Origin of the sequence: Polyangium sp. y55x31 (assembly GCF_029946505.1) — a bacterium.
Lineage (GTDB): Bacteria > Myxococcota_A > Polyangia > Polyangiales > Polyangiaceae > Polyangium.
In genome coordinates, this window is record NZ_JARZHG010000041.1 from 57,672 (window position 1) to 100,007 (window position 42,336).

Sequence of the window (42,336 nt, forward strand, 5' to 3'; positions counted from 1 at the left end):
GGTGAAATCGTCGTCATACGCCTTCTTGACCTCGATGACGTTGCCGGCGTAAGGCTCGACGGCCCGCTCGATATCGAGCTGCCGCGGGATTCTCTTCACGATCGCGGCATACACGCAGGCGGGCTCGTCCTCGGCCTTGCCGGGCGGGCAGGCGGCGTCCGGCTCTCCGGCCGAAGGCGTGGCCTCGGGTTCGGGATCCGCGGGGGCGTTCGTGGTCGCGCCTGGCGCCGCGACGCGTGGCTCGGAGGGCGCGGGCGCGGCGCAGGCCGTGACGGCGGTCGTGAGGGCGGCGAGGAGGAAGGAGCGTCGCACGATGGGCCGAGTATACAGCTTGACGCCGCGCGCGTGCCGGGCGAACGGATTTTCGTGGGCAGCGATCTCTACGACGTGAGCATTCGATCGTACCGGGAGTGGACGCGCGACGAGGCCGAGCGGCGCGCCCTCGCGCTCGGGCCGAACATCGAGACGGCGGCGCGCTTCTTCGACGAGGCCGGGCCCTTCGTCGAGGCGCGATTTCACGTGAAGAGCATCCATCCGGATGCGCCGATCGCGTGGGATCACGGCTTCGTGCTCCGGCTCTTCGACGAGGCCGTCCTGCAATGTGATGCGCCTGCCGGCGATAGCTTCGGCTACGAGGACACGCCGATCACCCGCGAGAACAAGACCGTCTGGACGATGAAGTTCGAGCTCGACCAGAAAAAGAAGCTCCCCGTCCTCGTCGTGGACGTCCTTGCGAAGCAGCGCGGCGCCGGGCGCAATCACAACCCAATGGGGGACACGGCGGAGTTCGTCGCGTTCTTGCCGAAGCGGCTCGCGCCGAACATCGAGAAGCTCGGTTATTTCCAGTCGCGCGCGTGGTCCGGGCCCACCTGGAGGCAATGTGAGGACGATCCGAGGACGAAACGGCCGCGGTTCGCGGAGGTGCTTCCCGTGCGCCGGTCGTTTGTCCTGGATACGCGGCTCGAGTCCATCGTGGGGACCGCGCCCCGCGCCGAGGGAGGCGTGTACGTGCTGACCTCGCTCTTGCTCGCCGCGGTCTCGCGAAATGGCGAGGTAACGCCGATCTTCGAGGTCGGGGCGGTGAGCGGGGGCGCCGTCGGGAAATCGATTGCCGTGGATGGCGCGGGGAACGTGTGGATCGGCACGGCCAAGGGATTGGTCCTGCGCGAGCGCTCGGGTGAGGTGACGCGATTCGGGGCGAAGCACGGAATCAAGAGCGCGGTCGGTGTGGCGATTGGGCCGGAGGGTCGGGTGTTCGCCGGGGGAAAGGAAGGGCTCTTCGTCCGCGCGGAGGCGGGCGGATCGTGGTCGCCGGTGCATCCGGATCTCGACGGCGAGGACATTGCTGCCGTGTATGCCGGGGAGGACGGTACGATCTGGGCGACGAGCTCGAAAGGCGTGTGCAGGGTTCGTCCAGATGGAACCCTCGACAAGATCGGCAAGCGGCAAGGCGTCGGCGCTGCCATGCGCTTGATTCCGCTCCCGGATGGCACGGCCTGGGTCGTCCCGGCGTCCGGCCCCGTGGTCCGCATCGCCGCGACCGCTCCGAGCGCGACGCCGTGCCCGATCGCGCAAAATGTGGCCCCCGAGGGGATCTGGGACGGGTTTGTCGGAAAAGACGGCACGCGGCTGCTCGCCACGACCGCCGCGCACGTGGTCGAGATCGAGGAGGGCAGGGCGCCTCGCTGTTTCGCCTTCGAGAATACCTGCGACGCGTTTCGCGACGAGACGATGTGGTTCCCCCGCGTTTGCCTTTCGGACGAGGGGGATCTGTTCGTCACGACGGGCAGGGGGCTCTCGATCGTGCGGGCCGAGGATCTCGCGTCGGCGAGGCAAGGGGCGCCGATCAATGCGGATCTGCCGCACTTCGGGCATATCGAGCCGGTCGGCCTGCAGCCGGGGAGCGGCGAGGCGTCGGGCGGGGAAGTCGTCGACTTCAAGGGCAAGACCGTGGTGCTCACGGGCACGCTGGGGACGATGATGCGCGCCGAGGCGGAGAAGCTGCTCGTGGCGCATGGGGCGGTGCTGTCGGATTCAGTCGGGAAAAAGACCGATTACTTGATTGCGGGGGCCAAGGCCGGGAGCAAGCTGGCGAAGGCCGAGCAGCTCGGCGTGAAGGTGCTCGGGGAGGATGCGCTCACCGCCTTGAAACAAGGGAAAACGGCGCCGGCGGCCGCGAAGGCGGACGTGAAAGCGCCAAAGCCCGCGAAGGCGCCGCCGAAAAAGGAAGCTTCTGACCTCGCGCGGCTCTTCCCGCACTCCGACGAGCCCGGCGGTCCCACGGAAAACCTCGAGCGTGGCCTCATGCGCAGCCTCGCGGAGTCGAGCGCGCCGATGACGCCGGAGCAATGGAAGAAGATCGTCGCCAAGCACAAGAAGTTCCTGGACGCGGGCGGCGGGGGCGGGCGGTTTCATTCCCTCGAAGTCTCGGGCCTCGTCATGGCCGTGTATCAGGGCACGAAGAAGGGCAGGAAGGACGATCAGGCGAGCCTGCAACGTCATCGATTGCCCGCCGACTTCGACGCGAAAAACGCGCACTTGCCCTGGGCGAGCGGGGTCGCGATGATCGCGGAGAAGGTCGATTTCTCGGGCGCGGACCTCTCCTGGGGCGCGTATACCGACGCGTTCATGGCCGGCGCGCGTTTTGACGGCGCGAAGCTCGCCCATGCGGATTTTTCGCGCACGGATTTCACGGGCGCGAGCTTCCGCGACGCGGATCTGTCGGGCGCCGATTTCGAGCACTGCGATTTGCGAGGCGCGGATTTCACGGGCGCGAAGCTCGCGGGCGCGCGGTTCCCGGGCGCGAAGCTCGACGGCGTGATCGTCTGATTCAGGGTTCGACGAAGAACTTCGGCGCTTCGATTCGCTCGCCTTTGCAGCGCGGGAAGCGGCTCGGGCGGCCGAAGGCGCGGCGATCCTCGAAGACGTATCCACAGCCGAGGCAGGTCGCAGGGCTCACGCCGAGGGCGCTGCCCTGGCCGGCGAGCGAGCGGGCGACGTGTTCGAGGTGGGCGAGCACGTCCTTCTCGCGGAGCCCGAGCGTGATGGAGAGGGCGCGCGCGGTGGATCGACCGGACCGCAATGCTTCGAGCAGCGCTTGCCGCGTCGTCTCGGCGCGCTCCTTGGGTACGGGCGGTTCCTTTTCCTTCATGCGACGACAATTCTACAGGAGGAGCGTACGGAAAGCATGGCCCTTCGCGGGGCGGGCGCCGAGGAAATGCCGGGACGCCCTGATTTCCTGATAGAGTAGGGCCGATGAAGCGCTCGCTCTCCCTTCTCGTCCGGGCCGCGATCGGCGTGTGCCTCGGGCTCGGCTCGGCCGCATGTTCCTCGAACGCCGAGGAGCCGCTCGATTGTCCCGCCATCACGCCGCCCGCGGGCGCGCCGAAGCTGCTCGGGGCCGATTGTGATCCGCTCGTTCCGACGCAATGCGGCTATCCGTTCCCCTCGAACGTGTGGCTCGAGGACGACGCGAGCAAGCCGACGGGAAAACGTGTGGCGTTCGGGGCGACGACGCTCCCGGTCGCGGCGGGCCACGGGCCGCTGGATCCGCAATGGTGGGCGCCGAGCGACGGGTTTTCCCCGGGGCAGCCGGCGCTGACGCACCTGCCGGGCGCGACGATCACGGGATTGCCGACGCAGGATTCGATCGAGGTTTCGCTGTCGGATACGTCGCCGACGGTGATTCTGGATGCCGAGACGGGCGAGCGGGTGCCGCATTTCTCGGAGCTCGATCATAGCCTGGTGACGGAGGCGGACGAGGAGCGAGCGCTCATGGTGCGGCCGGTCGTGCGGCTCGCGGACGCGCGGCGGTACATCGTGGCGGTCCGGAATGTGGTGGATACGAGCGGCAAGCCCATTGCGCCGTCGCCGGCGTTCCAGGCGCTCCGGGATGGGACGGCGTCGTGTGATCCTTCGGTCGAGAGGCGGCGCGAGCTTTACGGCGATATCTTCGCGCGGCTGGAGAAGGCGGGGATCCCGCGAAAGGATCTGCAGATTGCGTGGGATTTCACCACGGCGAGCCGCGAGAACAACACGGCGGCGCTCGTGGCGATGCGGGACGACGCGCTCATGAAGGTGGGCGCGGAGGGGCCGGAGTATACGCTGACGAGCACGGAGGAGTTCACGGAGGCGGAAAACCCGCGGATCTGGAGGCGGCTCGTCGGGATGATGAAGGTGCCGCTGTACCTGGACGCGCCGGGGCCGGGGTCGTCGCTCGTGCTCGGGGACGATGGTTTGCCGAAGCAGAACGGATTTGCCGAATACGAGTTCGTGGTGCACGTGCCACACGCGGCGAAGCAGGGGCAAAAGCTCGCGCTCATCCAGAATGGTCACGGGCTGCTCGGATCGAAGTTCGAGGGCGGCGACGGATACCTCGGGGAGCTCGCGAATCGGCACGGATACGTGGCCTTCTCGGTGGATCTCGTGGGCATGGCCAGCGAGGACGTCCCAACCATCACAGACGCGCTGGTGACGGACGCGGGTGCGTTCCGGAAGAGCGTGGATCGGCAGCACCAGGGCATTCTGAACAGCCTGTTGGCGATGCGCATGATGTCGGGTCGCTTCGTGAACGAGCCGCTTTTGCAGGTGAACGGCGAGAGCGTGATCGACCCGACGCAGCGATTCTACCGGGGCGACAGCCAGGGCGGGATCTTTGGGACGACGTACATGGCGCTCTCGACGGACGTGACACGTGGGCTCGTGAGTGTGCCGGGAATGCCGTACACGATGCTCCTGGATCGGAGCACCGACTTCGCGCCGTTTTTCCTGCTCATGAAGGGCGCCTACGGGACGGGGCGGAGCATCCAGATCGTCGAGGGGCTGATGCAGATGTTGTGGGATCGAACGGAGCCGAATGGATACGCGCCGTACATCCGGGAGAACATGCTGCCGGGGACGCCGGCGCATGACCTTTTGATTCACGTGGCGATCGGGGACTACCAGGTGACGCCGCTCGGCGCGCACATCCTGGCGCGGACGGTGGGGGCGAAGAATCTGGCGCCGGTGAATCGGACGATCTGGGGCGTGGAGGAGGCGCAGGCGCCGCTGTCAGGGGCCGCGATCGTGGAGTACGATTTCGGGTTGCCCGAGGCGCCGAAGACGAATACGCCGTCGATGGGGAATGATGACCCGCACGGGAAGGTGAGGGCGCTCGATGCGGCTTATTCGCAGAGCCATGAGTTTTTCCGGACGGGGGTGATCAAGGCGTTCTGCGAGGGAGCGTGTGATCCGGAGTGATCAGGGGGCGCAGAGGCCGTTCTGACACTTCTTGTTGTAACACTCGATGAGCTGGGTGCAGGGGTCGCCCGGGCCCTTGACGCAGGTTTTCTGACCATCGCCATCCGGATCAGCGCATTGAATGCTTGCGCAGTCCCCATTGACGACGCAGGGTTGCCCCAGCACGCTTTCACAACCTCCCAATCCGGTGCATGCAAGATCGTCTGCATTTAGGCAAGACATCCCGTTGCCGTAAGATGGGTCCTCCTCATACTTCGGAATCGCGTCACACAAGCCCACGCTGCCGCTCACGTTGCATGCTTTGCAGGGCTCGGTGCAATCATTGTTGCAGCAGACACCATCCGCGCAGTAGCCGCTTAGGCAGTCGCTCGGACCGGCGCAGTCTTTGCCCTGTGCACACCTGGGGCAAAAACTACCGCCGCAGTCGACATCCGTCTCGTCACCGTTCTTCTTGGCGTCGTTGCAGCGAAAGCAGCTCTTTGAGTCGGGCTCGCAGAAGCTACCGCTCGGGCCGCAATCGGCATGCGTCAGGCATTGAACGCACGTCCCTGCCTCGTCGCAGAGCTTGCCGCCGTTCTCCGTGCACGGCGTGCCCACATCCTCGATGACGGAGACCTCTCCGCCCTTCCCATCACATTGCGCCTGCTTGCAGTCCCCTTCAGGCTGGGGGGTGACCGGCATTCCTGCCGCAGCGAGGGTTCGAGTGCATATCCTCGCGGCACACGTCCACTTCTCGCATGCCGTGGAGGTTCCGCAGTCGTCGGCGCTGATGCAACCTACACACTGGCCGTCGCCATCGCAGACGCCAATGGGACACACCGTGTGCCCGGCGGAGGGGCGCTGCGTGCAGACGTTCGCCTCACAGGTCCAGAATGAACAAAGCGGTGGCTCACCGCAGTCGGAAGGTACGACGCAAGCCCGGCAGTTCGCGTCTTCGCATACCTTCTCGTACTCGTCGAGTCCGAGGGCGAGGCCACATCCGACGATCGTGCCGGCGAGGAGAAGGGCCAGCGGAAGCCGGATGCGGCGCATGGGATGCTCCTCCAAGGGAGTCGTTATTTCACGGAGCGGCGCAGATTCCGTTCGCGCAATTGTTGCTCGCGCATTCCACGGGCTGATTGCATGCGTCGCCGAGCGCCTTTACGCACGTCTTCTGGCCGTTACCATCAGGATCCGCGCATTGGCCGCTCGCGCAATTGGTCGGTCCCGTGCACGACGTGCCTAGCGCGCCCTTGCATCCGCCACCACCCGTGCACGCCAGGCTGTTGGCGTTGAGGCAACTTTGCCCATTGCCGTAGCTCGGGTCATCGCCATACTTCTCGACGAAGTTACAGGTGCCGACGGAGTTCGGTAGGTTGCATGCCTCGCACGCGGAGTCGCACGCATTGTCGCAGCAAACGCCATCGGCGCAGACGAGGGCCCCGGTGCAATCTTTCAGCGTGTTACACGTTTGCCCTTGCTGGCAAGGAAGGCACCGTTCTCCACCGCAATCCAGGTCCGACTCGTCCCCGTTCTTGACCCCATCCGTACACGAGAAGCATGTATTCGATTTGGGGTCGCAGAAAATCCCGCCCTGCCCACAATCCGCATCCGTATTACACTCGACGCAATTCCCCTCGCCGTCGCAGCTCTTCCCATTCCCCACGCTGCACGGCGTCCCCTGCGCTGCCGGCGTGCTCATCGGCGTCCCGCCCACGCACGACGAGAGCTGACACGCCGTCGACGGCACGTCGCTGTCGTCGTTCGCCGTCGTCTCCTCGCCGTTGCCGTCGCACTGGATCTGCTTGCAGTCTCCCGGGACCTGCGCGGGCACCGGCGTGCCGGACGGCGCGAAGGTCAGGGTGCAGACGCCGCTGTTGCATGCGTACGGCGCGCAGTCCGACGGCTCCCCGCATTGCTCCGGGCTCGTGCAGCCGGTGCATTGCCCGTTCGCGTTGCATTTCAGCGCGTTGTTCACGCCGCACGGCAGGCCCGCCACCTTCACGTGCGCGTTTGGCTGGCCCTCGCAGCCTTCCACCGTGCACGGGTCGCCGTCGTCCGCCGCGAGCTTGCATTCGCCTTTCAGCGCCGTGCTCTCGCCGTTGCGATCGATGTCCTCTGCCTCGTTCGAGCAGCCAGGGCCCTGCAAAAGGCCGATCATCGCCATCGGCAAGAGCAAGATCCACGTCGCGCGATTCGTTCGCCGCATGTCCCGGTCCTCCAGTCCCTCAGAACGAGCCGACCACCATGCCGCCCGTCTGGCCTGCGCCGAAGACCGGGACGACGTTCACGCCCATCAGCTTCCGGCCGAACGGCGTGCGCGGCAGCATGAACAATCCCAGCGTGCCGATCGCCGCCACGCCGCCAATCACGTACCCCACCACCGCGCCATTCGCATATGCGTCCTGCGATGACAGCGTGTCCTTGAGCTTCGCGCACGCGGCCGCGTTCGGCGCGAACCCGCCCGCGCCGCACAGCCCCGACGTCGTCGGCGTCGTTCGCCGCAGGACGTCGAGCTGCTGATCCGCCTCGTCGCTCTTGCCGTTCGCCATCACCGTCAGGCCCACGCCGAGCCCGAGACCGAGCACCGTGAGCCCCGCGCCGCCGATCATCCCGTACGTGCGCCACTTCGGCGACGGCAGCGGCGGCGGCTTCGGCTCCTCTTTTTGCTTCTGCTCCGGCTCCGCCTTTTCCGGCTCCGTGGGCAACGGCGCGAGCGCGAACTCCATCTCGCTCTCGGTCGCCGGCGCCACCGCGAGCAGCTCCTTGCCCGGGTCGAAGCCGAACTTCTTCACCTCGATCTCGTGGCTGCCCGGATCGACGAAGACCGGCGCCGCGAGCGGCGAGCGACCCACGGCGCGCCCGTCGATGAGCACGTCCGCGCCCTCGACGTTCGCCTTGATGATCAAGGTCCCGAGCTTGAGCTTCGCCTCGTCGAGCAGCTTCTGCGCCGCTTGCTTCTCGATCGCCGTCGCCGACTTCGCCTCGCGCACGAAGAGCTCGAGGTGCTCGGCCGCGTCGCGCGGCTTGCCCGTCTGCAGCTCCGACTGGCCGAGGATCAGGCCGTAGGCCGGATCGGGCTTCAGCTTGAACGCGGCGAGCGCGGCGTCGCGTGCCTTGTCCCACTGGAAGGCCTTGTGTGCCTTCTTCGCATCCTCGAACAGGCGCGCCGACTCCTTGTCGGCGTCTGCCGGCGACGGAGCCGGCGCCGGGGGTGTGGCCGGCGTCGGGGTCGCGGGCGCCGCGGCGCCTTTGTCCGGCGTCGCCGGCTTGCCCGGAGCGCCCTGCGCCCACGCGGCCGGCGCGCTGGTCCAAACGCCCAACACGAGCAGGCCCGCCGCCCATCCTCGCCCTCGTCGCATCGTCATCGACCCTCGGCTCCTTGCTTCCGGCGCGCATTGGACCAAACAAGAGGCCTTTCCCTCAAGCGTAAAGTTTCGATCCGGACGCGTCGCCGCGTCGCCGAAGAGGGGGCCGGGCCCGCGCCCCTCGCAGAGGCCGCAGGTGGCTCGCCCCGGCGCGAAAAGTCGAGATGCCCCGGGGGCCGGCCGACATCATTGGTGCACCAATGAAAGTGATGCCCGTGCAGCGAGAGACGTCGACCGCTGGAGCGCGTGGTTCGCCGCGGCCCGCGCGCGGCTCCGGCGTGTCTTCGTGCTCGTCGACGCGGGCGCCGTGTGTTTCACCGTCTCGATGGCGAAACACGTCTCGAAACACGGACGCGCTCGTCGCCATCCATACCGATCCCGAGGACTTCAGGCGCGCCGCGCAGAGCCTCGTGCCCGGCTTCGTGCTTCCGCCGCCCTGACGGGAAACTAGCTCCCTCTGCGGGACCATGTTCCAATCAAGGGATGCGCCGCTCGCTCCCGCTCGCGCTCGCCGGCCTCTTGATCGGCTCGTTCGCCTCGGCCGAGGAGTCCTCGAAGACGCCGCCGCCCGCAGGCGCGTCCGCGCCCGCCGCGTCGAGGGCGCCCGTGAAGAAAGCGCGCAAGGCGAAAAAAGCGAAGAAGCGTGATCCGAACGCGCCCGTCGCGAGCTCGCCGAGCTTTCAGATCCTCGCGGGCGGCGTGAGCCGCGTGTGGGTCGAGATCAGCCAGAAGGTGGACGTCACCGAGCACAAGGCCGAAGGGCGGATCGCGTACCGCATGAAGGGCGTCGTGGTGCCCACGCGGACGAACCGCCTGCCGCTGGAGACGATGTTTTTCCAGACGCCCGTGGGGCGCGTGTTGCTCACCGAGCTCGACGACGGCGACGTGGATCTCGTGATCGAGCTCAAGCAGCCGAGCACGCCGAGTCACAAGCTCGTCGAGTCGGAAGGCGGCGTGACGCTGCAGGTCGATTTCCCGGCGCCCGCCTCGTCGAAACAAGCTTCTGCCGAAGGGGCGATGCGCTGAACCGACGCGTTGCCGTCGCGGCGATCGGACTCGCCGCGTGGATCTCCGGAGCGCCGGCGCGCGGGCAGGACAACCCCGGCGTTCAGGGCGAGGTCCAGTTTCGCGCCGACGAAGCACGCGCGGATCCCGAGCGCGGCGAGGTCGAGCTCGAAGGCGGCGTGGTCGTGACGTACGACCGCTTCCGGATCACGGGTCACAAACTCGCAATCACGCTCGGTCCGAACGCGGTCGAGATGCGCGGGACCGCGAAGCTCCTGCATTGCCCTTGCAAGGATCCACCCGTCGCCCTGGAGATCTCGGGAGCGCGGGCGACGGGGCAGGGGGAGATCGAGCTTCGATGGCCTCGGCTTTACGTGGGGGCCATCCCGGTGTTCATTCTGCCGTGGCTCCTCGTTCGGCCCGCGGATCGCGTGGGGCTCTTGCCGCCGCGGTTCGCGATGCGCGGCGACGACGGCGCGCTCCTCGGCGCGGGGGCGCGGCTGCCCTGGCGAGGCACGGACGGGCGGCTACGCGCGGTGGAGCTCTACGCATCGGGGTACGTGCAGGGAGGCGTGGAGCTCGGCGCGCGGATCGACGGGCCCACGATGACGGGGCGGTTCACGTGGGATCGGCTGCGGCAGGATCGGTTCGTCGCGGATTCGCACGGGTTCGTCCGGACGGACGCTCGGCCGGACGTGCGGATCGCCTGGGACCTCGACGCGATCCGGGGCGCGCGTGGGCTCGTGGCGACGCCGTCGCTCACGGCGGCGGCGCAGCCGTTCGACGTGGGCGCGGCCGGCGTGACGATGCAAGTCTCGTCGGGGCGCGGCGTGGGCGCGATCCTCGGGACCGGGCTTCAGGCGAGGGCGCAGCGCGGGGAAGGGCCGATCGTTTGGGGTCCAACGGCGTTCGCCGGGGCCTCGGGCGCGGTGGGGCGGCGCGGGAGCTGGGAGGCGAACGCGGCGCTGGCGATGCTTTCAGGCCAAACGAATACGCCGTACGCGCGCGCCGAGGCGGGGATCGAGGTCACGCCGCGGCTCGGGCCGCTCTTCACGCGGGCGCGGCTCGGGACGCGGGCGCGGTTCGCGGGGCCCGAGGGCGCGCCGATGTCCTGGGACGCCGTGGCCGAGGCGCGAGGCGAGGCGTTCGTCTCTTTCGAACGGTCGTTCGGCGGGGCGAAAGACGCAGCCCCGCTCGTGCACCGCATCACGCCGCGGCTCGAAGCGCGCGGCGCGGTCACCGAGGGCGCGGGGGCGTTTTTCCAGGCGATACGGCCGGATCTCGGGCCCGTGCTCGGGCTCGCGGCGCTCGGCGTGTCGAGCTCGCTCGGGCGCGCGTTCGGAAGCTCGCTCGAAGCCGAGATCAAGGGCGGGTTCGTCGCGACGAACACGGGCCTCCGCGCGGTCGGGTGGGCGAGCGCGGAGGGCACGAGCGGGATCGTGAGCGCGCGGGTGGAGGCGATCGCGAGCAAGGGGAGCGTGGAGAGCCCGGAGGAAGCGGGTGATGGGGTTTCTGCGCTCGCGGAGCTACGCTTGAACCTGGAGGACAAGACCACGGTCCTCGTCGACGTGTACGGGCGCGCCGCGGGGACGGGCGCGATCGCGCGTTCGCTCGGCGGCGGGCTCTTGCTCGGCGACACGATCGGAATCGTGGCGGAGCGTGGGCTGCTGCTCGGACTGGGTTATACGAGGCCGCTCTTCGCCAGCGTGACAGGGCGCATCCGTGCCGACACCGACTTCGGGACGAGGGCCCTCGTGGGCTTCGGCGGCGCGCTCGCGTATCGGCATCCGGACGGGTGCGTGGCGTTCGAGGTCGGCGGGAGCCGTCGCGCAGGGCGTCCGGGCACGGACGTCTGGGTTTTGGTCGACCTCGTCCCCCCGCTGCCGCCGCGCCCTTCGCCGCGCTGACTTGCACTCGGGGGATTCGGGCGCGACCATGGAAGCGACGTGCCGAGCGAGACGACGCAGGGGGCGACCAAGGCGCCGAAGGCCCACGTGATGGTGGTCGACGACGAGCCGGCGCTGCGTCGCAGCCTGGCGCGCGTGCTGCTCGCCGAGGGCTTCGACGTGATGACGGCCGAGGACGGCGCCGCCGCGCTCACGCTGCTCTCGACGGCACGCGCGGTCGACGTGGTGCTGCTCGACGTGATGATGCCCGGTCCGAGCGGCATGGAGGTGCTCGCGCGCATCAAGGAGCAGCACCCCGAGGTCGAGGTCGTGATGATGACGGCGTTCGGCGACATCGACACGGCCGTCGCGGCAGTCCGGCAAGGCGCCTACAACTTCCTGACGAAGCCGTTCGGCCCCACGGAGACCGTGGCGCTCGCGCTCATGCAGGCCGCGGAGCACAAGCGGCTCGTCGACAGGACGCGCGTGCTCGAGCAGCGCCTCGTGGAGCACGAGCGGTTCGGCGAGCTGATCGGACGTTCGTCGCGGATGCAGGACGTCTACCGGATCGCGCTCGGCGCGGCGCCGACGACGTCGACGGTGCTGATCCTCGGGGAGAACGGGACGGGCAAGGAGCTCGTCGCGCGCGCGATCCATCAGCACAGCCTGCGGAGCGACCGTCCGCTCCGCGCGATCAACTGCGGCGCGATCCCCGAGACGCTCGTGGAGACCGAGCTCTTCGGCAGCGTGCGCGGCGCGTTCACCGGCGCGCAGGATCGGCCGGGGCTCTTCGAGCTCGCCGACAAGGGGACCGTGTTCCTCGACGAGATCGGCGATCTGCCGCTGAGCGCGCAGGCGAAGCTGCTCCGCGCGCTCGCCGAGGGGGAGATCAAGCGCGTGGGCGCGACGCAGCCGAAGACCGTGGACGTGCGCGTGATCGCCGCGACGAACGTGGACCTGAAGGAACGGATCGCGTCGGGTCGTTTCCGGGAGGACCTGTATTATCGGCTCGCCGTGATCCCCGTGCATTTGCCGCCGCTGCGGCAGCGAAAAGAGGACATCCCGCTGCTCGCGTACCACTTCTTGCACAAGTACGCGCGGCGGAGCGGGCGTGACATCAAGCGGATCGGCGTCGAGGCGCTCCGGCTCCTGCGCGAGCAGCCCTGGCCGGGGAACGTGCGGCAGCTCGAGAACGCGATCGAGCACGCGGTGGTGATGGCGCGCGGGGACTCGATCCTGCCCACGGATCTGCCGTTCGGGCGGGACGAGGCGCACGTGGAGGAGGACGGCGCGGCGGGAGAAACGCGCGGGTTCTGGGGCGATACGCTCTCGGAGCTCCCGTTCACGCAGGCGAAAGAGAAGGCGGCGCTCGCGTTCGAGCGCGCCTACGTGGAGAGGCTGCTCAAGCGAACGAGCAACAACGTGAGCGAGGCGGCGCGGCAAGCCGGGATGGATCGCTCGAATTTCCGGCGCCTCATGAAAAAGGTCCGCGCGGCGTCGGATGACGGCGTCGGCGAGGAGGACGATGGCTGATGTCCGCGAACACGGTTGCAGCGAGCGGGCCCCTGTGAAAAAGAGCGCGGACATGGCGCAGCGGTCGATCCGGCGATGGCTCCTCGGGGCGGCCCTTTCCCTGGGCCTCGCCGCCTTGCCGGCGCCCGCGGAGGCCAAAGAGAAGGTCGTCTACGACCTGCGGCAGATCCTGGAGATCGCCGAGCGAAACCACCCGAACGTGCTCGCGGCCCGGGCGCGGCTCGCGCAGGTGCGGGCGCAGCTCGACGAGGCCCACCGCGCGCCGTTCAGTCAATTCCGCATGACCGGCGGCGTCGGCCTCGCGCCGACCGTGCTCGGCAACAACGTGTTCAGCCCGAACACGGACGTGTCGCTGACGGGCAGCATCGGGCTCGCCTGGAGGGCCAGCGTCGACGGGGTCGTTCCGCTCTGGACCTTCGGCAAGATCACGAACCTCTGGCAAGCGGCCGAGGCGAACGTCGAGGTGAACAAGGCGAACGTCGAGAAGGAGCGCGACGCCGTGCGCCTCGACGTGCGCCGGGCCTATTTCGGCCTGCAGCTCGCGCGGGACGGTGCGCTGCTCCTCAAGGACGTTCGCACCGCGATCGACAAGGCCGTCGGCAAGATGAAGGAATCGGTCGAGGAGGACGAGGGCGATCCGATCGAGCTCTTCAAGCTGCAGACGTACACGGCCGAGCTCGAGGTGCGCGAGGCCGAGTCCGCGCGGTACATGACGGTGGCGCTCGCGGGGCTGCGGTTCTTCACGGGGATCGCGGATCTCGACATCCCCGACGCGCCGCTCAAGCCGCCGAAGCACAAGCTCGGGCACGTGTCGCGGTACCTGACGGCGGCGCGTCTGCACCGGCCGGAGCTCGCGATGGCGCGGGCCGGCGTGCAGGCGCGGCGCGCGCAGGTCGAGGTCGCGCGGGCGCAGCTCTTCCCCGATATCGGGCTCGGCCTCAACGCGGGGTATGCGCGGGCGCCCGAGGTGGCGAACCAGATCAACCCGTTCGGCTCGGATACGGCGAACTTCTTCTGGTACGGCGCGGCCGTCGTGTTCAACTGGAAGCTCGATTTCCTGCCGCAATCGTCGCGCATCCAGTTCGCCGAGGCCCAGCTCGAAGAAATGCGCGCGACGGAGAAGTACGCGCTCGGCGGCGCAGGGGTCGAGGTGGAGACGGCCTACGCCGAGGTCGTCGACTGGCAGAAGCGCGTGGACGCGTATTCGAAGGCCGTGTCGTACGCCCGGAAGTGGCTGGTCACGGTGCAGCAGGGGATCGACGTGGGGACACGCGAGGAGAAAGACGTCCTCGACGCGGCGAAGGCGTACGCGACGAACCGCTTCAGCTTGATGAACGCGACGATGGAGCTCGATCTCGCGATGAGCCGGCTCGCGAAAGCCACCGGCTGGGACGCGATCGCGCCGGACGGGCTCTGACACCCCATCTCCCGAGAGGGAGAGGCGATGGCGGTGCGGGAGTCGTCCCTTACCGGACCACGATCCAGAGCAGGATGAGCAGGAGCGCGACGAGGCCGCTCGCGCTGCCGACCGCAATGGCGAGCTGCGTGCGCGGCGGAGCGTTTTGCCAGAAGTTCGCGAGCGCCGCGAGGCCGCCGCCCGCGGGCGGAGGCGCCTGCGTGGGCTGACCGGGCCGCGTCATCCACGCGGGCGGCGCGCCGGGGCCCATGGGCAAGGGTCCCGTCGTGCCGGGGATGTTCACGGCCGGAAGGTTGCTCTGCGACGTCATGAGCTGGCCCGGCATGGGCGGCGGGCGGAACATGCCCGGCGGCATTCCTGGCTGGCCCCCCGGGCCCATCATGCCGGGCGGCGGCGCCGCGTACACGCCGGATCCCGTCGGCGTGGGCGCGCCGAAGCCGGGGTTTGGAGGGCCAAACTGGCCCGGCGGCGGGAGGTTTTGGAGCTCGGGGAACTGGCTCGTGTCGAGCGGCGTCGTCTTCGTGTACTTGTTGCCCGGGCCGAACGCGCCCTTCGCGGCCGCGAGGTCTTCCGGTTTGACCGGCGCCGTCGGCGGGTCGTCGAGGTTCGCCGAGGGAATCGCGTACTGGCGTTGCCCGCGGCTCGGCTCGAGCATGCGCGTCTTCTCGCTGTCGGGCGCGCGTTCGGGCAGCTCCGGTTTGACGTAGAACGTCGTGGGGGTGTCGCGCCGCTCGGTGGGACCATCGTCGTCGTCGTGCGCGTGTCCCGGGCTCGACGGGAGCGACGGCGTGAGCTCGTCGATCGGCGGCAGAACGTGGCCTTCGGGCAGCGGGAACGCTTGCGTCGACTCGCTGTTCAGGATCGAGCGCACGCCCGAGGGCGTCGGCGCGCCGCCGTGGAAAGGACCGGCGTTCGAGGGGCGCGGCGGCTCGGGCGCAGCGGGGCGCGGCGGCTCGTTCATCCACGCGGAGAGGGAACGATCGCCGAAGGGCGCGAGCTCGCGGCAGAGCTCGAGCACGCCGCCTTGCCGATCCTCGCGGTTCGGCGCGAGCGCGCGCATGATCGCCTTGCACACGGGCTGCGGCAGGTCGGGGCGAAGGCGCGCGATGTCCGTCGGCGGGCCCGAGCAGAGCGCGAAGACGAGGTCGCCGATGGTGTCCGCGTCGTAAGGTTTGCGGCCGGTCAAGCACTCGTAGAGCACGACGCCGAGCGAGTAGAGATCGCTGCGTCCGTCGACGGCCGAGGGGTTCCGGAGCTGCTCCAGGCTCATGTAGTACGGCGTGCCGACCGTGGAGCCGGTGCGCGTGAGCGAGCCGCCGGGGACGGGCGCGTCGCTGGCGATCTTGACGATGCCGAAGTCGAGGAGCTTGACGTCGTAGACGCCGGGGCTCGGGCCCGGGCCGAGGTGGATGTTGTCGGGCTTGAGATCTCGGTGGACGATGCCGTGCGTGTGTGCCTCGGCGAGGCACTCGCCGACCTGCAGCGCGACGTTCACCGTGAGCTCGAGCGGGAGCTGCCCCGCCTCGTGCAAGAGCTCGCGCAGGCTCTGCCCGGCGAGCAGCTCCATCACGAGGTACGGGCCCTCGGTCGGGCTCATGCCCATGTCGACGATCTTCACGGCGCGCGGGCTCTTCAAGAGGCTCGTCGCGCGCGCCTCCTGCTCGAGGCGCTGATACGTCGTCGGATCGAGCAGCGACTTCAGGGCGAGGCGCTGGCCGGTGCGGACGTGCTCGACCTCGTGGACGAGGCCGTTGCCGCCGCCTCCGATGAGCCGGAGGACGCGGTAGCGCCCATCGACGATGGTACCGGGACGGAACGCGGGGACATCGGCCTGTACATCTGCCGGAGCTTGCTCGGGGCGAATGGGGGCCATGGGGATCGCGGCTCGCGGGCGAGTCTAGATCAGCTCGTCGCCGAGGGATACTTTCCAGGAGGGGGAGGAGCGACGTGGCGGCTTGGGTCCTTGAACACCTGCGACCTTGCCACTACCGTGGCCGCTCACCATGGCGACGAGCGAGGCTCTGGCAGCCGGAACGAAAGTCGAGACGGCAAGCTCCCGCTCCCGAGGGGACGTTGCCTTCTACACGGTGCTCGCCCTCTGCGCCGCTGCGTTCCTGATCACGATCCACGTGATCTTCTTCAAGGCGCCCGTCGAGTCGACGATGGGCATCGTCCAGAAGATCTTCTACTTCCACGTGCCCATCGCGTACTCGATGTACGTCGGGGCCGCGGCGTGTTTCGTGGGTTCGGCGGGCTACCTCGCGCGCGGGACGCGCGGCTGGGACGCGTTCGCGCGCGCGGGCGCGGAGTGCGCCGTGGCGATGGGCGTGCTCGTGCTCGTGACCGGGGCGCTCTGGGGCGCGAAGGCGTGGGGCGTGTACTGGACCTGGGATCCGCGGCTCACGACGGCGCTGCTCTCGGTGCTGATTTACGTGGCGTACGTGGTCCTGCGCGCGTTCGCGGGCGACGGCGACTCGGAGCGGAAGTTCGCGGCGGCGCTCGGCGTGCTCGGCGCGGCAAACCTGCCGATCATCCACTACTCGGTGCAGAAGTGGGGCGGCAATCACCCGAAGGTGATCACGTCGGGCGGAGGCGGGCTCAAGCACCCGGACATGAAGCTCGCGCTCATGCTCGGGTTCTTGACGTTCACGTTGCTCGCGGTCGTGTTGATTTGGACCCGCGTGCGGATCGAGCTCGCGGCGGCGCGGCTCGGCGAGGCCGAGGAAGAGGCGCTCGAGCTCGGCGTGGGCGAGGAGTAGACGATGTCGGCGGATCAAGCAGCACGAGAGGCGCCCGGCGCGGCGGGGCAGGGGACGACGGCCGACGATCGCGGGGCGACGTTCCGCGCGGTCGAGGGCGGCAACCAGATGCAGAGCGGCGAGAAGCTGCTCGTCGAGGCGTACGCGTTCATCTGGATCGTGGTCCTCGTGTTCGTCGCGTCGATGTTCCGGCGGCAGCGTCGGCTCGACCGGCGGATCGAGACGCTGGAGACGGCGCTCCAGAAGGCGCGCGCGAAGAGCGGGGGCGACTGACGTGCCGGACTTCGGTCAGATCACGCCTCAGCACGTGATCTACATCCCGAGCGTTCTTCTCCTCGGGCTCGTCGTCGGATACACCCTGGGCGCGCGCGCCGTGCGCGCGGAGCTCGAGAAGCGCAAGCGCAGGATGAAGGAGTAGGAGCCTGTGGTGGATTTCTCGCTGTCCGAAGAGCACAAGGGTCTCATCGAGACCGCCCGCCGCTTCACGAAGGAGCGGATCATTCCGATCGCGGCCGCGTGTGATCACGAGTCCCGCTTCCCGATGGAGGTCTTCAAGGAGGCGTGGGAGATCGGCCTCGTCAATCCGACGGTGCCGGCCGAGTACGGCGGGTCGGGCATGGGCGAGCTCGAGAACGCGATCATCACGGAGGAGCTCGCGTACGGGTGCACGGGCATCCAGACGAGCCTGCTCGCGAACGGCCTGGCGCTCACGCCGATCAAGCTCGGCGGAAGCGAGGAGCAGAAGAAGAAGTACCTCGGCATGCTGACGAGCGAGCCGGTGATGGCGAGCTACGCGACGAGCGAGCCCGACGCGGGCAGCGACGTGGCCGGCATCAAGACGCGCTTCGCAAAGCACGGCGAGGACTACGTGCTGAACGGGCAGAAGTGCTGGATCACGAACGCGAGCTACGCGCGGTTCTACGTGATCTTCGCGACGAGCAACCCCGAACTCCGGCACAAGGGCATCGCGGCGTTCATCGTCGATCGCGACACGCCGGGCCTTCGCGTGGGCAAGAAGGAGGACAAACTCGGGCAACGCGCGAGCGACACGGCGCAGGTCTTCCTCGAGGACGTGGTGGTGCCGAAGGAGAACCTGCTCGCGCCCGAGGGCAAGGGCTTCAAGCTCGCGATGGAGACGTTCAACCAGACGCGCCCCGACATCGGCGCGGGCGCGACGGGCCTGATGCGCCGGTGCCTCGACGAGTGCGTGGCCTACGCGAAGGAGCGCAAGACCTTCGGCACGCCCATCGCGAACCACCAGCTCGTGCAGTGGATGATCGCGGAGATGGCCATCCGCGTGGAGGCGACGCGGCTGCTTTATCAGAAGGCCGCGTGGAACCTCGACCACGGCGTGCGTGATCCGATCGTGTCGAGCTTCGCCAAGGCCTACGGCGCCGACAGCGCGATGCAGACGGCCGTCGACGCGGTGCAGGTCTTCGGCGGCAACGGGTACGTGAAGGAGTACCCCGTCGAGAAGCTCATGCGTGACGCGAAGGTCCTGCAGATTTACGAGGGCACGAGCCAGATCCAGCGGCTCGTGATCGCCAAGCAGCTCTTCGGGGGCTAGCCCCACATCCCGCCATTTCCCTGAAGCCCCCTCTACACGCGCGCACCGACCGTTGATATCAACGGGGGCTGGCGAATTTCCTTTCGCGGGAGGAATGGCTTCATGCGGACACGTCGCGCGCACTCCAAGACCCTCGAGGCGTCCACGGGCGCCGGTAAGCTTCTCGGCACGGGCGCCGTGCTGGCCTCGTTCGTTTGCGCAGGCGCGCTCGTGGCGCTCGCTTCAGCGTGCGGCGGAGGGAACAGCGGCTCGGGGGGCTCCGGCGCCGGCACGGGCGGCGCAGGCGCGACGGGCGGCGGCCAGGGCGGCGATGGGCTCCAGGACTTCGTGACGAGCGCCTCGGGCAGCTCGTCGAGTTCCGGAGCCGGCGGGCAGACCGGCGACGCCGGGCCGACGTGCAACCCGCCGAACCCCGCGGGCGGCACGACCGTGTTCGCCGCGGCCTACGGCGATCCGCAGGTCCAGAGCGGCGTGTCCGTCTCGACCGACAAGACGGGCAACATCCTGCTCGCCGGCGCCTTCCAGGGCGCGATGAACCTCGGCGGGACGATGCTCACGAGCGGCGGCAAGGAGGACGCGTTCGTCGCGAAGCTCTCGCCGAACGGGCAGGTGCTCTGGGCGAAGCGCTTCGGCGACGGGCAGAACCAGAGCGCGACGGGTATCGGCGCCGATGCCGAGGGCAACGTCTACGTGACGGGCATCTTCATCGGCACCGTCAACTTCGGCGGCCAGAACCTCACGAGCGACACGAACTTCTTCCAGGACGTCTTCCTCGTGAAGTTCGCGCCGGACGGCACCCACCAGTGGAGCATGAAGTTCGGCGATTCGAACATCCAGTACGCGCGCGCGCTCGCGGTCGACCCGATCGGCAACGTCGTCATCTCGGGCTACTTCCAGCAGAAGGTCGACTTCGGCGGCGGCGTCCTCACCGCGGCGGGCACCGCCTTCGACGTGTTCGTCGCCAAGTTCAACTCGCTGGGCCAGCACCTCTGGAGCAAGAAGTACGGCAACGAGGCCGATCAGTCGGCGAAGAGCCTCGCGGTCGACGGCTCGGGCAACGTGTACGTGGCGGGCGAGGCGGCGGGGTCGATCGATTTCGGCGCCGGGGCGCTCATGGCCCAGGGCAACCCGAGCGCGTTCGTCGCGAAGCTCGACCCGCAAGGCGCGCAGATCTGGGCGAAGATCAGCTCGGGCACGGGCAAGGCTTCGGCGAACGCCGTCGCGGTGTCGCCCACGGGCACGGTGGCCGTGGCCGGGCAGTTCCAGGGCACGTTCGATCTCGGCGGCAAGCCCATGTCAAACCCCGACCTCGACGACGCGTTCGTCTCGGTTCTCACCTCGGGCGGCGCGCAGACGTACACGCTCAGGTACGGCGATACGACCTTCCAGCGCGCCGACGGCGTGGCGTTCGCGCCGAACGGCGACCTGCTCCTCGCGGGCGCGTTCACGGGCGCGATCGATCTCGGCGGCGGGGCCATCCCGAGCGCGGAAGGGTTCGACATGTTCCTCGGCCGCTTCGCCGCGAAGGACGGCTGCCTCGTCTGGGGCCGCGGCTACGGCGGGCCTCTCGCGCAGTCGCCGCAGTCGCTCGTCTTCGACCCGGTGAGCGGCAACGTGGTGCTCACGGGCAGCTTCGGGGGCACGGTCGATTTTGGTCTCGGCCCCGTGTCCGCGGCCGGCGACGACGCTTTCCTCTTCGCTGTCAAGCCCTGAAACGAGGGCCGCGCGCGCCCCGGGCTGAATTCCGGGGCGCGTTCGGGTGACACTTCGCGGTAGCGAAGGGACCGTCAACCGTCCGGCGCGTGCGACGCGCCGAGTCCATGACGGAACGGGCAGCTTGCGGGCGCGCCGGGGGCGTGTCCGGGGCTTGTGGCGCGACGAGCGCTCTGAGATCCTGAACGACGATGCTCGCCTCCGTCGAGTCCAAGGCGGGAAGGCGTGCGTGGAACGGGTGCACGTCCGTGTGCCCCTCGGAGCTACCCATGGCTTTGTTCCGGCAGCCCTCGAAAGGGATCCTTACTTCGTTCGCCGTGCTCGCAGGGGTCGCCGCGGCCGCCGCGTTCACCGCGCCGGCCGACGCGCAGGAGGCAGCCGCGTGCCTCTCGCAAAACCCCTCGGATTGGCCTGCGCCCTCGCGGCCTTACTTCATGATCATCGCCGACACGTCGGGCTCGATGACGACGTGTACGACGCCGCCCTCGGCCGTGACGGTCGAGTGCGACGATTCCCTTGATGGGTACAAGCTGAACTCCTGCGGCATGATTCCGAGCCGGTTGAACGACGCCAAGTGCGCGCTCCGGAAAACGGTGCAGGCGTTCGGCGGCGAGGTGAACTTCGGGCTCTCGACATACGCGGGCGTCATGAAGAACTGCACGTTCGGCCCAGGCGGCGTGTGCGTGAGCGATTGCGGCGTGCCGAACGGGATCACGTGCAACCCGGACAACTACGGCTGTACCATCGACCCGCTGCCGGATGGTGCCGGCTCGGGCCTGCTCGACAACTGCGGCAACAAGCCCGAATGCACCACCGGAAACGGGAACGGGCCCGCGGGGCCGAATCTGACGGAGGGCTCGTGGCGCAACGGCGGCAACATCGTCGTGCCCTTGCCGAAGGATCCCTGGTGGGGGCCGGCCGCGCCCGCCTCGAACGTGCCGGAGCTGCTCCAGTGGTTCGACGGCCTGTGCAACGACAACAAAGAGCTCTTCGCCGAGGGCGCCACGCCGATCGCCGGCTCGCTACGCACCGTCACCCAGTACCTGCGATCCGGCTGGAACGTGAACTGGAGCCAGTCGAACTACTGCCAGACCGGCTTCGCGTACGGCTCGAACCTCGCCACGCCGATCGACGTGATGGATCGGCTGTGCCGCAGCGTGAACGTCATCCTGGTGACCGACGGCGACGAGACGTGTGACACGCAGGCCGACGCGGTGGCCGCCGCCCAGGATCTCTGGCAGACCGGCGTCACGCTCGGGACCGCCCCCAACCAGAAGAACTGGAAGGTCCCGGTCTACGTCGTCAACTTCGCGGGCGGCGACACGGTCAAATCGGACGCGATCGCGGCCGCCGGCGGCACCGTGACGTCGTACTCGGCGAACGACGAGGTCTCGCTCGCCAAGGCGCTCGCGCAGATCATCGGCTCCGCGGCCAAACCCGAGGTCTGCAACAACGGCGACGACAACTGCAACGGCTGTACCGACGAGGGGTACAAGCACTACTGCAACAAGGGCGCGCCGGCGAAGGCGTGCTGTAGCTGGTCGACGACCGCGCAGCGCACCACGTGCCTCAACAACTACCTCGCGTCGATCACGTCGGCGGATCCCGACGGCAACGAGACGCTCCTGCCGTGTACGACCGACGCGCAGCAGGCCGCTCCCGCGACGTGGCTTTGCTACGACCCGAAGGAGATCTGCGACGAGGCCGACAACAACTGCGACGGCAACGGGGCGAACAAGACGAACCTCGTCGACGAGGGCTTCAACAAGTGCGGTAACCCGCTCAAGTGCCCCACGACCGAGACCTGCGACGGCCAGGACAACGACTGCGACGGCCTGACCGACGAGAACGTCTGCCCGAACTGCGTGCCCTCGCCCGAGGTCTGCGACGGCTGCGACAACGACTGCGACGGCATCGCGGACGACAACATCCCCGCGGTGGCCTGCGGCCAGTCCACCCCGGCGAACTGCCAGGGCACGCAGGCGTGCAAGCCCGCGCAGCCCGTGCCGCAGCCCGGCCAGTGCGTGGCCGGCGGTGGTCTCGCGGCCTGTCAGAACAACCCGCAGACCGAGACCTGCGACGGCATCGACAACGACTGCGACGGCATCGTGGACGACTCGGTCGCGCCGACGGCCTGCGTGCCGGCGGGGACGCCAGGCGGCCTCGTGTACGGCGGCACGAGCCAGTGCAAGCAGGGCCAGAAGCCGTGCGGCAGCAGCACGTGCACGGGCTTCGTCGGTCCGTCGGCCGAGGTCTGCGACGGCATCGACAACGACTGCGACGGCCAGGTGGACGAGCAAGCGGCGGGCGTGGGCACCTCGTGCGGCGTGGCGCTCGCGCCGTGCACGCCCGGCACGCTCGCCTGCGTGAACGGCGCGCTGGTTTGCCAGGGCGGGACGGGGCCGCAGCCCGAGGTCTGCGACAACGTCGACAACAACTGCAACGGCATCGTGGACGAGGCGCCGCTCGCCGACGCTCCGGCCGCCGGGATGAACGGCTGCTGGCAGAACGCCGGCAACTGCTGCGTCTTCAAGAACGTGGTGTGGTGCCCGCCCCCCGGCGCCACCTGCAACGGCAACGGCACGCTGGTGTCGCCGTGCAACAAGGGCACGCTCGTCTGCACGAACGGCGCCTGGGCCTGCCAGGGCCCCGTCGGCCCCTCGACCGAGCAGTGCGACAGCGCGGACAACGACTGCAACGGCATGATCGACGACGTGCCCGGCACGGGCGGGCCCTGCGGCTCGGACGTGGGCGAGTGCGTCGCGGGTATCCAGCAGTGCGGGCCGAACGGCGTGCAGTGCGTCGGCCAGGTCGGCCCCTCGACCGAGATCTGCGACGGCAAGGACAACGACTGCGACGGCCAGATCGACGACAACGTCGGCGGCCTCGGCAAACCCTGCGGCATCAACCAGCCGCCCTGCTCGCTCGGACAAACGGCGTGCGTGAACGGCGCGATCGTGTGTCAGGGCGGCATCCAGGCGCAGCCCGAGACCTGCGACGGCGTGGACAACGACTGCGACGGCAAGATCGACGACGCGCCGCTCTTCGACGCGCCCGTCGCCGGGCAGAACGGATGCTGGGATCTGTCGGGCAACTGCTGCCAGCACGGCAACCTCTCGTGGTGCCCGCCGCCCGGCGCGTCCTGCGCCGACAACGGCATGCTCGCGCCGCCCTGCAACAAGGGATCGCTGGCCTGTCAGGGCTCGCTCGGCTGGGTCTGCTTGAACGCGAAGGGCCCGCAGGCCGAGGCGTGCGACGGCCTCGACAACAACTGCGACGGCACGATCGACGACGGCACGTTCATGGGTGAAGGCGTGGCCTGCGGCAGCAGCACGGGCCAGTGCTCGCCGGGCGTCATCGACTGCGCGGGCGGCATCCTCGACTGCGTGGGCGACGTGCCCCCGGGCCCCGAGACTTGCAACGGCCTCGACGACGACTGCGACGGCACGGCCGACAACGGCATCGTCGTCGGCGGCTCGTGCACGCCGGCCTACAACACGACGGACTACCCGGGGCCGCGTGACAAGGGCGCCTGCCAGCCGGGCATCCTGCAGTGCGACGGCATGGGCGGCGAGACGTGCGAGGGCGGCGTCGGCCCGCAGCCCGAGATCTGCGACGGCGTGGACAACGACTGCGACGGTGCGATCGACGAGCCGGGCCCCGCGCCGGACGGCATCGACGGCACGGCGAACCCGCTCGACGCGATGCAGGTGATCGGCGGCGCTTGCGGCGTCGACACCGGCGCTTGCCAGCAGGGCCACTGGGCCTGCCTCAACGGCCTCTTCGCTTGCCTCGGCGGGCAGGGTCAGACGGACGAGGCGTGCGACTGCGAGGACAACGACTGCGACGGCACGACCGACGAGCAGGACCCGAACGCCCCCGCGATCTGCGCGCCCGGAAACTCGTGCGTGAAGAGCGGCAGCGCGTGCACGTGCGCGACGCCCTGCCAGGGCGGCGAGTTCCCGTGCCCGCCGGGCCAGATTTGCGAGGAGGTCATCTCCAGCCAGACCGGCCAGCCGCTCGGCAACTTCTGCATCGCGAACAACTGCGGCGACTGCGCGACGAAGACGGTGAAGGACGCGGCGGGCGTGGTGCTCTGCGCGCCTGCGGGCACGCCTGCGGACGCGAACTGCGTCGTGCCTCCGGTCTGCGTCTGCAAGGGCATCGCCGGCTGCAAGGAGCCTTGTGACGGCGTGACCTGCGGCGCGGGCGAGGTCTGCACGAACTACGGCCCGAACGCCGGCAAGTGCGTGCAGAACAACTGCTACAACGTGCCCTGCGTGGGCTGCGGCAAGGTCTGCAACGGCGGCTCGTGCGTGGACAACCCGTGCAAGCCCGATAGCTGCCCGACGGGCCAGGTCTGCAAGCCGAACGATACGTTCACCGACGTCACGTGCGTCGACTCCTGCGCCGACAAGAGCTGCGGCGCGGGTGAGGTGTGCAAGGACGGCCAGTGCGTCGCGGGCTGCGATCCGGCGTGCGTCGGGACGCAGGTCTGCGACCTGTCGCAGTCGCCTCCGGCGTGCGTCGACAGCAAGTGCGCCTCGCCGACGTGCCCCGACGGTTCGTACTGCGATCCGCTGACGGGCAACTGCGGCAACGATCCGTGCGAAGGCGTGCTCTGCCCGATGGGCCAGGTCTGCCAGAACGGCGACTGCTTGCAGGGTCAGGGCGGCAGCGGCGGCGCGGGCGGCGCGGGCGGCGCAGGCGGCGCAGGTGGCGCGGGCGGCGGCGGCAACCCGACGTCGACCACGGGCACGGGCGCGGGCGGCGCGCCTCCGGACGACAGCGTCTGGGGCCTCGCAACGGGCGGCGGCGGATGCGCATGCGACGTCGGCGCGCAGGATCGGAACAGTGGCTTCGCGCTGGCGCTCGCTGCGCTCGCGCTTGGCATCGCACGCAGGCGGTCTTCCGGGCGCCGCGGCGTTACGGAGGTGTCGCGATGAGCTCGCTCGGCAAACCCAAGCCCTTCGGGCTGGTCCTCTCGGCCCTCGTGGTCTCGGCGCTCGCGCTCGGGGCCGCGGGGTGCACGACGGACGCGTTCTGCTTCGACAAGTGCGCCGGCGACTCGCCGTCGGGCTCGGGCTCCGGCTCGGGCTCCGGCGGAACGGGCGGTCAGGGCGGGGAAGGTGGTGACAACTGCTTCCCGTTCTGCGGCACCGACGGCGGCCCGGGCTCGGGCGGCGCCGGCGGCGGCGGCCCGTGCGTCCCGACGAACGGCGGCATCGAGATCTGCGACAAGCTCGACAACGACTGCAACGGCGCGGTCGACGACGGCCCGAACATCAACCTCGAGAGCAAGACGACGTGCGGCACGTGTGACAACAACTGCTTCACGAAGCTGCTCAACAACGATCCCGCGAGCATCACCTGCGTGCCGAGCCAGAACCCGGGCACGGTGCCGGGCGAGTGCAAGGGCACGTGCGTGTCGGGCTTCTACGACCTCGATGGCGACGGTCCCTGCGAGTACTACTGCATCAAGAACACGCCGGACGACGCGTCGTGCAACAACAAGGACGACGACTGCGACGGCGTGAAGGACGAGGACGTCGACCTCTGCACGAGCACGACGGACTGCGGCAAGTGCGGGAACAACTGCGTCGTCATCAACGGCACGTCCGAGTGCGCGACGACCGCGGGCGCCGGCGAGGCGTGCACCTCGGCGAACACGCAGTGCAAGATCAAGCAGTGCGAGCCGGGCTTCTACGACCTCGACAACTCCGTCGCGACGGGCTGCGAGTACCAGTGCACCCCGTCGAACGGCGGCGTCGAGAAGTGCGGTGACAGCGTCGACAACGACTGCGACGGCAAGATCGACGAGGCCGACGACCTCTCGATGGATCCGCAGATCGGCAAGAACTGCTTCGGCGATCCGGACGGCATCTGCGGGCTGCTCTCCGCCGCCGGCAAGACGGCGTGCGTCGGGAACAAGGTCGTGTGCGCCGGGCCGAACGTCGTCGTCGAGGGGCAGATCCAGGAGATCTGCAACGGCCTCGACGACGACTGCGACGGCCAAGTCGACGACAACCCCACGGACGTCGGCAACTCCTGCGGCCAGAGCAACATCTTCCCCTGTCAGTTCGGCAAGCAGCAGTGCCAGAACGGCCAGCTCGTCTGCGTCGGCGCGGTGAACCCCACGGCCGAGCTCTGCAACGGCCAGGACGACAACTGCAACGGGACGATCGACGACATGCCCGTCGACGTGGGCGCGACGTGCGGCTTGACCGACGTCGGTCCCTGCCAGAAGGGCGTGGAGCAATGCCTGCCCGGCGGCCAGAAGACGTGCGTCGGTGAGATCGCGCCGAAGACCGAGACGTGCAACGGCCAGGACGACGACTGCAACGGCCTCGTCGACGACGTCGCGGGCACGGGCTCGGCGTGCGGGCAGAGCAGCACGTCGCCTTGCAAGCTCGGCACGCTGCAGTGCGTGGGGCAGTCGCTCGTGTGCGTCGGGAACATCGACCCGACGACCGAGACCTGCAACATGAAAGACGACGACTGCGACGGGCAGGTCGACGAGGGCATCCCGAGCCAGCAATGCGTGCCCGTCGGCGCGCCGCCGAACCTCGTGTACGGCGGCCTGAGCAAGTGCGTGAAGGGCACGCAGACGTGCGGCGGCGCGTGCACGGGTTACATCGGGCCGAGCACGGAGACGTGCAACAGCCTCGACGACGACTGCGACGGCATCGTCGACAACAACCTGAACCTCGGCGCTTGCAACGTGCCGCCTGCGCCCCCCGCGGGCGCGATGTCGCCTTGCAAGGCGGGCACGTACACCTGCGTGGGCGGCGTGCAGACGTGCCAGAACTCGGTCGGCCCGTCGAGCAGCGTCGATAGCTGCGGCGTGGACTCGAACTGCGACGGCGCGCTGACCGGCCAGCCGAACCTGCAGACCGACGTCGCGAACTGCGGCGCGTGCGGCAACAACTGCTACGCGAACGCGGTGCACGCGATCTGGTCGTGCACGTCGGGCATGTGCGCCTTCCAGGGCTGCGAGAACGGCTACTACGATCTCAACAACGACAAGAAGTGCGAGTACAGCTGCCAGTACAAGCAGGCGCAGGAGATCTGCAACGGCGAGGATGACGACTGCGACGGGCAGATCGACGAGGGCGTCGTGGCCCCGACGCCGGTGCAGGTCTGCGGCGTGAGCGTCACGGCCACGCGGCCGGAGTGCACGTCGCAGGTGACGGTCGCTTGCACGCAGGGTGCGTGGAAGTGCACGTTCCCGGCGGGCGTGTGCAACGGCGCAGCCCCGAACTACTGCTCGGGCGCCACCGAGGTCTGCGACACCCTCGACAACGACTGCGACGGCATCCTCAACGAGAACGTGCCGAACTACGGCAAGGCCTGCGCGAGCGACGACGGCCTGCCGGCGCCCGGACACGGCGCCTGCCGCAAGACCGGCACGTTCGTGTGCAACGGCGCGAACGCGACGACGTGCAACGCGGTCAAGGCCGATTGTTCGACCTTGGCCGGCGGCTGCACGGAGCTCTGCGACGGCGTGGACAACGACTGTGACGGGCTCGTCGACGAGACCTACGTCTCGAAGGGCTCGAACACGGCGAACTACGTCAAACCCGTGGTCACGCGCATCGCGTCGAGCCTCTGGATCTACAGCTACGAGGCGAGCCGACCGAACGCCGTCACCGACGTCGCCAACAACATCATCACGCCCGGCGTCGGCAACGGCTACCACACGACCGCGCCTCCGGGCACGACGCTCGACAAGACGCTCGCGTGCTCGGTGCCGAACAAGCTGCCGTGGTTCAACGTCACGCCGGCCGAGGTCGAGCAGACGTGCAACGCGATGGGCGGGTTCATCTGCTCGACGGCCGACTGGACGACGGCGTGCCAGGCAACCCTGAGCTGCAACTGGGGCTACAACCCGCGCGGCGGGCCGTGCACGTCGACGTACGACAGCACGAAGTTCTGCAACATCGGCCCCGCGTTCGACTTCAACACGTCCATCGCGGGAGATCAGGACGGCCTGCTCTTCACGGGCTCGAGCAGCTTGCAGAACTGCTGGGCGGACTGGTCGAACCTGAACAGCAACAACGCCGCGACCAACAGGATCTTCGACATCACGGGCAACCTCCGTGAGATCACGAGGAGCGCGGCGAGCACGTATCCGCTCATGGGCGGCGCGTTCAACACCGGCGACCTCGGCGGCGGGACGTGCTCGTTCCAGTTCTACACGGTCGATCAGAGCTTCAAGCTCTTCGACCTCGGCTTCCGCTGCTGCTTCACGCAGAACCCCGGCTGACGAAACGAATCGAGCGGGCGCCTCTCGCGGCGCCCGCTCGATGTCCCCCCGCCCCGCGCGAAGGCGCGCGTGGCTCGCGCGCCCCTCGCGGATCGCTCAATCCCTTCGATCGTGACTCGAGAGCGCGGCTCCGTCGGCCGCGGGCAGCGTGAAGTGGATCGTGCTCCCACGCCCCACCTCGCTCTGCGCGCCGATGTGCCCGCCGTGCGCCTCGACGATGCCCTTGGCGACGTAGACGCCGAGGCCCATGCCCTGACACGCGCGGCGCCCCTCCGGCGGCCTGCGTGAGAACAGCATCGGCCGATCGAGCTCGGCGATGCCGGGCCCCGTGTCGGTCACGGAGAAGCGCGCGCCGGAGGGCGCGGGCTCGGCGCGGATCGTGATCGACCCGCCCTTCTGCATGAAGCGCGCTGCGTTGCTGACGAGCCGCGAGAGGACCTGCAGCACGCGGGCGCGATCGACGTAGAGCGCCGGCAGATGCGGCGAGACCTCTTTCACGACCGCGATCGGCCGCTGCGCCGTGGCGAGCGCCGCGGCGAGCGCAGCCGCCTCCACGAGCGACGCCGCGTCGTGCACCTCCTGCCCGATCGGCAATCTCCCCGCGTCGATGTGCGCCGCGTCGACGAGGTCCTCGACGATCTGGTTCATCTCCAGCGCGGCGCGCTTGATCGTCTGGAGCTGACGATCGTGTGCAGGATCCCCGCCGAGCTCGCGCGCGAGCAGCGTCGTCGTCACCATCACCACGCCGAGCGGGTTGCGCAGATCGTGCGAGACGATCGTGAGCAGCTCCGCGCGCTGCGCTTCGGCGGCTTTCGCGCGCCGCTCGAGCTCTCGACATCGCCGCTCGAGCTCGGCCACGTAACGCGCGTCTTTCGTTTGCACCGCTGGCATGCGAGCGCGCTTCGTCGCGGGGCGCGACGTGCTTCGCGACGGCCCATTTGCCGGCTTGCTTGCTTGTTTGCGTTTCCTCGCTTCAGACACGATCGCCTCTTTGATTTGCAGGGTAACGCGACATCACGCGGCCCATGCAGTCGGAGATCGCCTCACTCGGCCATCCGTGCCGCGATGTCCGGAGTCGTCCGCGTCGGGTTTCTCCCGATATGCCGCTCAGGCGTGTCTCCACGGCCCAAGAAGGGCACGATTCCGTGCCTGAGGTTCCTCGCCTGCGGTTATCATCGACCCTCGCTCGTGACGCACGCTGCGCCACGGGTGCGGGGTAGGCGGCGACGCGCGCTCCATTGATGACCGGGGGTTTTACGTCGTGAAGACGACAGACGAAACTGGGCTCGGGCAACAACACGGCGGCCTCTCGCCGCTCGTCCTCGTGGTCGACGACTTCGACGACAACCGCGAGATGTTCACGGAGTTTCTTTCGTTCTCCGGGTTCCGCGTGGCGCAGGCTTCGACCGGGCGAGAGGCGCTGGACCAAGCGTTCTCCCTCTTGCCCGATCTGATCCTCATGGATCTGTCGCTGCCCGAGCTCGACGGGCTCGAAGCGACGCGGTGCCTGAAGAGCGACGAGCGAACCAAGCGCATCCCGATCGTGGCGCTGACGGGGCACGCGCTCGCGGGTCACTCGAAGGACGCGAAGGAGGCGGGCTGCGACTCGTTCTTGACGAAGCCGTGCCTGCCCGACGCGCTCGTGACCGAGATCAAGCGGGTCCTCGGCGCGCGAGCTCGATAGCGCCGCGGACCGACGACGACACTACGAAGGGGGGGAACATGAGAGCGTCCGAGGGCTCACGGGTGGGCGTGCGCGCGGATCGCGTCACGCAACAGGCGGGCGGCCTCGTCCCAATCGACGGGCTTGACCAGGACCGCGTCGAACGCGCTGTTCGCGAGCTTGGCGCGCGCGGAGAGATCGCGCCGTCCCGTGCATGCGAAGAGCGCCATCCGTTGTGTCGCGGGATCGGAGCGCAGCGCTTCGGCGACGACGAAGCCGTCGATGCCGGGCATGCGCAGATCACACAGGACGGCGTCCGGTACGTCCTGCGTGGCGAGGAAGACGCCGCGCAGGCCGCCTTTCGCGCGCTCGACCTGGAAGCCGTGCGCTTCGAGCGAGGCCTCGGCGATCGCGAGGAAGTCGGGATCGTCGTCGACGATGAGCACTCGCGGGCGGAACGCGCTCGTCTGCTCCATCTCGCCCGCCCCGCCCATCGTCTCCGCCATCCCGCCCCCTCCGACTGCGTGCAGATCGCCGTCCGCGCGAGAACGCGCGCGACGAGACGCGTCGCTTCCCCATGTCTTGGACCGGCGCGCGCGATGCGCAATGCGGCGGCGCGGTCTCTGCGAACTTCGTCCTCGCGAGACGGCGGATCCGTCCGTCGGCTCTCTTCGCGATCTCCTCGATCCTCGGCGTCTCCTGCGTGCTACGCAGTGTGCGTCGTGTGCTCGGTCAACGCTTACCGCGCCCCTTTTCGGGCTCTAGAGTGTGCCTCATGAGTGTCGACGAGGTTTTCTTCGACCGCGTGGCCCACGACCTGCGTGGCGAGCTCTCGACGATGCTCGCCGGCGTCCACTACTTGCTCCGGTTTGGCCGGGATCTCACGCCTCCGACGCGCGAGATGCTCGAGCGGGTGAGCGGCGCGGGCGAGCGGCTCACGCGTATGCTCGCGGAGCTCGACGACGCCGTCTGGCTGCTCGATACCGACAAGCCGCTCGTGCTCGGGCCCATCCGCTTCGGCGATCTGATCGACGAGGTGATGACGCGCATCGAGCCCACGGTGAAGACGCGCGGCGTGCGCCTCGTGCTCGAGCAGACCGACGCCGACGCTGCGACCGAGCTCGTCGGTGACGTGGATGTGCTCGCCACGGCCCTCACCTCGGTCGTCGATCTCGCCACCTTGCGCGCGCCTTCCGGCACGGTGCACGTCACGGCCGAGGCCCGGGACGGCGCGCCGATCGTGCGGGTGCGCGACGAGGGCGACGCCGTGCCCAAGGACGTGCTCGCGCGCCTCTTCGAGCCCTTCGTCGAGCGGGACATCGTGCCGCGCGAGACGCACGGCCGGCGCAAGCTCAGGCTCGGGATCGGCCTGCCGATCGCGCGGGCGATCCTCGAAGCGCACGGCGGCTCGCTCGTCGTGGAACCGGGCGACACGGGGCTCACGCTCCGTTGCGTGGTCTCCTTGCGCAAGGCCTCGGAGATCCCGGCCCAGCCCGAGAAGGCGCGCGCCGCGTCCGGCTAGCCGGCGCCTTGCGATGACCGGGCGGGCATGCTCCGCTCGGCTGCATGGCACGCGCGAACGTCGTCTTCCTGGGTGTTGCGATCACGCTCCTCGGGGGCTGCTCCGAGCCGGCCGGCACCGCGCGTACGTGCAGCGGCGTCGCGCTCGACGGCGCGCTTTTGATGCTCGCCACGAACCTGCAGGCGAGTGGCCTCGGGCGCATCGACGAGGCTGGCTGCTTGACCGAGATCCCGGACATCGCGCTCGGCGTCGATCCGCTGCTCTCCTCCGGCTTCGGCGGACCGTTCGTGTGCGTACGAGATCAAGGGATCGTGCGCGAGGTCGATCCGGATTCGCTCGCGCTCGGGCGCACGTGGGTCGCGTTCGGCGAGTCCGAGACGACGTTCGAGCTCGCGACGGGCGGCAAAGCGGGCGGACCGCACAACCCGCACGACGCGGATCTCGACGCGGAAGGGAGGCTCTGGGTCGCGCGGTACGAGCAGCCCGGCGTCGCGGTGATCGAGCCCGACGGGAGCTTCGGCGGCACCGTCGATCTCTCGATGTTCGCCGACGTCGACGGCCTGCCCGAGATCGAGGCGCTGCGTGTCGTCGGCGATCGCGTCTTCGCGTCCGTGCAGCGCCTCGATCGCCGCACGTGGAAGCCCGCGGAGAACGGCGCGCTCGTGGTGATCGACCTCGCCTCGCGCAGCGTCACGGGCTCCGTCGACCTCGGCGGGAAAAACCCGTTCGGCCGCATGAGGCCGGTGCCGTGGGATCCTTCGGGCAAGACCGTGGTGCTCGCGATGCCGGGCGACTTTTACGCGATCGACGAGGGCCACGCGGCCGCGATCGTGGATCTCGACACCCTCGCGGTGACGGGCATCGCCGAGGAGAGCACGTTCGATGGATCCCTCGCCGAAGTCGAGCTCGCGGCGCCGGACGAGGCGTATGCGATCGTCGCGGGCACCGGGCTCGAGAACGCGACACGCCTCGTGCGGTTCGATCCGTCCGGACAAACCGAGCCGATCGTCCTGGCCGATACGCGGGAAGGTGGCCAGGGCGGTAACTACGACTACTGGGGCCTCGCGGTGGTCGGTCGGCACGTGCTCCTCGGCGACAAGGCGTACGGCGCGCCTGCGATCCACATCATCGAGCGCGTGACGGGACGTGAGGTCGGCACCCTCGCGCCCGAGCGCCTTCCGCCCGTGTCGCTCTTGCCTTTGCCGTAGAGCGTCGGCCAGCGCTCAGAGCGACGCTTGGACGCGCCGCGCTGCGCTCCAAACCGACGCATTCGCCCTTGTGCCTCCTGGGCGAACTTCGTTTACCATCGATGGAAACCCCTTGGCTGATCGAGCCCCTTCATCGATGTTGAGCTCTGCGCTCGCCGAGCGTGGCGTGCCGATGCGTTCCCTCGAAGAGGCGATCGCGCGGCAGGTCGTGCACGGCGGTGACCTCGTGACGAACCTGCTCGAGGTCGGCGGCGCCCGCGAGGAGATGCTCGTGCCTCTGCTCGCCGAGGTGCTCGGCCTCGAAGAGGCGCCCTCGGGCAAACTCCCGCTGCCGCCCCCGCCTGTGCTGCGCCTCGTGCCCGGGGATCTCGCGATAAGGCACGGCATCTTTCCGCTCGCGCTCACGCGGCGCGTGCTCACGATCGCCACCGCCGAGCCTCTCTCGCCGGCCGTCGAAGGCGACCTCGCCTTCGCGCTCGCCGTCGAGATCCGGCAGAGCGTCGCGCCGCTCGTGCGCATCCGTCAGGCGATCGCCGAGGCCTACCAGATCCCGCTCGATCGTCGCTTCCTCCGGCTCGTCGCCAAGCTCGAGAGCCGCCCCGATCCGAGCCCGACGGTCATGCCGCCGCGAAGCACCGGCTCCTCGCGTCCGCCGCCGGAGCGCGCCCCGGAGCCTCCCATCGCGACGCCGCATCCGCCGACGCAGACGCCGCCGACGCAGACGCCGGACACGCTCGTCGCGGGAGCCGCGCCGCCGATCGTCCCGACACGCACGAAGCTCTCGGCCACGCCCATCGGCGCGCGCGCGGCTCGCTCGGAGCACCCCAAGCCCGCGCCGACCGTCGCAGTCATCGAGCCCGCGCCCGCGCCCGTCGCCCTTCCTCCGCCTCTGCCGCGCCCGCGCACCAGCGACGAGATGCCCGAGACCATCGCCGCGCCGCCGGAGCCGGCGCCGATCGCAGACGCGATCGACGAGGAAGAGGCGCCTGTCTCGCGAAGGCCCGAGCGCCTCGTGCGACGCGAGTCGAACCGCACCCGCACGAGCACCAGCGTGCTTCGCCGCGCGGTCACGGGCGATCGCAAGACACGCGTTGCGGAGGCTCCGGACCGCCGCGCCGCGCGGCCCCGTCGCAAGGGCCCGTTCACCACGGCGATGGCCGAAGAAGAGCTCGGCGAGGCGACCACGACCGACGAGGTCCTCGACATCTTCTTCGCGTTCGCCCACCAGTTCTTCGAGTACACGGCGCTCTTCGTCGTGCACGGCGACGTCGCGGATGGACGTGACGCCTCGGGCCCCGGCGCGGGCGCGGCGCGGCTCATGTCGCTCTCCGTGCCCCTCGGCCGCCCGAGCGTGCTCGCCCTCGCCCGCGAGCGCAGGGCGCCCGTGATCATGCCGCCTGCTGTCGGCGACCTCGACGTCGACATCGCCTCCGAGCTCGGTCGATCGGGTCGCACGGATGCGGGGACGCGCGCCGCCGCCGTGCTGGTCCTGCCGATCGTCGTGCGAAACCGGACCGTCGCGCTGCTCTACGGCGACGACGGCGCCGTCGACGTGGAGCTCTCCGCGCTCGGCGACGTCATCGCCATCGCGGGCCTCACCGCCGAGGCGCTCGAGCGCGCCATCCTGCGGAAGAAGCGCGGCGGCGCGGCGGGCGACGTTGCCCCGGCCAAGCGCCCTCCCAAGCCCGCACCTCCGCCGCAGGCCCCGGGCGCGGCCCGGCAGGTCGGGCTCGTCGCGCTCGCCCGCGCCTTCGAGTTGCCCGCGCGCTCGGCGGACGCCTCCGAGCCTCCGGCGCCGGCGGCCGAACCCAAATCCCCGCCGGCGGCCATCTCCACGATCGCCGTCACCTTGCCGTCCGCCTCCGCGATGGCGCCGGCCATGCTCCACGCGAGCCCGAAGCCGGCCGCGGACGAGACCTCCTTCGCGGGCCTCGCGTCGAGCCAGCCGAGCCCCGCGCCCCGGCCGGCCCCCGAGCCGCCACGCGTGGCCCCTTCGGCCCCCGCGCCCGCGGCCCCGGCCCCCGCGGCCCCTGCACTCGTGGAGACGCTCCAGAGCCCCACGCCCGCGCCGAGCTCCGCCGCCCCGCGCGCCGAGCCCCTCGCCCTGCGCCCCCCCGACTCCGACAGCGCCTGGGACCTCACCGGACGCCGCGGCGGCCCCGTGTCCCGTCGCCGCCGCACGCCCCTCGGCGTCGTCGCCACGGGCCGCGTGCGCCTCGGACCCACCACGCCCCCGCCTCCCCCCATCACGGCCGTCTCCCGGCCTCCAGAGGCCGGCCCAGCGCCCGCCCCAGCCCCGCCCCCGCGCGCCGCGCGCCGGGCCATCGCGCCGAGCTTCGGCGGTCGTAGCAAGGCCTCCCTGGGCCTCGGCGCGCAGCCCTTGCCCCCGGAGCCGCCGCCCAACGCCATCGCCGCGCCGCCGACGCCTCCCGTGCCCCCCGTGCGGCCCGTGGTGCCCACGGCGCCCGCGCCTCCGCCCGACGCCTTCGCGCCCCCGCCCCAGGTCCCCGCGGTGCCGCCTGCGCCCGCGCCCCCCGTGCGTGTCCCACCCCCAGGCGGCGAGACGAACTCGCCCCTGCCCCCGGAGACGCTCCCCGGCCCGCCTGTCGATGCTTGGGCCCTCCGCTCGCCCAAGGACGAACCCAGCGTCACCCCCGCCGCCGACTGGAACGTCGCGCCCGCGGGCAGCACGCTCCCGAGCCGCGCACGCACCGCGGGCCCCGATCCCATCGCCCTCGTGCAGCGCTTCCTCGAATCCGGCGCCGAGGACGGCGAGGCCCAGAAGGATCTCGTCCGCCTCGGCGAGGCCGCGATGCACGCCATCATGGCCCGCTTCCCCGGCCCACTTCGCCTCGACCCGCGTGTCCTCTCACGCGGCGCCGAGCTGCCGCTCGCCTCGCGCAGCGGCCCTCTGCTCGGCCTCATCGTCGCGATGGGCCGTCCCGCCGTGCCCTTCCTCGCCGTGCGCAGCACCGCCGGTGATCCCGACGTCCGGTTCTGGGCAACGCACCTGCTCGGCGAGCTCATGTACCCAGAGAGCGCGGAGGCCATCTCCAAGCGCCTCTTCGACGACGCCGCCCCAGTTCGTCGTGTCGCACGTCGCGCCGCCGCATCGCTCGTCGCCGCAGGCCCCACGACCGAGGCGCCCATCCTCCCGTCACTCGAGCGTCTCGCGCGGACCACGACCGAGCGCGTCGGCCGGCGTCTGTTCGCCATCGAAGCCCTCGGCGAGATCGCCGCCGCAAAGTCGGTCCCAGCGCTCATCGCAACACTCGGCGAGACGACCACGGAGCTCGTGGAAGCAGCACATCGCGCACTCGTGCTCGTCACACGGCACGACTTCGGCCGCGACGCACGCAAGTGGAACGCCTTCTGGACCACGGACGGCACACGCAGCCGCGTCGAGTGGCTCATCGACGCACTCCTCTCGGACTCAGCCACACTCCGCCGCGCCGCCGCAGAGGAGCTCGCTCCACTCGTCGGTCGAGATCTCGGCTACTACGACGATCTCCCCGAAGACGAACGCGAGGCCGCGCAGGTCCGCTACGTGCTCTGGTGGGAACAAGAAGGCCGCCACAAGAAGCGCGGTTGAGTGTTGTCGAAGGCGCCGCGCTGGGGCGTTGCCCCAGGCCCCAGCAGGGGCTGTCCGCCCCTGCACCCGGACCAGCGCAAGCGCTGGACTCGGGGTCGATGAACTGCGCTCCGCGCAGTTCATCGAACAGGCCAGGTCGAGACCAACGACGACCCTGCCAACCAAGACCGCAGCGCTGACGTTTCAACCGGCAACGTGCCGCTGCGTGCGACGACCTTCGCGGTCTTGCCACCGGCCCGTCGGAAGAACTGCGCATCGCGCAGTTCTTCCGCCCTCGGTCCAGGCCGTGCCTGGTCCGGGTCGAGGGGCGGACAGCCCCCGCGGGGTCCGGGGCAGCGCCCCGGCGCGACGCCTTGCGAGCACAAAAAGCCACGAGGGGGCTCGAGGCCCCCTCGTGGTGTGTTTCATCGATCGTCAGGAACGGTCACCGCTCACTTCTTCGCGGCGCCGGACTCCTTGATGACGAGATCGATCATCTTCTTGAACTTCGGGAACGGCTGGGCACCGCTGATGAAGTAGCCCTCCGCCTTGCCCGCGGCTGCGATGTGGAAGCCCGGCGTGCCGCTGATGCCCGCCTTGTCTGCCACGCCGCTCTCGCTCTCGATGAACTTCTTGTGCGCCTCGGTATCGAGGGCGGACTTGAACTTCCCGAGGTCGAGGCCCTGCTCCTCCGCGTACTTCTCGAGCGTCGTACGGGCGAACGCGTCGGGCGTACCGGCGCCCTTGAAGAGCGCGTCGTGCATCTTCCAGAAGCCCTCGTTGCCCTTCTGCTTCTTGGCCTCCTCGGCCGCGAGCGCTGCGGGCATCGCGTTCTTGTGGAACGGCAGCGGCTTGTGACGCCAGACGATCTTCACCTTGTCGCCGTAGGCCTTCTCGACCTGGGCGACCGTGTCCTCTGCGCGCTTGCAGAAGGGGCACTCGAAGTCGCTGAAGATCTGCATCACGACCTTCGCCTTGTCGTTGCCCTTCCAGGCAGCTTCGGCGGGGGCCGCGTCGACGGTCTTCTTCTCCGGCGGGGGCGGCGTCTTCCCGTCCTTGATGATCTCGTTGTAGAGATCCTTCGCGGCGACGCCCTTGCCGAGCAGCTCCTGCGCCTTCTTGATCTCCTCGTCGATGACGGCCTTGAACTTCTCGATCGGCTGGGCGCCGACGAGACGGCGGCCGTTGATGAAGAAGTGCGGCGTGCCGCTCGCCTGGAGCTCGTCGGCGAGGTCCTGATCGGCCGTGATCTCGGCGCCGTACTTCTTGTCGAGGATCGCGGTCTTCACCTTGTCGACGTTCAGGCCGAGCTCCTTGGCGTAGCCGAGCAGATCGTCGTCGGTGAGCTTCTGCTGGTTCTTCCAGAGCAGATCGTAGGCGGCCCAGAAGCCCGCCTCGCCCTTCTGGGCGCGGGCCTCACGCGCGAGCTCCGCGGCCGGCTCGGCGCGCGGGTGCATCGGCAGCGGGTTGTCCTTCCACACGATGCGGACCTTGTCGCCGTAGGTCTTCACGACCTCGTCGAGCGTGGGCACCACGCGGCTGCAGAAGGGGCACTGGAAATCGGACCACTCGATGATCGTGACGAGCGCCGTCTCGGGGCCCTTCGTGGGCGACGTGCCGACGGGCACCTTCCAGACGGTCTTGTCCTCTTGCTGCGCCTGGTCGCGGTTCGCCGGCGGGGGCGCCTTCGCCTTGTTCTCCTGCGAGAGCTTGGCGTAGACCTTCTCCGGCTTCGTCCCGGCCTTGATCGCGGCGTCGGCGGCCTTGAGCTGCTCGTCGATCACCTGCTTGAACTTGTCGATCGGCTGCGCGCCGCTGAGCAGGATGCCGTTGATGAACGACGCCGGCGTACCGGAGACGCCCGCGGCCTTACCGGCGGCGAGGTCGGCGTCCACCTTCGCGGCGAACTCCTGCTTGTCGTAGGCGGCCTTGAACTTGGCCTTGTCCACGCCCGCCTGCGCGGCCCACTGCTCGAAGTTCTCGGGCGTGAGGGCGCGCTGGTTCTGGAACGCGAGCTCGTGGAACTTCCAGAAGGCCTCGGGGCCCTTCATGCGGAACACGGTCTCGGCCGCGACGGACGCGGGACGCGCGTTCTTGTGGAAGGGCAGGGGGTTCGACTTCCAGATGATGCGGAGCTTCTGCGGGCCGTACTGCTCGCGGAGCTGCGTCAGGGTCGTCTCGACCTTGCTGCAGAAGGGGCACTCGAAGTCGCTGAAGAGCACCAGCGTGACGGGCGCGTTCGGGTTGCCCCACGTGGGATCCTTCGACGAGACGGGGACCGACGCGTCGCTGTGATCCCACGTCCCGCCGGCGACGTACTCCTGCGTCGCCTCGGCGCTGGCCGAGTGGCCGCCGCCGGCGCCGCGATCGATGCCCCACATCAGCGCCATCCCTGCCATGAAGCAGAGAAGGAAGCCGACGATGGCGGTTCCTTTGTTCATGTTTCTTCTCTTTCTTTCCGAGCACGGTGCTGCCCGCGCGGCGCTCCTCATCGCGCTGCGAGAGCTCGACACCTCGATCGCCCCGACGAATGTTCTTCGGGACGAAAATCCACGATCTCGCGCGTCGTCTTTCGATCGACGCTGCCGTGACACGTGCGGACCGGTGACGCCCCCCCGCCTTCAACCGGAAGGGGCGTGGAGCCGATTCGCGAGTTTTCCTCTTCGCGCTGGATCGCTTGCATTCGTCTGTCGCTCGCGCGCGCGAACGACCACGACAAGCGTCAGGCGCGAGGAGGCCGATCGATCTCTCGGCGAACACCCCGGAGTGGGGCGCCCTCCACCGGCGGGTACGCCGGGAGCTCGACGGCGAAGGCCGGTCGGAGATCGAAGGACGCCGAAAGCATGGCGTCCGGTACCGTTGCGACGAACGACGCGATGGGGTTCTGCTCGCCGTGCGAGGGACCGAGGGCCGGACCGAATTCCGTCCCGTCACACGAGACCCCCGCGTCGATGCGCGCGTCGGTCATCGGGTGGATCCGCCCTGGCGCGACTGCCGTGGCGCCGCGTTCGTCACACATCGCCGCGATCTGAGGATCGACCTCGTCGTTCGGCGCTGTGGGCGCGCTGCAGTCCACCACGTCCTCGCCCTCCGGCTGCGCCACACGCGGCGCAATGCCCAAGGAGGACGAAGCATCGTCTTCGCAAGCCGGTACGATCGCTGCGTATGCGCGGAGCGGCACGAGCCACGCCACGGCGAACACCGCCGCGACGGCCAGCGCACGAAGAACCGCGAACCGCAACATCCGACCTATCCATAGCCGACCGGAGGGCCCGCGGCAATTGTCTGTGGTCCTCCATGCGCGTCGCGACTTCCAGATGCCGAATTATTGGCCCACCTTGTCTTACATTTCTAGCGTGTGGGCATGGCGACTGCCCCCCTCGACATGGATCGCGCCGGCGTGGACGGCGCGGCGCAGGCGACGCGAGCTTCGGACCTCGCCGCTCCGCACGACGACGAGCGCGCCGGCGCGGGGCCCGGCGAGGAGCTTCCGCGCGTCCTCGGCCGATATCTCCTGCTTCGCCGCATCGCGCGCGGGGGCATGGGCGAGGTCTACCTCGCGTCGACCATGGGCATCGAGGGCGCCGAGCGGCCTGTCGTCGTGAAGGTCATTCGCCGCGATCACGCGAGTGATCCGAGCTTCATCGCGCGCTTCCTCGACGAGGCCCGCGTGCAGGCCCAGCTCCAGCACTCCGGCGTCGCGCAGGTCCTCGAGGCCTCGCTCGACGACGAGACCGGCGAGCCGTACGCGGTCGTCGAGCATGTCGAGGGCAAGAGCCTCGGCGACGTGCGCGGCCGCGCGCATGCGCTCGGATATCGCGTCGGCTGGGCCGAGGCCGTCGCCGTCGCCACGATGATCGCCGAGGCCCTCGCGCACGTCCACGAGCGCAAGGATCCCGCGGGCCGCGCGCTCGCGATCGTGCACCGCGATCTCTCCCCGCAGAACGTGATGGTCAGCTACGCGGGCGACGTGAAGATCATCGACTTCGGCACCGCGCGCGGCATGAACCGCCGTTGCCGCACGGTGAGCGGCGTCGTCTTCGCCAAACCCGGCTACGTCGCGCCCGAGGTCGCGAACGGCGACACCGGCGACGCGCGCGTCGACGTCTACGCGCTCGGCGTGATGCTCTGGGAGCTCTGCGCGGGCCGGCGCTTCTTGCAGGGCGACGCGGCCGTGCACATGGCCGCCGTCGCGCGGAACGCGCAGAACCTCCCGCCCATCGCCGCGCAGATCGGCGCGCCGCCCGAGCTCGACACGATCCTCGCGAAGCTCACGGCCTTCGATCGCGAGGCGCGCTACGGCCTCGCGCGTGTGGCCGCGCGTGACCTCGCAAAACTCCTCGGCGCCGCGCCTCCCTTGCCCGGCGGCGAGCGCGGCGTGCGCGCGCGGACGCAGTACCTCATGCAGTCGCTCTTCCCGAGCGAGCCCGCGAAGAGCCGCCGCGAGTTCGCGCGACTCGTCACGGCCGCGCGCGCCACCTTCGAGGCCACGATCGAGGAGAAGGCCCGCCCCGCGGCGCCGCAGGCTCTTCCTGCCGAGGAAGAGGGCCTCTTGCCCGGCACGCGCCTCCGGCTCGTGCGCGAGCTCGGCGGCGGCGCCACGAGCGTCGTGCACGAGGCCGAGCACGTGGATCTCGGCCGCCGCGTGGCCGTGAAGATCCTCGCCCCCGAGCACGGCGCCTCGCCCGAGTTCGCTGCGCGCTTCCGGCACGAGGCCCGCGCGATGTCGCGCCTCTCGCACGAAGGGCTCGTCGACCTCTACGACTTCGGCCGCGCCGCGGACGGCCGCCTCTTCTGCGTGATGGAGCTGCTCGAAGGCGAGACGCTCGAAGCCCTGATCTCGCGCGAGCGCGAGGTCGACTGGCAACGCGCGCTGCGCATCGTGATCCGCGCGCTCGGCGCCCTCGAGGTCGCGCACACCGCGGGCATCGTCCACCGCGACGTCAAACCCGCGAACGTCTTCTTGACCCAGAGCGGCTGCGTAAAAGTGCTCGACTTCGGCCTCGCGCACACGCCCGAGGACATCGGCGAGGCTGTCCTCGGCGCGCCGGGCGGCGACAACGCGGTCGCGGCCGGCTTCACGCTCTTCGGCACGCCCGAGTACATGGCGCCCGAGCAGGCGGCGGGCGGTCGCGTCGACGGACGCGCCGACCTCTACGCGCTCGGCTGCGTGCTCTACGAGATGCTCACCGGCTCGCTGCCCTTCACGGGCGCGAGCGCCGCCGCGATCGTCGACGCGAAGATGAAGGGCAGCCCCGAACGGCCGCGGGATCGCGCGCCTGGCAAGCGCTTGCCCGAGGCCGTCGACGAGCTCGTCATGCGCGCCCTCTCGCGCCACCCCGGCCTGCGTTTCCAGAGCGCCGCCGAGATGCGCGAGGCCGCGATGCTCGCCCTCGGCGCCCCGGTGCGCGCGCGCCGTCGCCGCAGGACCGCGGGGTTTGCCGCCCTCGCCGCCGCGATGGCGTTCGCGACCGTCCTGCTCGCCGGCAAGGCGAGGGACATCGGCGCGATGATCCCCGTCGCCTGGAAGTCCGCGCCCACGCCCGCCGTCGTGGCAGAGCCCGCGCCCGCCGCCGCGCCCGCGGCCGATCCGGCCCCCGCCGTCGCCGAGGCCGCCGCGCCCGCGGCCGACCCCGCATCC

27 protein-coding genes and 1 pseudogene (1 of these 28 cut by a window edge) are annotated in these 42,336 nt (G+C 69.7%); 19 read left to right on the forward strand and 9 right to left on the reverse strand.

The features are described 5' to 3' along the window. Nucleotides 1-312 carry the 5' end (the start) of a hypothetical protein gene (locus QHF84_RS41945; protein ID WP_281319186.1) on the reverse strand. Its footprint begins 501 nt before the window's first position, so the window shows 312 of its 813 coding nt (coding positions 1-312); its start codon is at nt 310-312; its stop codon lies beyond the left edge, outside the window. Between the two features lie 1,629 nt (nt 313-1,941). Between QHF84_RS41945 and QHF84_RS50320 the strand changes: the two are divergent. Further along, nucleotides 1,942-2,166: pseudogene (locus tag QHF84_RS50320) on the forward strand (BRCT domain-containing protein); the annotation flags it as partial. A gap of 396 nt (nt 2,167-2,562) precedes the next feature. Continuing rightward, entirely contained in the window at nt 2,563-2,829 is a 267-nt protein-coding gene (locus QHF84_RS50325; RefSeq protein ID WP_348652924.1) for a pentapeptide repeat-containing protein, read from the forward strand. Nucleotide 2,830: 1 nt separating this feature from the next. Here the strand turns inward: QHF84_RS50325 and QHF84_RS41955 are convergent, their stop codons facing one another. After that, complete coding sequence (locus QHF84_RS41955; RefSeq protein ID WP_281319188.1) at nt 2,831-3,151, reverse strand: transcriptional regulator; 321 nt, start codon at nt 3,149-3,151, stop codon at nt 2,831-2,833. 104 nt (nt 3,152-3,255) lie between these two features. Between QHF84_RS41955 and QHF84_RS41960 the strand changes: the two genes are divergently transcribed. Next, nucleotides 3,256-5,238: a hypothetical protein gene (locus QHF84_RS41960; protein WP_281319189.1), complete on the forward strand. Its 1,983-nt coding sequence runs from the start codon at nt 3,256-3,258 to the stop codon at nt 5,236-5,238. Between the two features lie 1,060 nt (nt 5,239-6,298). Here the strand turns inward: QHF84_RS41960 and QHF84_RS41965 are convergent. Together QHF84_RS41965 and QHF84_RS41970 are read right to left on the reverse strand one after the other, a co-directional pair. Beyond that, complete coding sequence (locus QHF84_RS41965) at nt 6,299-7,426, reverse strand: hypothetical protein (RefSeq protein WP_281319190.1); 1,128 nt, start codon at nt 7,424-7,426, stop codon at nt 6,299-6,301. 19 nt (nt 7,427-7,445) lie between these two features. After that, nucleotides 7,446-8,585 carry a PEGA domain-containing protein gene (locus QHF84_RS41970; RefSeq protein WP_281319191.1) on the reverse strand — a complete coding sequence of 380 codons (1,140 nt, stop codon included), beginning with the start codon at nt 8,583-8,585 and terminating at the stop codon, nt 7,446-7,448. A gap of 483 nt (nt 8,586-9,068) precedes the next feature. Here QHF84_RS41970 and QHF84_RS41975 point away from each other — a divergent pair, with 483 nt between their 5' ends. From QHF84_RS41975 to QHF84_RS41990, 4 genes are all read left to right on the forward strand, one after another. Further along, complete coding sequence (locus QHF84_RS41975) at nt 9,069-9,611, forward strand: hypothetical protein (RefSeq protein WP_281319192.1); 543 nt, start codon at nt 9,069-9,071, stop codon at nt 9,609-9,611. A 164-nt stretch (nt 9,612-9,775) separates the two neighbouring features. Beyond that, on the forward strand, nt 9,776-11,497 hold the full coding sequence (locus QHF84_RS41980; RefSeq protein ID WP_281319193.1) for a hypothetical protein: 1,722 nt from the start codon (nt 9,776-9,778) through the stop codon (nt 11,495-11,497). A gap of 39 nt (nt 11,498-11,536) precedes the next feature. Further along, nucleotides 11,537-13,009 (forward strand): sigma-54 dependent transcriptional regulator, encoded by a 1,473-nt coding sequence (locus QHF84_RS41985; RefSeq protein WP_281319194.1) that lies wholly within the window; start codon nt 11,537-11,539, stop codon nt 13,007-13,009. Further along, on the forward strand, nt 13,002-14,426 hold the full coding sequence (locus QHF84_RS41990; RefSeq protein WP_281319195.1) for a TolC family protein: 1,425 nt from the start codon (nt 13,002-13,004) through the stop codon (nt 14,424-14,426). Before QHF84_RS41985 ends, QHF84_RS41990 begins: the two co-directional genes overlap by 8 nt. Nucleotides 14,427-14,475: 49 nt before the next feature. Here QHF84_RS41990 and QHF84_RS41995 read toward each other — a convergent pair whose 3' ends face one another. Then, a complete protein-coding gene (locus QHF84_RS41995; RefSeq protein ID WP_281319196.1) occupies nt 14,476-16,299 on the reverse strand; it encodes a serine/threonine protein kinase in 1,824 nt (607 codons plus the stop codon). 214 nt (nt 16,300-16,513) lie between these two features. On the opposite strand from QHF84_RS41995, the gene QHF84_RS42000 reads away from it, so the two are divergent. The 7 genes from QHF84_RS42000 (at nt 16,514) to QHF84_RS42030 (ending at nt 28,731) form a co-directional block, all read left to right on the forward strand. Beyond that, the gene (locus QHF84_RS42000) at nt 16,514-17,185 is read left to right on the forward strand and encodes a cytochrome c biogenesis protein (RefSeq protein WP_281319197.1); all 672 of its coding nucleotides are present in this window, start codon (nt 16,514-16,516) and stop codon (nt 17,183-17,185) included. Nucleotides 17,186-17,188: 3 nt separating this feature from the next. After that, nucleotides 17,189-17,458 (forward strand): CcmD family protein, encoded by a 270-nt coding sequence (locus QHF84_RS42005; protein WP_281319198.1) that lies wholly within the window; start codon nt 17,189-17,191, stop codon nt 17,456-17,458. Between the two features lies 1 nt (nt 17,459). Continuing rightward, nucleotides 17,460-17,603: a hypothetical protein gene (locus tag QHF84_RS42010; RefSeq protein WP_170228964.1), complete on the forward strand. Its 144-nt coding sequence runs from the start codon at nt 17,460-17,462 to the stop codon at nt 17,601-17,603. 6 nt (nt 17,604-17,609) lie between these two features. Then, nucleotides 17,610-18,752 carry an acyl-CoA dehydrogenase family protein gene (locus QHF84_RS42015; RefSeq protein ID WP_348652923.1) on the forward strand — a complete coding sequence of 381 codons (1,143 nt, stop codon included), beginning with the start codon at nt 17,610-17,612 and terminating at the stop codon, nt 18,750-18,752. Nucleotides 18,753-18,854: 102 nt separating this feature from the next. After that, the gene (locus QHF84_RS42020) at nt 18,855-20,465 is read left to right on the forward strand and encodes an SBBP repeat-containing protein (RefSeq protein ID WP_281319200.1); all 1,611 of its coding nucleotides are present in this window, start codon (nt 18,855-18,857) and stop codon (nt 20,463-20,465) included. Between the two features lie 269 nt (nt 20,466-20,734). Further along, nucleotides 20,735-25,411, forward strand: a complete 4,677-nt coding sequence (locus QHF84_RS42025) for a MopE-related protein (RefSeq protein ID WP_281319201.1) — start codon at nt 20,735-20,737, stop codon at nt 25,409-25,411. Beyond that, nucleotides 25,408-28,731, forward strand: coding sequence for a MopE-related protein (locus tag QHF84_RS42030; protein ID WP_281319202.1), 3,324 nt, complete (start codon nt 25,408-25,410; stop codon nt 28,729-28,731). The genes QHF84_RS42025 and QHF84_RS42030 overlap by 4 nt, the downstream gene beginning before the upstream one ends. 96 nt (nt 28,732-28,827) lie before the next feature. Here QHF84_RS42030 and QHF84_RS42035 read toward each other — a convergent pair whose 3' ends face one another. Beyond that, nucleotides 28,828-29,622, reverse strand: coding sequence for a HAMP domain-containing sensor histidine kinase (locus QHF84_RS42035; RefSeq protein WP_281319203.1), 795 nt, complete (start codon nt 29,620-29,622; stop codon nt 28,828-28,830). A 370-nt stretch (nt 29,623-29,992) separates the two neighbouring features. On the opposite strand from QHF84_RS42035, the gene QHF84_RS42040 reads away from it, so the two are divergent. Then, nucleotides 29,993-30,415, forward strand: coding sequence for a response regulator (locus QHF84_RS42040; protein WP_281319204.1), 423 nt, complete (start codon nt 29,993-29,995; stop codon nt 30,413-30,415). A gap of 56 nt (nt 30,416-30,471) precedes the next feature. Here the strand turns inward: QHF84_RS42040 and QHF84_RS42045 are convergent, their stop codons facing one another. Next, nucleotides 30,472-30,900 (reverse strand): response regulator, encoded by a 429-nt coding sequence (locus QHF84_RS42045; protein WP_281319205.1) that lies wholly within the window; start codon nt 30,898-30,900, stop codon nt 30,472-30,474. Nucleotides 30,901-31,169: 269 nt separating this feature from the next. Between QHF84_RS42045 and QHF84_RS42050 the strand changes: the two genes are divergently transcribed. The 3 genes from QHF84_RS42050 to QHF84_RS42060 all read left to right on the forward strand — a co-directional run bounded on the left by QHF84_RS42050 (nt 31,170) and on the right by QHF84_RS42060 (nt 36,716). Further along, entirely contained in the window at nt 31,170-31,916 is a 747-nt protein-coding gene (locus QHF84_RS42050) for a HAMP domain-containing sensor histidine kinase (RefSeq protein ID WP_281319206.1), read from the forward strand. 44 nt (nt 31,917-31,960) lie between these two features. Then, nucleotides 31,961-33,124 carry a hypothetical protein gene (locus tag QHF84_RS42055; protein WP_281319207.1) on the forward strand — a complete coding sequence of 388 codons (1,164 nt, stop codon included), beginning with the start codon at nt 31,961-31,963 and terminating at the stop codon, nt 33,122-33,124. A gap of 136 nt (nt 33,125-33,260) precedes the next feature. Beyond that, on the forward strand, nt 33,261-36,716 hold the full coding sequence (locus QHF84_RS42060; protein WP_281319208.1) for a hypothetical protein: 3,456 nt from the start codon (nt 33,261-33,263) through the stop codon (nt 36,714-36,716). Nucleotides 36,717-37,147: 431 nt separating this feature from the next. Here the strand turns inward: QHF84_RS42060 and QHF84_RS42065 are convergent, their stop codons facing one another. Both QHF84_RS42065 and QHF84_RS42070 read right to left on the reverse strand, forming a co-directional pair. Then, nucleotides 37,148-39,136 (reverse strand): thioredoxin domain-containing protein, encoded by a 1,989-nt coding sequence (locus QHF84_RS42065; RefSeq protein ID WP_281319209.1) that lies wholly within the window; start codon nt 39,134-39,136, stop codon nt 37,148-37,150. A 281-nt stretch (nt 39,137-39,417) separates the two neighbouring features. After that, on the reverse strand, nt 39,418-39,939 hold the full coding sequence (locus QHF84_RS42070; protein WP_281319210.1) for a hypothetical protein: 522 nt from the start codon (nt 39,937-39,939) through the stop codon (nt 39,418-39,420). Between the two features lie 120 nt (nt 39,940-40,059). Between QHF84_RS42070 and QHF84_RS42075 the strand changes: the two genes are divergently transcribed. Next, nucleotides 40,060-42,336, forward strand: a 2,277-nt coding sequence (locus QHF84_RS42075) for a serine/threonine-protein kinase (protein ID WP_281319211.1), incomplete at its 3' end; no start/stop codon positions are given.

Bases quoted from the DNA above. Each gene is read 5' to 3' on its own strand.
- QHF84_RS41955 (WP_281319188.1), bottom strand. From the start codon at position 3,151: ATGAAGGAAAAGGAACCGCCCGTACCCAAGGAGCGCGCCGAGACGACG.
- QHF84_RS41965 (WP_281319190.1), bottom strand. From the start codon at position 7,426: ATGCGGCGAACGAATCGCGCGACGTGGATCTTGCTCTTGCCGATGGCG.
- QHF84_RS42045 (WP_281319205.1), bottom strand. From the start codon at position 30,900: ATGGCGGAGACGATGGGCGGGGCGGGCGAGATGGAGCAGACGAGCGCG.
- QHF84_RS50325 (WP_348652924.1), top strand. From the start codon at position 2,563: ATGATCGCGGAGAAGGTCGATTTCTCGGGCGCGGACCTCTCCTGGGGC.
- QHF84_RS41970 (WP_281319191.1), bottom strand. From the start codon at position 8,585: ATGACGATGCGACGAGGGCGAGGATGGGCGGCGGGCCTGCTCGTGTTG.
- QHF84_RS42070 (WP_281319210.1), bottom strand. From the start codon at position 39,939: ATGTTGCGGTTCGCGGTTCTTCGTGCGCTGGCCGTCGCGGCGGTGTTC.
- QHF84_RS41975 (WP_281319192.1), top strand. From the start codon at position 9,069: ATGCGCCGCTCGCTCCCGCTCGCGCTCGCCGGCCTCTTGATCGGCTCG.
- QHF84_RS41990 (WP_281319195.1), top strand. From the start codon at position 13,002: ATGGCTGATGTCCGCGAACACGGTTGCAGCGAGCGGGCCCCTGTGAAA.
- QHF84_RS42055 (WP_281319207.1), top strand. From the start codon at position 31,961: ATGGCACGCGCGAACGTCGTCTTCCTGGGTGTTGCGATCACGCTCCTC.
- QHF84_RS42030 (WP_281319202.1), top strand. From the start codon at position 25,408: ATGAGCTCGCTCGGCAAACCCAAGCCCTTCGGGCTGGTCCTCTCGGCC.
- QHF84_RS42005 (WP_281319198.1), top strand. From the start codon at position 17,189: ATGTCGGCGGATCAAGCAGCACGAGAGGCGCCCGGCGCGGCGGGGCAG.
- QHF84_RS42020 (WP_281319200.1), top strand. From the start codon at position 18,855: ATGCGGACACGTCGCGCGCACTCCAAGACCCTCGAGGCGTCCACGGGC.
- QHF84_RS41960 (WP_281319189.1), top strand. From the start codon at position 3,256: ATGAAGCGCTCGCTCTCCCTTCTCGTCCGGGCCGCGATCGGCGTGTGC.
- QHF84_RS42025 (WP_281319201.1), top strand. From the start codon at position 20,735: ATGGCTTTGTTCCGGCAGCCCTCGAAAGGGATCCTTACTTCGTTCGCC.
- QHF84_RS41995 (WP_281319196.1), bottom strand. From the start codon at position 16,299: ATGGCCCCCATTCGCCCCGAGCAAGCTCCGGCAGATGTACAGGCCGAT.
- QHF84_RS42060 (WP_281319208.1), top strand. From the start codon at position 33,261: ATGTTGAGCTCTGCGCTCGCCGAGCGTGGCGTGCCGATGCGTTCCCTC.
- QHF84_RS42065 (WP_281319209.1), bottom strand. From the start codon at position 39,136: ATGAACAAAGGAACCGCCATCGTCGGCTTCCTTCTCTGCTTCATGGCA.
- QHF84_RS42035 (WP_281319203.1), bottom strand. From the start codon at position 29,622: ATGCCAGCGGTGCAAACGAAAGACGCGCGTTACGTGGCCGAGCTCGAG.
- QHF84_RS42050 (WP_281319206.1), top strand. From the start codon at position 31,170: ATGAGTGTCGACGAGGTTTTCTTCGACCGCGTGGCCCACGACCTGCGT.